Below are 57671 nucleotides of genomic sequence, written 5' to 3'. Positions count from 1 at the left end.
CTTTTTCAGCCTGGTGCTCCAGCGCAGGTCGAACATATCGATGGAAGTGGCGATGGGCTTCGCGGATTGCATCGGCCTCAAGGCCAAGGAACGCGAATACTTCCTACTCCTCGTTTCCTGCAACCAGGAAGACCTGCCTTCCCAGCGCAGCATCATGTTCCAGCGGCTCCAGGATCTCAACGGGACCCCGGCGACGCGGCTGCGCGAGGACCAGAACGCCTTTCTGGCTTCGTGGCGGCATGCGGCCTTGCGCGAGATGCTGGGGATCGATCCGTTCCAAGGGGGCGAGGCGCAATGGGGCGAGCGCATGGTCCCGGCCGCCACGGCCCAAGAGGTCCGCGATTCCCTCGATCTTCTGCTGGCGCTGGGATTGGCGCATCGGACCGCGCGGGGGATCGTACGCACCGATCCGCGTCTGGTCACCGGTACGGCCTACACGGAGTCGGCCACGCGGGGTTTCATGCGGCAGGTCCACGAGCTGGGCGGCGAGGCGATGGAGCGTTTCCCGCGTTCCGAGCGGCACCATGGCTGGGCGACGCTCTCGGTCTCCGCGGAGACCCTGGAGACCATGCAGGCCGAGCTACGCGCCCTGGTGCAGCGCTTCCTGACGCTGGCCGAGAAGGACGACTCGCCCGATCGCGTCATGCAACTCAACCTGGAGCTTTTCCCCTTGGGCTACGGAAGGAAGGACTCTTGAGAGGGCGCCTGGTTGCGCTCGGGTTGTCGGGCTTGCTCGCATCATCGCTCGCCTCTTGCAGTTCGGAGCCGCTGGCCGACGGCGGCGGCGGGTTCGGCGGGGAGACGATTTCAGGCTTGGTCGCGGGCGCCTCGGGCCGGGGAATCGTGGGCGCCTCGGTTCGTCTTCGCGCGAGCAACTCGCTGGAAGAAAAGGCGCTACGGGAAGCGGCGACGGACAGCGCCGGACTCTTCCGCCTTGAACTACCGGCCGGGACCGCGTTCCGGCTGGAGGTGGCGGGATGGGAGGGGACGGATACGGTCCGGGCCTTGGTCGATCTCGATCGCGGGCAGTCGCCGGGCCGGATCCTGGCGGAAGCCCAACCTCCCCGGCAAGTGCGTTTACGCGATCCATCGGGGAAGCCGGTGTCGGCGGTCCTGCAGGCCTATGGCCTGGGTCGCGCGATCGCGACCGATGATTCGGGCCGCGCCGTCCTCACGGGTTGGCCCTCGGCCGATCTATGGGTGCGGGCCACCTTGGCGAACGGGGACGTGTACGACCTGTTCGTGCCGGCCTCCGGCGGGGATCTGGAGGTCGGGGCGGGATGGCTGCTGGACGACTTCGAAGGCGGCGAGAGCCGCACCCGCTTGGGAAGCCTCGTCGGCGGAGGCTGGTGGTACGTGGCATCGCAAGGCGCCGACAGCCAGACGGTCCGGGACATCGCCTTGATGAAAGACACGCTGGATGCCCATGGCGGCCGGGCGAGCCTGCATGCGGGCTTCTCCTTCCCTCCCCCGGCCTCGAACAGCTACGGTCTGGTGGGCTTCCATTTCGGGCCCACCCAGGCCGATGAAGTGGATCTTTCCGGGCTCGATAGCCTCGTGTTCTGGATCAAGGGAAGCGGATCGGTTCGCGTCGAGCTCGTCGCCGACACGGGCGGCGGGGTGACCAGCCACGCCCTGGTCCTTTCCCTGGACTCGGCCTGGACCCGTCATACCGTGACGGCCTCCGCCCTGGCGCCGATTGATGCGGGGCGAAGCTGGGCCGTGGATTCCAAACGGGTCCGCTTCTTGCAGTTCATCGTCTTCCAAACGACCGATTTCCGTTTGGATGATTTGCGCTATTACGGGCGGGCCCGGCCCTAGTCGGAATCTTGGACTATACACAAAACGCTTGAGCGCGGATTCTTCTGGTGCGGATCCCGGGATTCGTCCAGATTGACCGGACACCTAGCATTCCGGGAGAGACCCTTGCAGCGAACCATCCCCCTCGCCCTCACTTTGGCCGCGATGGCCGCAACGACCGATGCGGCGCCCACCATCCGCGTGCGTGCGGAAGCCCCGGGCCATGCCATTAGTCCGGCCATCTACGGCATCAACTCCCTGGCCACGGGAAAGGATTCATATCTGGCGGCCGATTCCGCGATGCTCGGATCCGACCGCATGGGCGGCAACCGCATGACGGGCTACAATTGGGAAAACAATTACTCTAACGCCGGATCCGACTACCAGCACAACAGCGACAACTGGTTGACCCAGAACCCGCTTCCCACCCCGGCTAGCAGCGGCGGTTCCGTGGGGAATTTCGTGGAGCGCAACCTCGGGTTGGGGCGCAAGCCCATCGTGCAATTGCAGATGGCGGGCTACGTGGCCGCGGACGGCTCAGGTCCCGTAGCCGTGGCCGAAGTAGCGCCCTCGGCGCGCTGGAAAAAGGTGGTCTTCGCCAAGGGAAGCGCCTTCTCCCTGGCGCCTGCCACGACGGATTCCGCCGTATACATGGACGAAGAGGTGAACTTCCTGGTGCAGAAGTTCGGCCGGGCCGACCAGGGCGGCGTGCCCTATTACTCGCTGGACAATGAACCGGCGCTCTGGGGCGGGACCCATCCGCGCATCCATCCGCAAAGCCTCACCTACAAGGAACTGCTGGACAAGAGCGAGGCCCTGGCGAAGGCGGTCAAGGCCGTGGACCCTTCCGCCAAGGTGATGGGATCGGAGAGCTTCGGAGCGATGGAGATGTGGAAGTGCGTGGCCGGGACCCCGAGCTCCATTCCGGAATGCTCCGACTGGAGCGCCTACTCCTCCAAGTACGATTGGGCCGTCGCGGCCTTTCTGGGGGAAATGAAGACCCGTTCGACTGCGGCCGGCAAGCGCTTGATCGACGTGCTGGCCATCCATTGGTACCCGGAGGACATGGGCGATTCGCGCATCGATGGAGGCGGCCAGGCGACCGGCGGGACGGCGAAGGACATCGAGGCCCGCCTGCAGGCCCCGCGCTCGCTTTGGGATCCGGCCTACCTCGAAAACGACTGGATCCCTTCGGCGATGACCGGCAACAAGCCGGTGCATATCCTCACCCGTACCTTGAGTTCCATCGACACGGCCTGGCCAGGCACCCGCCTGGCCCTGACCGAATACGGCTACGGCGGCGAAAACCACTGGTCAGGGGCGCTTGCGGAGGCCGACGTGCTGGGCGTGTTCGGAAAACTCGACCTCGAGGCGGCCAACATGCACTCGACCTTCTCGGGATATCTGGCGACGGCCTTCCGCTTGTACCGTAACTTCGACGGCAAGGGGAACGCGTTCGGCGACACCTACGTCGCGGCCGACAACCCCGACAGCACGGTCTTCTCCACCTATGCGAGCTTGGACTCGAAGAACCCCAAGCTTTTGCACATCGTGGCGATCAACAAGTCGTCCTCGGCCAAGGCCGTCACCCTAGCCCTTTCAGGCAAGGCCTGGCAGTCCGCGGTGGCCTACGGCTTTTCGACGGATTCCATCATCACGAAACTGGCGGCCCCCACCGGCGTCACCGCATCGGGATTCGACTACACCTTGCCCGCCACCTCGGCGACCCACTTCGTGGTCTCCACCGACGCCCAGGTCTCCCTGCCCAGCCCCGACCTCGTGGCGCTGCAAATCGAGGTGGTAGGCCAGGGCTCGGTGACCCGCTCGATCCGCACCGCGCTCGTCCCCCGCGGAACCGTGGTGAACCTTACCGCCGTGCCGGCCGACGGCTGGACCTTCGGCGGCTGGAGCCGCGATGGTTCCGGAAAGAACCCCGCGCTCGCCCTGACCATGGATGCGCCGCATACCGTGCAGGCCATCTTCCTTTCGGCCTCGAACCTGATCACCAACGGCGACTTTTCCAACAGCACCACCGGATGGACGCCTTCCGCCTGGAGCGCGGATGGGTCGGCCGCGGGAACGCCCTCGGTACAGAACGGCGTGTTCTCCTTCGCGGTTGCCAACGGCGGACCCGACACCTGGGACGTGCAGATCTTCCAGACCTCCGTGCCCTTCGTGAAAGGCACCACCTACACGCTTTCCTTCGATGCCTCGGCCAACGTGGCGCGTAACATCAAGGTTTACGCCAACCTGGGCGCCTTCGACAAGAGCGTGACCCTCGGAACCGCGACCACGACGTACAACTACACTTTCGTCTCCGACTCCACGGAATCGGGAAAGCTCTCCTTCGACATCGGCGGGGCCGGCGTCGCCGGCACCACGGTCAACCTGGACAACGTGTCCATCAAGGCCGCCGCTACCGGGATAGGGATCGCGTCCAGGAGCGCGAAGCGCGCCGCGCTGGTCCAACAAGGCCGGCAATTGGTCCTGAGCGGTGACGGGACGTTGGTCCTATGCGATCTGCAAGGGAAAGTGGTGCTCCGCCGCGAGATCCGGTCGTCGGCCCGCGTAGGTATCGCTTCGCTGCCGCGCGGCCTCTACTTCGCGAGCTTCCGGGGCGCCCGCTCGCTGGTGCGCAGCCTGGATTGATCCTCCGACGGCATTCGCCGCAATTGCCCGCCATAGGAGAGTAAATTTGCCCCTATGGCTTCTACCGTTCTCCGCTACGCCGCCAAGGCCCTCATCATCGAAGACGGGCGCCTGCTTTGCCTACGCAAGCGCGGCGACATTGGCGTCTATTACGTGCTGCCGGGAGGCGGGCAGGAGCCGGGAGAGCTTTTGCCCGCGACCTTGGAACGCGAATGCCTGGAGGAACTGGGCGCGCGCGTGGAACCGGGGCGCCTCCGTTACGTGCAGGAGTACGTGGGCCGCAACCACCTATTCAAGGATGCCCACGGGGGTATGCACTTCGTGAACCTGTACTTCGAATGCCGCTTGCTGGAGCGGCCCTTGACCCGTCCCTTGACTCCCGATGCGGGCCAGGAGGCCTTGGAATGGCTGCCGTTGGAGCAGCTCTCCGAAGCGGCGTTCTTCCCCCGGGTCTTGGTGGGCCCTTTGCGAGCGGGCCATTCGCATGCGGGCCATCAGCACGCGGACCGCTTGCAAGCCGGGCCTTCTGCAACGGACCCGGGCGACGGCGTCGTCTACCTCGGCGATTCGGTGTGAAGCGTCGCGGAATTGAGTAGATTCGTCGCGACGCGAACCGAAGGGCCTGTCCCATGCTGAAAGCCTTTTCCCTCTCCTTGCTCCTGCTGGCCGCGGCCGCCCGCGCCGATGAGCCTTCCTCCTCCTCTTCTTCCTCCGCGGGCGAACGCTTGAACGGCATGGTGGGCCTCTGGTACGGCCCTTACAACGGCTATTCCTTCGAATACGATCTCATCGCCCAATTCTTCAAGAGCAAGGAGTGGATGGGCAATTTCACCGGCCCGTACCTGATGGATGAAGCCGGCTCAGAATCCAACCGCGTGGGGGCGGGCTTCGCCATGGGCGTGCGTATGCCCGAGAAAGGCACCTACGGGTTCACGGCGGACTTCTTCGCCCAGAATCGCTGGGGGCATTTCTCCCGCAGCGAATATGGCGCGGAAGCCAAGCTGTCCTTGCTCATCTTCGGCGTGAAAGTCGGGATGGTGGAGGATTGGAAGAAATTCTTCTGGCAGGTCGGCTTGTCGTACTAATCGGACGGCGCTCAGGGCAAAGCCTTGAATCCCACATGGGGAAGTTCGATGGCGAAGCGCGTGCCTTCTCCCGGTCTTGAGAACACGTAGAGGTTGCCGCCCCGATCGGCGACGCAGCGGGCGGCCAGCGCCAGCCCCAATCCCCGGCCCGAGACCATGCTCGCTTCCCTCCGCGTGGTGAAGCCTTCCCGGAAGATAAGCCCCAACTGTCCCACCTCGTCGAGGGCGTCGGCTTCGCCTTGGGTCAAGAGCCCCAGCGAGAGGGCGCGCGCCGCGATGGCGGCTGGTTCCATGCCGCGCCCGTTGTCGCGCACGCGCAGGAAGACCCGGTCCTCCTCCGCCACGTATTCCATTTCGATTTCCGCTTCGCCTTTGCCCGCGGCGGCGCGTTCTTCCGGCAGCTCGATGCCGTGGTCGATCATGTTGCGTAGGATGTGGACCAAGGCCTCGTCCACGCGGGCGAAGGACTCGGGGTGGACGTCCCCGGAATTGCTGGCCACCCGGAAGACCACGTGCTTGCCCAGGTTATGGGCCAGGCGTTCCACCAGGTTGCGGTACTTACGCGCCAGATAGGCCGGGCTGAGGAAGGCCAGGCGGCGGGTGGATTCCACCAACGCGCGTAAATTGGGATCGAGCTTTTCGGATTCGAGGGCGCCGGCGGCCGACACCAGGCGTTCCAACTTCCATTTCAGGATGCGCGCCATCGCGTCCTGGCCCTCGCCCGCGATCAGCTTCATGGCCCGTTGCAACTCGTCGAACTGGGATCGCAGGGCCCCCAAGGCCTCGGTCAAACGGTTGGCCGCGCGTTCGCCGGCCGCCGGATCCTTGAGCGTCTCCAGCAAATCCTCGGAGTCTTGGGCCCCCGCGGCCAGGTTCTCGAACCCGAAGGCGCCGGCGTTGCCCTTGATCATATGCAGCTCGCGGAAAAGCCGTTGGCCCGCGCTTTCGCCGCTCCCGGCCTGCCAAAGCCCGGGCGACGCCTCGCCGGCGCGCTTGCGATCGGCCAGCCATCCATCCCATTCCCGGCGGGACGATTCCAAGCGCGCGCGCGCTTCTTCCAGGAAGGCTCCCACGGTCTCGGGAGGATTGGCGGCCAAGGCCAGCACGTCGCGGATCTCCAATTGATGCCGCTGACGCTCTTCTTCCAATTGCCGCGTCACGGTCCGGTTGGGCGGGGTATCGGCGAAGAAAACCGCGAGCGCGGCCAGGCCTCCCTCCCCATCGGCGATCTTACGATAGACCAATCGGGTTGGTGCTTCCTCGTCGGCCTTGCCGGTCCAGGTTTCCTGGATGGGAGCCAGGGGCGCCAGCTTCTCCCACCGCATCTCGCCGTGCCGTTTACGGACCAGGTCCAGCCATTTGGCGAATTGCCCGGCTTGCTCGGGACCAAGGCGCAAGACGTCCTGGAAGGTGGGGCGGGAAGCGGGAGCGGGCGGGCGGCCGGAAGCGAGGGCGGCCAGTTCGGAAGCGGGCAGGATGGTCCCATCCAACCGCAGCAGGAAGAAACCCTCGTTGCCGGCGTCCATGGATGCGGCCAGTACGCCCGTCACGGGGAGCGGAGGATTTCCCCGATGGTGGCTTTGAAGTCGCGGACGAAATCGTCCTTGTCGAAGCGAAGGGGCTTTTCGATATAGCTCTTGGCCCCGAGGGTCAGGCAATCGAGCAAGAGGGGCCCTTTCACCGCCGAGATGACCAGCACCCTCGCGTCGGGGAATTCCTGGAGGATCTGCGTCAGCGCGCCGCGGCCGTCGAGCTTGGGCATGGTCAGGTCCATGGTGATGAGATCGGGGCGATGGGCGCGGTAGAGTTCCACCGCCTCCTGGCCGTTCTCGCCGGTGCCGGCGACGGTGAAGCCCATGACTTCGCCGAAGAACCTCCCGAGCTGGAGGATCTGGAACTTGGAATCGTCGATGATGACCACGGAATTGGGCATAGGCGTTCGCCTCGATTATAACATGGGGCCGCAGGGACGGCCACGTTTCATGCGATGGTCTGCACGCAGCAGGCGAACCGGAAGGCCAATCGCTGCGGAGCGCACTCGAAATCGTAGCAGACGCCTTCCTCGGCACGGATGCGGAAGGCGGGGAAGCCGGTGGCGCTCGCGACCCCCGAGAAATTGCCGACCCGCGGCGGCGAGATTTCCGTTTCCCGGGAATTCTCCAGCTTGGACAGAAGCCAGGCCAGCCGCGAGGTGACGAAATTGAGGATTTCCGCGTTGGCGGAAACCACCAGCTTCAGAGCCTCCTCCTTGGGCTTGTCGGGGAGGATTCGCTTGCCCACGCGCACCATGGAATCGGTTTCCATGGTCAGGAAGGAAAGGATCTGCGACAGCGGCGACATCGCCAATTGGGAAAGCACCACGGGGGCTTGCACCGGGTAGACGGCTTCCCCTTTCGCCAAACGGGCGGCGAACGGGTCGGAATACACCCCTTGCAAGCCGCCATTGACGAGGCGGGCAAGGTTATTGGCGATCAGATCGCGGACGACCGAGTCTTTCATGGCACGCCAGCATTATCCCATTCCGGAGGCGGCGAATGCCCGCGCCAGGGGCGGGAAACGCGCGCGTTTCCCCCCTCCCGAGGGCCGGGAAGCTTGAACCTTCCCTCCCAGTCATGATTTAATAGCCTAACGTGACATCCGCGACCGCGCCAAAGGATCCGCCCCGGGTCCTGCATATCGATTTCCCCGTGGCGATCCTCAAGCTGCTGGAAACCTCTTTCGCCAACCGCGGACTGGTTTGGGATTCCGCGGAGACGGGGGTGTCGGGCCTCCACATGGCCCTGGTCCAGGACTACCATCTCATCTTCCTGGCGCTGCGCGAGAACACCATCGACGGCCTGCGCATCGTGAAGGGGCTTAAGCGCGCCGGCGTTACCACGCCCATCGTGCTCTTGATGCCGTCCAGGGAATTGGATCTCCGCCGCGACGAGCTATCCCGTTACCCCAACGTGCTGGCCTGCCTGGCCAAGCCGTTGGACCTGCGCCAGGTGGACAAGGCGATGGAATTCCTGCGCCATCCTCCCACCTTGAAGCCCAAGGACAAGGCCAAGCTGCTGGAAGTGCTGGCGCGCGTGGAAAGGGCCGTGGATGCCTCGGCTTAGCATCGCGGTCTCCGGCGACGGAATGGGAGCCAAGCTCCGCATCGATTCTTTCGATCAGGAAGATTGGAAATCCGGGATCTCCGGGCCCACCGGGCTCGAAGGCGAACGCCGCCTGCGCGCCTTTCTGGAATCCCAGGGCATCGCCTCGCGCTGCATCCGGGACGACGTACTGCGGTGGATCTCCCAAACCTTGGCTTTCTCTCCCGCCTCCGCCTTATCCGCCGATCTGCAAGCGGCGCAAGAAGTGGACGTGGCCCAAGGCGTTCCGCCCGGGCACGACGAGCCCCAGGGCCTTATCTTCCATCATGCCTACCTGAGCAATGCCGAGGCCATCGGGGACCTGCGTCGCAAGGCCGATGCCTGGGGCTTCGAAGGGCTGCGCGAGCATATCGATCCCAGCTACTGGGTATCTTCCGGCGAGACCGTTCTCAGCTTCCAGGAGGTGGAGAAGGGCCAAGCGGGCTGCGACGTTTTCGGCGCGCCGGTCCCGGGCCTGAGCCTGCGCGAGCGGCTGCCCCCGTTCGGCAAATCGCTTTTCCTCAAGGAGAAGAAGGTCATCGCCGTTTGCGAAGGCGCGCTCATCATCGAGGACGGCCAGCTCAAGGTCCTGGGTTCGGATAGCCTTCCCACCTGCCAGGTGCTTGTGGCCGAGGACAAGATGTCGGCCAATCTGGTGCTGGGCGGGAATTACCTGAACGATTGGACCGTGACCTTGGACATGGTGCGGCAGGCCTTGCGGGAACAAGGCGTGGCGCTCATGGCCCCGGAGGCCGAGATCCAAGGCGCGCTCAACAAGTTCAACCAGGATCGCCAGCCGGTCAGCTTGCCGGTGGCGCGCGGCCGCCCGCCCGTTCCCGGCAACGATGGATTGATCGAGCTCTTGATCGACCCCGAACCCGACGTCCCTTTGCCCGCGCCTGATGGCAGCATCGACTTCAAGGAATTCTCCTTCTTCCGCACCGTGCCCAGGGGAGCGCGCTTGGCGCGGATCCTGCCCCCGACCGCGGGCGAACCCGGCCTGAACGTACATGGGGAAGAGGTGCCGCCGCCCCCGGGGCGTCCCTTCGATAAGCAGCTCGGGCGCAACACGGCGTTGGAAGCCCCGGACTCCGCTTATCTGGTCACCACGGCGGCGGGCCGCTTCGCCTTGCGAGTGGGGGTGCCGGAAGTGGTGGAGGTGCTGGACGTGACCGGCGACGTTTCCCTGAAGACGGGAAACATCGAATTCCCCGGCGCGGTGCGCGTGGCGGGCGACGTGCACAGCCGCATGCAGATCAAGTCCGAAGGCGACGTGGAAGTGGTGGGCACGGTCGAGGACAGCGTGATCCGCTCCGACGGGGCGATCGTGATCAAGGGAGGCGTGAACGGATCGGGCGGGGGCATCATCAAGTCCCGCTTGTCTTCGGTGACCATCGGCTATTTGCATAACCAGCGCATCGAATCGCATTCCCACATCGTGGTCTTCAACGAGATCATCAACAGTACGCTCTTGGCGCGTAAGACCATCAGCATGAAGTTCGGCAAGTTCTCGGTATTGGGCGGGCATCTGCTGGCGGGCGAAGGCATCGATCTGTTCAACGTGGGCTCGGAGACGGGCGCCAAGACCATCCTCGAAGTAGGCAAGGATTTCGAAGTGGAGGCGGAGATCACCGCCAAGAATCAGGTCCTGATCGAGCATGCCAACGACCTGGAGTTCTTGCGCGACATGTCCGATCAGCTCGCCAACGTCTTGCGCCTGCGCCGGGGAGCCGCGGACGAAGACATCCTCCTGGAGAAACGCGTGCAAGGCGCGATGCAGATCCTGGAAGGCTGGATCGGAAGGCTGCGCCGGGAATTGGGGGAATTGGCGCGCAGGATGTACATCCGCGAACCCTGCACCTTGATCATCCGCGGTACGGCCCATCCGGGAACCGTGCTCAAGTACCATGATGATTTGATCGTGCTGCCGTCGGCGGTCTCCAACCGACGCTGGACCTTCCGGGACAAGGGGCCGATGCCCTCGACGGAAGGGAATTCGATTTAAGGAATCTTAGGCTTCGGTTTCGCGTACGGCGAAGCTGAAGAGGATCCAGGCGCCGTTGAGGCGCAATGCGCCCTTGACGGCATGCGACCCTTCGCCGGCGCATCCGGGGCCCGAACAGGGAACGCAGGGAATCAGGTAGCCGAACCAATCGGCGAACCCGGCATCGGCGAGAAGTTCACCGCAAATGCAATTGGCCAACTCGCAATAGGCGTCCATCTTGATCGAGTCGTCCACGTCGGACGGGAAAAGGCGATCCCATCCCGACTTGTCGGCGGTGAGATTGCAGACCATCTGGTACTTGTCGCCCACGTTTTTCTGGGAGCATTGGATGCGCCCCAATTCGTGGATGCGCGGCGCTTCCCAGGCGGGCGCGAGCGAGGCCGGGGCGCTGAAGAAGGCGGAAACCGTTTCGGAGGTGGCCCGCGCCAGGTTGGGCGCCAGCTTCCGCAAGGCGACATCTACGTCGAAGTCGGTGGTGTCGGCGGAATCGATTTTCAAGGCGTGTAAGGCCGGCATGGTCGCTCCGGGTTCGGATCCGTCGTGCGCGCGGTCGCCCGGCGGATCGGCCCCATGCAAGGATGTCGGCGCGGCGCCGGAAATCCTTTAGCGTTTTCGCCCCGGCTTTAATCCCATCCCTTGCCTATCCGGCATGCGAACCGTACATTTCCCAAAAACCGAATCCGGCCCAAGGTTCCAAACCCAACGCCCGCAACCGCTGTGGAAGGCCTAATGGATGCAAAGCAGTCAGATGCGATAACTCCCGCGGAGCCGGCCGTCACGCATGTAAGCGACACGGCCCTTTGGGTTGCGGCGGTACGCGCGCGGGAATCGGCCCGCCCCGATGCGGCTTTCCGCGACCCTCTGGCCGCCAAGCTGGCCGGGACGCGCGGCCGGGAACTGGCCGCATCCATGCCCTTGGGCTCCGCCATCGACTACGCCCTCACCGTACGGACGACGGCCATCGATCGCCTCCTCGCCGAAGCCATCCGTTGCGGGGCCCAACGGGTGGTGAACCTGGGCGCCGGGTTGGACGCGCGACCCTATCGGCTGCAGCTCCCATCCTCCTTCGACTGGGTCGAAGTCGATTTCCCGGAACTCATCTCCGGAAAGGAAAGCCTGCTCGCGGAAGAAACGGCCGCCTGCCCGGTCCGCCGCATCGGGCTCGATCTTTCGGACAAAGGCGCGCGTCGTTCCCTATTCGCCGATCTGTCCCGGGACGGAGTACCTACCGTGCTCCTGACCGAGGGCGTCATCGCCTACCTCGATCCGGAAAGCGCCGCCGATCTGGCGCGGGACATGCGCGCCGCGGCCGGCTTCCGTTTCTGGATCCTCGATTACCGACAGGGAAAATTCCGAAATCATCGCGAACGTAAGGCCATCGCCCAACGCCTCCAAAATGCGCCTTTCAAATTCAACGTCGAGGATCCCAAAGCCTTTTTCGGCCCCTTAGGCTGGCGACCCGCCGAAGACTTCCACATCCTGGATATCGGCGAGAGCATCGGACGCACTTTGCCGATCGGATTTCCCTGGTCCTGGTTCAAGGCGGTCGCGCCCGCCCTCTTCCGCCGCCTCGCCAACCGGACCTACGGGTACGTCCTGTTCGAAGCCGCTTAAGCGCGAAGCCGCCCGAACGTCCGCCTCTGGCGATCTCAGACCGCCTTCGCCCTCCCGGACATGCGCTTCACGGCTTCCTCGGGACTCACTTCCTCGATATGGGTGGAGAGGCTCCAGATATGGCCGAAAGGATCCTCGACCGCCCCGCTCCGATCGCCGAAGAACATATCCTCTAACGGGCGGCGCACCTCCGCGCCCGCCGCCACCGCTCGCTCGAAAAGCGCATCCACGTCCGGGACGTAGATCTGCAGGCAGACGGAGGAGCCATTCAGGGACGTCGGACTCGCAATCAATGCATTGGGCATCTCGGGAAACTCATCCGAAATCAGCACGCGAGAATCGCCGATTTCGATTTCGGCATGCCGTATCTTCCCATCAGGCGTCTGGAACCGGACTTTCTCTTTGGCTCCGAAAGCCTTCTCATAAAAACGCATCGCCTCCACCGCCCCATGCACGCAAAGGTATGGGGTCACCGTATGTAAGCCTTCCGGAACAGGTTTTACTTTCGCGGCCATAGAACCTCCTTGGCAAAGGAGATCTGAAACTAAAACCTGGAATCAGCGTCCGCCAGAACTTGCCTACTGCGCCGTATTACGGAAATGCCCCCATCTTTCCCCCGAGGCGAAAGATGTCGCAACCCTTGCCAAGGAGGCTATGGACGGGCGGGGGAGGGGCCGGGGCTCGGCGCGGGCGAGCTGCGAGCGCGCACGTTTCGGGAATGCAATAGGCGAAGGCTTTAGAAAGCCCGCGACGGGATCAGGCCGGTCCGAAATCGCCCTTCGATGGCGGCCGTCGTAAAAGAACCAGGGAAGCTTTCGCGGGCGCCGCATTCCCGAAACGGGCATCGACCGAACCCACGACCAGCGAGCATCCGAGCCCGCGCCGAGCCACGGACCCTCACCCGCCCAGACCCACCTCAATGGCAAGGCTGCGACCTCTGCAACACCGCCGCGAACAAGCTGTCGTTCTCGAAATAGAAGTTCACGCCCTCGTACACATCATAGGCCGAAGAATCCGCGGTCGTGCTCGACGATTCTTCGCCGCTCCCCTCGGGCCGCTGGCCGGGGTGTTTCGACAAATAGCGGAGTACGCCGACCTGGCGATACGCCGGCTTCCCCAGCGTCGAGAGGATTTCCTCTTGCCGCAGGCCCCGCTTGAGCCATTTGGCGGGATGCAGGAACTGTCCCGCCAGCACGTAGTTGAGCGCGCAGGGATGATCTTGGGTGAAGAGCCCGTTCCCGTAGGCGCTCCGCCAAAGCGTATCATCCCGATAGGAATCGTCATATGCATACGGCATCACGGCGTCCGGGGTTTGCGGGAAAACGAAACCGGTATCGAACATCGCCTCCAAGCGCAGGGTATCCGTGGAACCTTTCTCGGCCGTCCATCCCTTGGGATCGCCCGCCAGGCTGTCGATGCGCGCGATGGAATCGAAGACTGCGAAGGTGCGGGCCGAATCCAGGTAGGCCGGGCCTTCCAACTGCTTGGGGGCGAACTTGGCCGGGTCCCAGGGAGGCACCAAGCCGGCCGCGCTCGCTTTGGCCGGCCTATCCTTGATCAGGCAGCCACCCAGGAGCAGGACCGCGGCAACCAGCGCGGGATGTATTCGAAAGGAAGGCATGGCGATAAAAGATATGCCATCCCCCGGCCTTTTTGCAGGGCGCGGCTTCCGCCGATTACGGAATCAAAATCCGTCCAGGATCTGCTGGGGGATGGATGCGCCCGGCAGGGCTTCCACGATCTTCTCCAGGGAGTCGGCCAGATCGATTTGCGCGATGGCGGCCCTGGGCAAGGACGCGCCCGACTCGTCGGTCAGAAGCGACACCATGGGCTTGGTGAATTCCATGGGATTGGGGGCCACCACCTTGGCCACGCGCCCGCTGGACAGGCGCACCAGCGAGCCCAAGGGGAACATGGACATGGTTTTCAGGAACTGCTTGATATGATCGCCGTCGAGCTGCCCGGCGCCTCCCAGGGTGAGCAAGGAAACCATGGCCTGGTAGGGCAGCATGGAGTCGCGGTAGGTGCGGGGGCTGATGAGGGCGGTGAAAACGTCCGCGATGCTGACGATGCGCGAGAAGCGGCTCACGGCGGCGCCCGCGCGCTTATCGGGATATCCGCCCCCGCCCATCCGCTCATGGTGCTGGTAGGGGATCAGCAAGGCCGCTTCGGACAAGCCGTGCACGTGCTCCAGAAGGGTCATGCCCAGCATGGGATGCTTACGCACCTCGAAGATCTCCCCCTCGCTCAGCTTGCCTCGCTTGAGGCGGATGCGCTCGGGCACCAGCATCATGCCCACGTCGGCCAAGAGGGCCCCTTGCGCGATCTCGATGGACTGGCTGCGGGAATAACCCGCCGCCGAGGCCAGCGATAACGAGAGCAGGCATTGCTTCAGGCTATGGTCGAAGAGGTAATCGTGGCCCGCGTGCGGCGCGCTCGCCAGGTTGAGGAGCAGATTGCGGTCCTTCATGAAGGTATCCATGAAAGATCCCACGATGGAACGCACGATGGCGTTGCTGGCGATCTCGCCCCGCAGGATCTTCCCGTACAGGATGCGCACCTGCCCCACGGCGTCCTGGAAACGCTTATGGGTCTCGTTCTTGTAGATCTCCGTCCTCTCGCGCGGCCGCAGCTGGGTCATGAACTGGGCCAGGGCCGGCCCCACGGGATTGTCCAAGGGCTTGAAAGACGAAACCCGCCTCAGGAAGGGGGCGCTCCGGAGCAAGAGGGTCTCCACCGCCTCCCGCGCCTTCGGGTCCTCCGCATCGGAGGCGGTCAGGCCCAGGCCGTCGAAATAGCCCTTCTCCTCGAGCGCTTTCAACTCGGACATGGTTTGCCGGACTTCCCGGTCGCGCCGGTTGTCCCAAAGGATCGGAGGTCTTTCCATGGGCCCTCAGCGGATCAGGATGGCGCCGTCTTTGGCGAAGAAGGTTTTCGGGCCGTTAAGGACCTCGTCCACGAGCAATATATCGCGGCCGATTTTCATCACCACGCCGGGATAGGTCTTCCGATGCACCGTGATGGTCGCCGATTCGGAGGTTCCGCTCAACCGATCCAGCACGCTGTATCGATCCCGCAGCGACTTGATCTTGGTGTCCACCTTGCCCCGCATCGTTTCCATCTGGAAAACCATATCGATGGCCCAGGGATCGAGCCCGCGGTTCATCCGCTCCATATCGTGGATGTGCCGTAGCGATTCTTCGAGCTTGCGGGCGTACTTGCCCATCTTTTCCATCTGCGCGCGGATGTCCGCCATCTCCTCGGCGGTGATGTAATCGAAGCCCGCTTCCAAATGCGTGGGCGTACCGGTCTCGGTCCCGGCCACCTGGCATTCGATGGCATGGCGCGCCTGCACCTTGCCTCCCGCCAAGAGGCCGTTCACCAATACGGACTGGCGCGATTGCATGCGGCTGTTCACCGCCTCCTTTGCCACCCGGATGGATTCCTCGCCGCGCACCGCCTGGTTGCGCACGTAGCCCAGGCTGATTTCCCCGCCCGCCTGCACCATGCCCTTCCCTTGCCCCGTGAATCCGCCCTTCACCAGCAGCTTGCCCTTGGCTTTCACCGAACAGTCTTCCACCAAGCCCTCGATCTCCACGTCGCCGCCCGCTTCCACCGCGAAGCCCGCCTTCACGTCCCCGCGCACTTGCACCGATTTGGGAAAGGCGATGTTGCCCGAGGCGTAATCCACGTCGCCGGGAACCTGGTAGAATTCCTCCACCTCCATGACGCCGCCCTGGAGACGGGCATGGCCTAAGGTCTTCGCTACGATCAAGTTGGCATCGTGCTCCGAGCGCATGGTATTCGCGCCCAGGCGCGGCTGGAGCGCCTTGCCGGGGATGGAGCCCACCAGGTTGCCGAATACGTCCAGGCCGGGAAGGCCGGCGGTGGGCGGATGCAATACCGCCAAGGGCTGGCCCGGGCTCACCGTATGGATGAGGGACGCGCGCAGATCGACGGCGCCCGCGTCCGCCGAGGGCGGGACGAAGGCGGTTTCGAGATCGATCAGGAATTCCAGGGTCCCGTCCTTGCCCGGGACCGGAGGTTTGCCTCGCGCGGCGATGGGCTCGGCGTTAAGGCCATGGGCCAGGCGCTCGAAACAAGCCTCGACCGCGGCCGCATCCATCGGGGCCTTGACCCCTTTCTCTTTGAGGAAAACTTCGATTTCGGCCAGGGAGGGGAGGACGTACCCTCCGGTTTCGGTTTTCACCGGTGCCAGACGGAGCCGCGCTTCCAGGCCGCCTTTTTCGACGCGCAACTCCATGTAGGGCCTCCGGATACCCGGACCCATTATAGGGCAGCGGTTAGAGCGCGGTCAACGAACGGTTTGGCCTGTCTTGGCGAGTTTCCAGATGTCGAGGGTCGTTTCTTCCTTTCCCAGCGGGGATTCCTGCGGACCCGACTTGGTATACAGGACGCTGGTGCGGGTTTTCAGGAAACGGATCAAGGGGCCGCCGGACGGGGCCTTCTTGCCCTTCACGATTTCGCAGGTCAAAGAAGAGTCGATTACCGCTTCCACCGGTTCGTCATTGTTGATTCGCTCCAGGATCTTCTGCACGGGGATTTCGCTTTTATTCGTCCGGCGCGCCACTTCGGTGACCTTATCCGGCGCTTGCAGGCGCAGGAAACGGAAATCCTGCAGGGTCACGCCCGCGTCCGAACCTTCCCCTTTGAGGATGACGAGCAGGGAATTGTCGGGCAGCGGGGCCTTGGCGTAGACGTAGGTTTCACCCAGATCGAGGGGATAAGCCCGCGGATTCGCTTTTACGAATTCCAGGCTGTCGCCGACGGACTTCCACATGGTGAGGAAGACGTCGTTCTGATCGCCCGAAGAAAGTTCGTTGAGTACCACCCAACGGTATTTGGCGGAAGGGAAATCCACGGAGTAGCGCGGCCAAGAGAATGGCTTGCCTTCCAGGAATCCCACCACTACCTTACCCCCGGCGGCCAGTTCGGCCGCGGTCGGATCGGGAATGCCGCTTCCCGCCAGTCCCTTGACGATAAAGCCGTTGGCCGCTCCTGGGCAGGATTCCCCGTCCCATTGGCAGTCGAGGGATCCCGCGAAGCGGGCGAAATCGGGCTTGGCGACGCGGAAAGCCGATGCCGGAAGGGCCGCGCAGGCGGCCCAGGCGGCGAAAGCGGGAGCGAATGCGGGAAAGCGGAATGGGGCGGGCATGGGTCCTCCGGGTAGTGCCCCGGGCCGCCCGTGCGGGCTTTCCGGGTTTGTACAAAACGCTTCGGCCAGATAAGGTAACTAAGAACCGGGAGATTCCTTTTTCAGGATTGAGAGGTATTGCGATGGGCAGGAATGGCAAATGGGCTCTGGCGGCGTTGGTGTCGGCAGGGGTAGGATTCGGGACCGCGCGGGGCCAGGATAAGTTCAGCGCGCCCAACTGCACGGATGTGACGGAGGCCAATTTCAATAAGGTCTCGGTGCTGGACAAGACTAAAGACCCGAATCTGGACGAAGTCACCCGCTTCGCGGTGGCCAAGGACGGATCGATTTACTTCTCGGAACGGGGCGGCTCCATCAAGATGCTGAGCGCGGACGGCGCGACGGTGACCAAGCTCGGGAAGATCAATTCCTTTCCGACCACTTCCCCGCTGCATATGAGCATGAACAACGTCAATAACGAATTCGGATTGGTCGGCTTCACCATCGATCCCAACTTCGAGACCAACCACTGGCTCTACGTCGATTACCAGATGGCGGCGGTGGACTCCTCCCATCTCTCGCGCTTCACGGTTACGGGGAACCAATTGGACATGGGTTCCGAGAAGGTGATCCTGTCCTGGCCCACCCAGAAGAACTACTGCTGCCATACCGGCGGGGACATCCGCATCGACGGCAAGGGGGATCTGTGGATCTCCGTCGGCAATAACACCCTGAATCCCGCTTCCGGGGATGCGGATTCGAATGCTTACATCGACACCCGCTATCCCGATGCCGATGACGAAGGGCATTCGGCCAACTCGAACGATTTGCGCGGCAAGATCCTGCGCATCCATCCCACCGCCGACGGGGGTTACACCGTTCCCCCCGGGAACCTCAAGGATTACTACGCATCCATGTATTCTCCCGCCGAACTCGCCAAGATCCGGCCGGAGATCTACACCATGGGCCATCGCAATCCCTACACCATTTCCGTCGACGACGCCAAGGGCCTCTTGACCTGGGGCGATGTGGGCCCGGACATGGGCTGGCAAACGGAAGAGCTCAATCTCGTGACCCATCCGGGCTTCATGGGGTGGCCTTACTTCGCCGGCGCCGAAGGCAATCCGCATTACCAGTACAAGGCCGCGCCCGTCAAGGACCCCGCCGCCCCCATGAATACGGGCATCCACAATACCGGCGTCCAGAAGCTGCCGCCCGCGCAAGGGGCGATCTACGGCTACACCCAGGCCGCCGCCATCACCGGGCCCATCTACCGCTACAACCCGGCCCAGACTTCGACGAAGAAGCTGCCGGGCCAATTCGACGGCGTGTGGTTCGTGACCGATTGGAAGAACGCCGGCACCATTTACGCGCATACCCTGAACGCGGATAACACCAAGGTGCTGAACCGGACCCGGTTCTATACCGGCGCCAACGGCGGCTTCATCCACCCGTTGGAAATCTATATCGGGCCCGACGGGGTGATGTACGTCTTGGACTATTACAACCTCTACAATTTCACCTCCAACGGATCGATGCCGGTGCCTTTCTCTTCCACCCCGCCGAAGATCTTCCGGCTCGACTACACGGGCGCCCCCTGCGCCCCGGCGGTCTCGATCCATAAGGATATGGCTTCGCCTTTCCAGTCGGGCAAGAGCGGGCTGATCCACCTGGGCTGGGATTCCGAGCGGCAGATCGAAGTTCCCCTCGGATACCGCGGCTTCACCTTGTACGACCTCCAGGGCAAGACGATCTGGTCAGCCCAGGCCTCGCAAAGGCAGGACGCCTACAGCCAATTCATCTCCGTGCCCGCCGGCATCGGTTCGGGGCTTTTCAAGATCAAATACTCGCTCTGACGGCTTGCCCGCTCCGCCTAGGAGCGGGCGCTCCGAAGCGGAGCTAGCATCTTAGCAGCGGGAGTTGAAGCCGGACTTCGCCTTCCGCTCTAGCTTCAAGTCCCGCGCCAGCTTCCGCGTTAACTTACAGGTTACCTCGGCCCCGGGCCCGGTCGCGGGGCTTGCCCTCCGCCCCTTCCCGTCCCTATGATCGGATCGCGATGGCGGCCTTCCGCCCGCGAAAGAATTCCGAAGGGAATCCATGGCCCTGCCGGCCCGCATCCTCATCCTTTCCGCCGCCCTCCTCTGCGCGAGCATGGCTTGGGCCGCGCCGCGCCGTTCCCTCGATCGCGCCCGCATCCACGCCTTGTACCACGACGGGGAATTCGAGCGGATCTTGCGCGAACTGGAGCCGTACGGAAAGGGCCAATGCGCCTGCGTCAAGGACGACAGCATTTTCGCGGAGAAACATCTCGCCGTTGTGCTGGCGGCGGCGCCGGCCACGCGCGAACTGGGCCGCTACCATATGTTCCGCCTGCTCGATCTTTCCCCGCGCGCCGATTTGCTGGATATGTACGTCGGCGATGAGGTGGATGCGGTGTTCGAGAAAGTCCGCAAGGAGCATGATCTGCGCGCTTCGGACAGCCAAGGCAAAACCCCGGCCCCCGCTTCCGCGGCCATTGCCCGGACCGTACCCGTGGCGCCGCGCAAGTCATCGGCTCCGCTGTCCGCCGCGCCGGCTACGGCCGCAGCGTCAATCGCCGCGATGTCGCCCGCCTCCCATTCTTCAACCGCAGGTGCGATTCCGGCCGCGCCCCCGAGTGAATCTTCCGAACCCGCTTATTCCGACGACTGGACCTTGCCGGCCAGGGTCGCCGTCCGGCCTAGGGGCCGGGCCGGCGCGCCCAAGGTTCGCTCGGCCGTCCGCCCCCAAGCGGTTCCCGCCAAGCCATACAGGCCTTGGGATGCGCCCCTTGCCGATCATTCCCCGCGCGCTTCCGGTTCCGAACCCGCCCGAGCGCCGGCGGTCGATTCCGCCTTCGACTCTTCGCCGTCCCGGCCCACGGTCGACCTGGCGGCGCCTTCGGTAGCCGGGGTCGAGAACGTCTCCGAGTCCGACACGTCCAATCCCGTCTGGAAAAAGCCGGGAGTTTGGATCGGCGGCGGAGCCGCGATCGCGGCCATCGCCTTCACCCTTTGGCACGCCGGCTCCGAAAGCGGCGGGCCGGGAAAGACCTATGCGGTTCCCGCGAGCTTGTCTAAGAGCCCCTAACGGCATGGGGTCTCTTAATGGATTCCTGCGCTTGCTGGCGGCGGCGGCATCGCTTTGCGTATCGGCTTGCCTGAACTCGACCGAGCCCGAGACTTATTTCCGCCTCGAGGCCGGACCGAATCTCCTCGATTATTCCCGCATCGCCATCAATCTGGACGATACCACCGGCCGACGCGTCGCGACCCTTTATGACGATACCCTGCCGGACCTCAAGCGCCTGGAGCGCCTGCCCGCGCGCAGCTACTCCGGCGAAACCGCGCGCATCCTGATCGAGGGCTACCATGGCTCCCGCCTGGCTTACCGCGAGACCCGCCTTTACGAAGGCAGCACCCAGCGGCTTCTCGACTTGCGCATCGAACGATTCGACGATTCGGCCAAGGCCGTTCCGGATCCGGGAACCGCGGCCGGGGCGTCCCATCCGCCCTTCCTATCCTCGTTCCCTTCCGACACCGCGGTCTCCATCCGCGACAGCGTGCCTCTCACGACGGAAGTCTATGATGCCGACGGGGACCTCGCCTCTTATGCTTGGCAATGCGGCGACGGCCCCAAGGACTCGGCCGTCATCCTCGGCTCCCAGGCCCGCATCCGTTTCGGCGTCCGCTATGCCGACTCCGGCCAACGCGTATGCACCCTGCGCGTCTGGGATCTGAAGAAAGGGCTCGCGGAAGCCAAAGTGAAGGTAAATGTGGAGCTCGATCCTCCCTGGGCCGACGCCGGTAAGGACACTACGGTCCCCGTAGGCGGGGTAATCCTATTGCATGCGCGCGGCGAGGATGGGTTCGGGCCCATCGTCTACCGCGCCTGGAGCTTTGACGGAGCGCCGTTCGCGAACGTGCCGCAAACCGAGACCACCCTCCCGGTCCCGAAGTCCTCCGGCGATCTCACCTGCATCCTGCGGGTGATCGATTCGGATAACCTGATGGCCTACGACACCTTGGTGGTGCACGTGACCCCTGCCGGAAATTCCGGTTCCGGAAATCTTCCCGATTCCTCGGTTACCCCTTAAAGCCGATCATCTTCCATACCCCAGGAGCGGCCGGCAAGCCGCGTGGGAATGGTTTCAGGCGATCTTCCGGGGAAACCCGTGCCCGGAAGACAAGGGTGGAGGATTTAGGGGCTCGTTACGGCCGGCGGGATCTAATGGGCCGGAGTTCCTGAATAACTAGATTTTGCGAGCCTTCGGCATCATCCTTCCTTCCTGGGAATATCGTATGCATAGCGTCCTCACCGTCCTGATCCGGTCTACCTTGATCTTTTTCCTCGTCGCCTCGGTTTTCGCGGGCCAATCTTCGCCCACGCCCCAGCCGGCCGCCGCGTCCGCCGCCCAACCTGCTCCCGCCCAGGCTTCTACGGGAACGGTGCTCGATCAGAAGGCCATCCACAACGCCTACAACGAAGGGGATTTCGAAAAGGTCACCAAGCTGATCGAGACCTTCACCAAATCCAATAAGACATATTCGCGCGGCGACAGCATCTTCATCGCCAAGCATTTGGCCGTGGTCTATTCGGCCAATCCGCAAACGCGCGAGAAGGGGAAGTACTACATGTACCGCCTGCTGGAAATGATGCCGTCCGCCGAGCTGGTCGATATGTTCGTCAGCGATGAAATCGATCGCATCTTCGAAAAGGTGCGCAAGGAGTTCGTGGCCCGCCAGAAGGGCTTCGGCGTCGACAGCACCCAGATCTCCTCGCCCGAAAAGCCCGCTACCGGCTCCGCCGCCCATACCGAACAGGCCGCCGCTTCCCAGCCTGCCGGCCCGTCCAAGGAATACCAGGATGCGACGCACCAGGAAAAGGAATCCTTCTGGAAGAGCAAAGGCATGTGGGTGGCGGGAGGCGTTGGCCTGATTACGGCCGGAACCGTGGTCTATCTCATTTCGACCTCGGACAATACCCCTGCGACGCATACCATCACCATTCCGAACCAAACCCAGGCCGCCAAGTAGGACGTCATGAACAGCCATAAATCCGCCCTCCGCTTCCGCGCCTTCGCCCTGGCCGCCCTCGCTTCCATCGCCGGCCTCCTCATTTTCTGGTCCTGCCAATTGAACCAAGCCGACGGCGAAACCAAATTCAATTTGACGCCCGATTCGGCATGGACCCATTGCGATACCCTGCAAGTGGAACTGTTGGATACCTCGGGCAAGGTCCTGGATACCCTTTTCGAAGGGCCCCTCAAGTCGCTGGATGAATTGAACGGCCTCGACGCCTCGAAGTACAAGGGCGGCCGCGCCCAGGTCCACGTGCGGGGTTGGTTCAAAGATGGTTCGCTTTGCGCGGATCAAAACCGCACCTTCGACGACCAAGGCGGCAAAGTCGTGGTGGACACCCTCTCCGAACCCGGAGCCGTTCCCAACTCGCTCTCACTCTCCCCCGAATCCTTGAGCCTCCAAGCAGGCGATCCCGCCGTCAAGGTCACCGCCGCCATCCTCCCCAAATTCGCCGAGCAATCCTTCATCTGGTCCGTCGATGATCCTTCCGTCGCCACCCTGGATTTGCCCAACGGCCCCAACTCCTCGGAAGCCCTGGTCATCCCCCTCAAGAACGGCACGGCCCATGTCAGGGCCCGGGCCAAGCACGACTCCACCAAAACGGCCGTAATCGTTGTCCAGATCGGATCGACAGGCGGCCGCAGCATCTCCTTGCAACCCGATTCCCTCAGTCTGTACCTGGGCGGGCCCGACAGCGTTCTCAAGGCTTCCACCGCGCCGGACGCCAAGGACGGGGAAATCGCCTGGTCTTCCTCCGACGAGGCGGTCGTGAAGGTGGACGACCAAGGCCGCGTTCACGGCCTCAAGGAAGGCGTCGCCACGGTCATGGCCAAGTTCGGCGATGCTTCCGCGCTCGCGCGTATCCGCGTCAAACGCGACGTACCCGTTCTCACCGTCTCCAACAAGTCCGGCGCCGCCGTCAATTCCCCCATCGACTTCTCGCCCAAGGCCACCCAGGAGTTCGGTTCCATCGTGATGTTCAAATGGGACCTCGACGGGGACAGCACCTGGGACGATAGCCTGCCCGGCCCGTTCCTGGGCAACGTAGCGGACCTCCCCACCCAAACCACCACCTTCACCAAGGAAGGTTCCCACCAAGTCCATTTCCTGGTGCGCGATAGCGAAGGCAACGAAGCCGTCGCGACCGTCACGGTCGACATCGGCAATCAGCCGCCCGAAACCGTAAGCAAGAGCAAGGATACCCTCGTTTCCATCAACGACTTCGTGGCCCTGGAAGCCAAGGTCCGCGATGCCGAAGGCAAGGTGGCCCTGGTCGGATGGGACTACGATGGCGACGGAAAGCTCGACGATAGCATCAAGGCCAACGATTCCACCGCTTCCATCAAGGGCGGGCATAAGTACTCCGCGCCCGGCAAATACGTGGCCACCCTCTACGCCACCGATGACGCCGGCAAGACCGGCACCGACTCGGTCCTCATCACCGTCGTACTCGATCCGCCGACCGCGGATATGGGCCCGGACATTTCGGTCATCGCCGGCTCCCCGGTGAATTTCTCGGTGAAGGGATCGGACAAGTTCGGCGCGATCGCCAAGCGCGAAATCAAGGTCGGCTCCGCGTCTTTCCTGAACCTCGGCAAGCAGGATACCAGCATGGTGGTGCCGGGCGATACGGGTAAGGTCGTCGTGATAGGCCGCGTCACCGATGACGACGGCAACAGCGCGGAAGACACCATGGTGGTGACCCTGCTCCCGCCGTCCAAATCCAACAACGATCTCTCGAGCCTCATCCCCTCGGCCGGTACCTTGACGCCGTCCTTCAAGCCGGTGACCGTGGCCTACTCCATGGCCGTAGCCTATACCGATAGCCTGGTGGGAGTCGTCGCGACCACGACCGACCCCGCGGCTTCCCTTCTCATCAACGGCAAACCGGTCGCCTCGGGCAAGTCCTCCGATTCGGTCGCCTTGGCCGTGGGTACCACTTTGAAAGCCTTCGAAATCGTGGTAACCGCGCAGGACGGCACCCAGAAGTCGTACAGCATCGCCGTCACCCGCGCCCCCAGCACGGATGCCAGCCTCGCTAAACTCGACCCTGCCGGCTTCGTCCTCAAGCCGTCCTTCAAGAGCGATATCTTCGACTACGCCGACACCGTGGCCTTCAAGGTCGCTTCGGTCACCGTGAAGCCCACCGCATCCCATCCCGCCGCCAAGCTGACGGTGAACGATACGGCCTTGACCTCGGGCACCGTCAGCAGCCCCTTGGCCCTGGACGTGGGCGATAACCTTTTCAAGATCGTCGTGACCGCCCAAGACGGCAAAGCCAAGTCGACCTATACGGTGAAAGTGGTCCGCCGCGCCAAGGTCATCGTCTCCCGCGCCATCGGAGCCGTGACCATCGTCGTCGATTCGCTGGAAGCCCCGCTGGGCGCCGTGGTCAATCTGAAGGCGCCCGATTCGACGGGCTTCCATTTCGCCAAGTGGGCGTTGACCGAGGGGTCCGGAACTTTCGGGACCGGGTCTTCGGATTCGACGGCCAATCCGGCCAAGCTGACGGTAAAGGCCGCGACGGTGCGGGCCACGGGTTCCTTCGCCATCAACGTCTATACCATTACCGGAACCATTTCGGGCTTCGTGGGCGGCGCATTCGACCATGCCAGCATCCAAATCCAGCATGGGAAGGATACTTCGATCACGTTGACACCGCTGGTAGGATACCGGATCTTGTCGGTTACGGATAGCGGAGCGGCTTTGGCGTCCCTCGGCACGGCGACGAAGTTCGGGCCGAAGACCTATAAGCTGACCAACGTGACGAAGAGCCATACCCTGGTGGCGACGTTTTTGAAGACCTATACGCTTACGACCAGCGTTACCGGAACCGGGACCATCTCGCCCGTCGGGACGACGGAAGTGGATTCGGGGAGCACCCAGGCCATCACCATGGTCTCCGGCTCACCTTCGACAGGCGTGTGGGTTTCGGCCTTCACGGACAACGGAACCGATGTGGTGGCGAGCCTCACCGGCGACCGGATGAACACCTCGACATACTCGCTGTCGGGGATCGCCGCGAACCACACGGTTGCGGCGGCCTTTGACGTGCGATCTTTTACCTTGAAGATTTACGGGCACGATCTCTGCGTGAACCAAGTTACCACCTGCACCGATCCGCGGCTTTGTATCCTCCATTTCTGCCTCGTCGGGTCTGGACCGGATTCGGTCGTCACCCCTGCCAGCTTCGGCACCAAGTGGAATATCACAACCGATAGCACGAATGCTTCCGGTACTAAATTCACGCAATGGAATAAGGATGGGGTCTTATTCAACGTCAACCGCGGGACCACCACGGATCCCGTCACAGCCGACGTTAATTACACCGCCGCTTATCCCTGCTGCAAGCTGTGCTGCATCATAATCGGCCCTCCGATAACTACCGACCCTATCACGACGTCCCCCGTTTCCGCCACGACTATACCGGTGGAAAAAGCGCAGTCTCAACCTCAACCTACGACTCCGTAGTAGCAGGCGGAGCCTCGTATTTCTGATGGCCTAGCCTGAAAAGGCTAGGCTATTTTTTTGCCAGAGCGGACCGATCGGAAAAAACACTTTTTCTAAGTTGGCGGTTGTACTCGTCCGTTTTACCGGGAGGCGTTTTGAAAAAGCTGTTGACCCTTGTTCTCTTGCTGGTCGTTGGGGGACTCGCCTTCATCTATTCCGGAACCTATGACATATCCGCAGCGACACCCCATTGGCCGATAGTCAAAAGGCTGATTTCCATGACCATGGATAACTCGGTAAAGCGCCACGCCAAGGGCATCGCGGCTCCCAACCTCGAGGATACCGCCATGGTTAATCTCGGGTTCAGCCATTATCAGGAGATGTGCGTCGATTGCCACGGCGCCCCGGGAGTGCCGGCCTCCGAATACGCCAAAGGCCTATATCCGAAGGCGCCCAAGCTGAAGCATCCCGCGGAGGAATGGAGCCCGGGCGAACTTTATTGGATTACGAAATTCGGGATCAAGATGAGCGGCATGCCCGCCTTCGGATCGACCCACGATGAACATGAATTGTGGTCTATTGTAGCCTTCTTGAAGAAGCTGCCCTCGATGGATTCCGCCGGTTACGCCGCCTATGCCGCGGCGGCGGGCAAATCTACGCCTCGGTGACGCCGGAGGAAATCGCCTCCAAAAACGGCTCGTACGCCCAATCCCCGTCGTATCTGGAACCGTTCACGAAAAAAGTCGGTGTTCCGTTCGCGCCGCTCCGCACGCCGCTCTTGAAGTCCTCTTCGACCTTGGCTTCGATCTCGTCGCTGTCCATGTCGAGGAGCCAGCGTTCCATATCCAGATCCAGCGATTCCGCGTAGCCGACCAGGCTATCGGAGTCCAATGCGTTTTGGTTTTCGAATAACAAGGAATGCATTTCCCAGAACCGGCCCTGCCTCCCGGCGGCTTCCGCGGCGCGCGCGGCATTCGGCGCGTCCGGGTGGGCTTCGGCCATGGGGAAGTGGCGGTAGACGAAGAGCAGGTTATCGCCCAAGGTTTTTTTCAAACGCTTCATGACGGGATAGGCGCGGCCGCAATGGGGGCATTGGAAATCCCCGTATTCGACGATCACGATGGGCGCGTTCGACGGCCCCTCCTTATGATCCTTCTCGTTGACGGGAAGGCGCAGCCGGGTTGTGGGGCTCATCGGGAAACCTCCGCATGGGATAGGGACTCAAGGGCATCGAGGACGCCGTCGGCGCCGGGGTTCACGCCCAGGGGCGAGAGATAGCTCCAACGGATGATGCCTTCGCCATCGATTACGTAGAGGGACCTTTCGCTGGTGCCTTCGCCCTCGCGATAGGATCCGTACTTGCGCGCGACCTCGCCCTTCGGCTCGAAGTCGGAGAGTAGCGGGAATTTGATGTTGCGGGCCTGGCGGAAAGCTTGGTGGCACCAGGGTCCATCCACGGATATGCCCAGGATCTGGGCGTTAAATTCCTTAAGCATCGGGAGGATTTCGTTGAAGACCGACAGCTCGTCGGAGCAGACGGGGCTCCAATCGGCGGGGTAGAAGATGAGGATGAGGTTCCCGCCGCGGAATTCCGAGAGCGAGACCTTATGATCGTAGGCGGCCGGCAATGCGAATTCGGGCGCCGTCTGGCCTGGTTGCAACACGCTCATGGTTCGTCTCCTTGCTTGGAAAACCGCCCGGAAAAGAAGAATGCGGACGGGCCGCCCTTGGAGAGCGGCTCCGATCTAATATCGATTTTTACGGGGCGCCGATGTCGGATTGATGGCCCTACTTGGAATGAATCCCGGTAAATGCTAAGCATTTGGATTCTAAGCAAAGGATTGCGGTTGCCGCTTTTTTGCAGAACTTCGCGAACCAGGAAATGCAGGGCGATTTCATGATGAATCTCGAGGTCGGCGAACGAAGGATAGTCGGCGCCTGCCCGAAATGGCTTTCTACGCGAAGCCTAGGCTCGCTTATCTTGCTGATCTTGGCTTCTCTTTCCGATTCCAGATCCGACCCGATGAGCGGAATGGGGACATTCTATTTCGTCAATCCGGGCATGACCCTGACCAAGGCCGGGCCGGGTCTGGAATTATCGGCCGGAAAGAACGGCCTCGAACCCGATGGCATTCTGCTGCTCGGCGGCCTGGCCAGGTATGAATTCCAGCATCATCGGATCGAGGCTGGGATGGAATTCGGGGCGGCGCTTTTCCTTTTCGAGGCGGGCTTGTCCTTCTCCGATAAGGGCTTCGGGGAGTTCTTGGCCCCCGATTTGTGCATCCCCATTCCCTTGCGCCAAATGGATAGGGGCATGGCCGTCAATTTCTTTTACCGGATTTATCCCGGATCATCAGGAGACAATACCATCGGGGTATCGATGAAGATCGATCTGATCGGACTTCAGTAGCAGCCAGGTTCGGCGCATGGATGGGTAGCGCATCCCGGGAATCAAGCGAGGCGAATCAAGCGAGCGCGGCGACCGCTTTCCTGACGGCTTCCGCCGTTTTCGCCAGCACGGCGCCGTCATGGGCCGCCGACAAGAAGGCCGCTTCGAATTGGGAAGGCGCCAGGTAAAAGCCCTGGTCCAGCATGGCGTGGAAGAAGCGGCCATAAAGCTTGGCATCCGCCTTGATCGCCGAATCATAGTCCCGCACCGGGCCGCCGGTGAAGAACACCGTGAGCATGGAACACACCCGGTTCAGGCACCAGGGGGCCTCCAGCCCGGAAAGGGCCGAGCGCAAATCCTTCTCCCAGCCTTCGGCTTTGCGGTTCAAGGCCTCGTAAAACCCGGGCTTCCGCAGTTCGGCCAGGTTGGCCAGGCCGGCGGCGGTCGCGACGGGATTGCCGGCCAGGGTCCCCGCCTGATAGACCGGCCCCACGGGGCTCATCATATCCATGATGTCCGCCCTTCCGCCATAAGCCGCGAGAGGAAGTCCTCCGCCCAGGATCTTGCCCAGGGTCGTCAGGTCCGGGGTAACGCCGTAGTAACCTTGGGCCCCCGCAAGCCCCAAACGGAAACCGGTGATGACCTCGTCGAAGATGAGCAAGGTCTTTTTGCCGTCGCATAAGGCCCGCAGTCCTTGCAGAAAGCCAGGTTCGGGAAGCAAGACACCCATGTTACCCGCCACCGGCTCCACTATGATGGCGGCGATGGAATCGGGATTGGCCCGGAACACGGCCTGCACCGAAGCCAGGTCGTTGTACTCGGCCGGTAGGGTATCTTGAGCGCTACCCTTGGTCACGCCCGGGCTGGAGGGATTCCCCAGGGTGAGCGCGCCCGAGCCCGCGGAAATCAGGAAGCTATCGCCGTGGCCATGGTAGCAGCCGCGGAACTTCACGATCTTCTCGCGGCCGGTATAGCCCCTGGCCAGACGCACCGCGCTCATGGTGGCCTCGGTGCCCGAGCAGGTGAGGCGCACCTTCTGGCACGAGGGAACGCAAGCGCGCACCGCTTCCGCCATTTCGGTTTCCGCTTCGGTGCAGGCCCCGAAGCTGGTGCCGTCCTTGGCGGCGCGGATAACCGCTTCGATGACGGCGGGATGGGCATGGCCCAGGATCATCGGCCCCCACGAGCAGACGTAATCGATGTATTCGCGGCCGTCCGCGTCGGTGATGTAGGGCCCCTTGGCCGAGCGCATGAAGACCGGGGCGCCGCCTACGGATTGGAAGGCGCGCACGGGCGAATTGACCCCGCCGGGGATGACGTTCTTAGCGCGTTCATGGCGGGCGGCATGGGACGAGGTCATGGTTTCTTCTCCGGGGGCTTTGGCGGCGGGGCCGCGCGCGAAAGGATACGGGTGGCCCGGGATCCGAAGGCTTGCTTCAAGGCGTCCACCAGGCCGGGGTCGTCCGCATGGGCGGCCTCGCAACCCTGCTCGACGCCCTTTTCCCCCAGCGCTTGGGATGTCGAAGGGCCGATGGATACGGCCAGTACGCCGTCCTTCTTGCCCAGGCGCGCGGCCAAGGCGGGCGGGGCGGCGGCGAAGAAGTTGGCCACGGCGGAACCGGAGCAAAACACGATGGCGTCGAGGGAGGCCGCATGCCGGTCCAGCAGGCCGGGAGCTTCGGGATTCGCGCCCGGGCGATAGACGGGGAGGTTCTCGACTTCGATCCCCTTTTTCCGGAAGGCCGCCGGGTCGAGGCGCGTGGAGACGGAGCAGGGGTGCAGCCAACGCTGGGCCAGGACCAGGCCCGTTACTCCCGCGTTACCCTTGGACGAGGGCGCGTATTCCTTGAGAAAGCCTTCCAGGGAGGCTTCTTGGGGATGGAAGGCGACCCGGCCCCCGTTCTCGCGGACCAGGGCCCCGGCCTTGGGGCCTACGAGGTAGAAAGGCTTGGCCATCCAGGGTTCCAACTCGACGGGCATGAGCCCGCCCGCCATCTGGCGCAGGCCGTTGGGGCTGGAGAGGAAGATGCCGGTGAAGCCGGTGGGCTGCATGTGGCGAAGGCGATCCAGGCCCTCGGGTTCGGGTTCGATGCCGACCAGAGGGATCTCCAGGGGATCGAATCCGGCGGCCTTCAAAAGCGCCGACAATCCGGCGTTCTGATCGGCGGGCCGCGTATTGAGGACCACGGCCATCAGGGCCCGTCCTCGAAGGCGGAGGCGCCGAAAGGGCCATCCGCCAATAAAGCATGATCGGCGACATCATGGGGCAGGGGGATGCCTTTTTCCCGGCATTCCGACTCCATGCGCAGCGCCACTTCCTCCAGCATTTCATCCTCTTCGTCATCCTCGAGGTTCTGCTCGATGCGGGCCAGGGCGCCGGTGGCGGGATTGCCCAGCACCGCCAGCATCCGCAAGGCTTCCCCGTAGGGATAGACGTGGGCGGCCATAGGAACCTTACAGCCCCCGCCGATGCGCTTCATGAACTCGCGTTCCAAGGTCACGGCGTCGTGGGTTTCGGGATCGTCCACGGCTTCCAATAATTTGAGCACGCGCGCGTCGTTGGCGCGGCATTCGATCCCCAAGCTGGCCTGGCCGATGGCGGGGATGAGTTCCTGGAAGGAGAAGGGATGGGTGATTTCCGCGGCGCGGCCCAGGCGGCGCATGCCCGCGGCGGCCAATACCACGCCCGCCAATTCCCCGCTCCGCACCTTGCCGATGCGCGTGTCCACGTTACCCCGCACGCCCACGTACTCCAGATCGGGACGCAGGGCCCTGAGCTGGAGCACGCGCCGGGGCGAACCGGTGCCGACCTTGGATCCGGGTGGCAAGGCGCGGAAGGCGCGCCCATCCGAGATGAAAACGTCGCGGGGATCTTCGCGCTCGGGAAATGCGGCCAGCACCAGGCCCTCGGGCTCGTCCTCGGGGACGTCCTTCAGGGAATGCACCGCGCAATCGATGCGCTTTTCCAGGAGCGCCGCCTGCAACTCCTTCACGAACACGCCCATGCCCGCGAAGGCGTGCAGTTTGGTCTTCTGATCGGCGTCGCCTAAGGTCTTGATGATCTCCAGGCGCACGTCCAGGCCCTTATGGGCCTTGCGCAAGGCCTCGGCCATCATGTTCGACTGGGTCAGCGCCAGAGCGCTGCCGCGCGTGCCGATGATCAAGGTCCCTTTGCCCGCGGAGTCGCCTTTGCCCGCCGGACCCTTCGGGGCACCGGCCGTTCCCGCGCTTTTCTTGTTTCCGCCGGCTTTTTCGCCGGTCTTCCCGTCAGCCTTTGCCATGTCCGCTTTCCTTGCCTTCGCCGCCTTCCTCTTCCAACGCGAAGAGCAACTCGGCGAAATAGCTCGCCCGTTTACCGTCTCCCTGCTCGCCCAACAGCTTCAGGCGAGTGCTGGGATGGTGCAGGAACTTGTTCAGCAAGCTCTTGCCCATGGCCTCCATCTTCTTACGCACCTCGTCCGGCTGGCCCGCCGCCCATTTCTCGATTTCCTTGTCCACCATGCCCTGGTACTTGTCCCGCAGCACGCGCAGGGTAGGCACCACGTCCAATCCCTGGAACCAGCCGTCCACCTTGGCGGCCTCTTCCTCCACGATGGACAGGGCCCGTTGCGAAGCCTCCTTGCGCTGGGCCACGTTCTCGTTCACCACGTTCTTGAGATCGTCGATGGTGAAGAGGTAGGCGTTGGAGACCTGGCCCGCTTCGGGATCGATGTCGCGCGGGGCGGCGATGTCGATCAGGAAGAGCGGCCGGCCGCCGCGTTGGCGCGCTGCGTCATGCACATGCGCCTTGGTGATAACCATGTCGGGGGCGCCGGTGGCCGAGACCAGGATATCGCATTGCGGTAGGCGCTTGCCCAGATCGGCGAGCAGGCAAAGTTCCCCGCCGAAGCCGGCCGCCAGCTTTTCCGCGGTGGCGAGGGTGCGGTTGAAGAAGATGAATTTGGCCGCGCCGGCCTTATGCAGATGCTGGGCCGCGAGCTCGCCCATTTCGCCTGCGCCCACCACGCCCACGGTTTTCCCCTTCAGTTCGCCGAGCACTTTCTTGGCCAACTCGACCGCCGCGTAGCTGATGCTCACGGCCCCTTCGTGGATGGCGGTTTCGCTGCGCACGCGCTTACCCACGTGGATGCCGGCCTGGAACAGGTGGTTCAGGTAGAAGTCCACGCAACGGGCCTCCACGGCGATGCGATAGGCTTCCTTGATCTGCCCGAAAATCTGCATCTCGCCCAACACCAGGCTGTCCAACGATCCGATCACCCGGAACAGGTGGCGTATGGCATCGCCCTGGGAATGGAAATAACCATGGTTGCGGATCTCGTCCTCGCTCACGCCCTTGCCCGCGCCCCACAATTTCTCGATGAGGGGACGGCTCTGCACCGGCTGGGAGGAGATGCCGTAGATTTCGGAGCGATTGCAGGTGGAAAGCACCACCACTTCGCGCATGCCGGGCACCTCCATCAGGGCCTTGCAGAATTCGGGCAACTCGGCTTCGGAGAAGAGAAGCCGATCGCGAAGAGACACCGACGCGGTCAGGTGGTTGGCCCCCAGCACGAAGGCGTGGGCCGGAACGCTATCGGGGCGCTTCTCCATCAGCCGGAAAATCCGTGGGTGCCGACCAGGTTGGTCAGCAAGAGGATGCCGAAACCGGCCAGGATCACCATGGCGTGCCGCTTGCCGCGCAAGCCGAAGAGGCGGCGCGAGAAGGCCGCGCCCAGGAAAACCGCCAGGACCAGGTAGATGCCGGCTTCGCGCAGGCTCATCCCGGCGACGCCGCCCTTGCGCACCCACCAGATGCCGATGATCGAGCTCATGACCATGGTCGCGCTCCCGAGGAAGGACCAATTGGCGGAGAGCTTGTCCAGCTTATCGAGCGGGGGCAGCTTGCGGAAGGTGATGTCGAAATTCTTGTGCTTCAGCTTCCCGTGCAGGACCAGGTAAAGCGCCGCCAGGATGGAGGCCAGGGAGAAGCAAGCATAGCTCGCCAAGCTGGCCACGATGTGGAACACCAAGAGGGAGCTGCGCAGGGATTCGGGCAGGACGTATTCGGGGCGCTGCAAGAAGACGCCGATGAGAACGCACAGCGAGGTGGGCAACAAGGTGAAGAAGCCGAGACGGCGGGTATCGGCCAGCCACTCGGAAAGGTATTGGATGACGCCGACCATCCAGGCCAGGAACAAGAGGCCTTCGCCGACCGTGCCCAACGGGCAGCGGCCGAGATAGAAGCCAAGGGCGATGAGAAGCCCGGTATGGGCCAAGAGCGAAATGGCCATGCCGATATGCGCCTTGCTCGAGAACTTGCTCTCCTCGGGAGAGAAGAAAAGGCGCGCATAAACCATGGTGGTCACGACGTAGGCCAAGGGCACGAGGAACTTCAGGAGAATGATAAGGGCTTGCATCCGCTTAAAACCTAAAAAATCGGGGTTCGTGCCATATCGCGTAAGGCGTGTCTTTTTGGCACGCCGTTGCCATCCGCACTGGCTACATGCCCGGAATTCCCAATCCCTTGGTCAGGCCGCCCATCTTTTCGGAAGAGGCGTCCTCTACCTTGGCGCGGGCCGAGTTGAAGGCCGCCAAAAGCAAATCCTCCAGGGCTTCCACATCGTCGGGATCGACCGCGTCCTTCGACAGCTTGACCGATTGTACTTCGTATTTGCCGTTGATGGCGATCTTCACCATTCCGCCGCCGGCCTCGGCTTCGAAGACGGTACTCTCCATCTCCTTCTGTACGTTGGCCATCTTGCCCTGCATCTTCTGCAGTTCTTTCATCATTTTCTGCATGTTCATGAAACGGATCCTTTCGGGCTCTTAAAGTAGTCTGCCTTCGAACAATTCCTGGATGAAACCGATGATCGGTTCCCTTTTCATCGGATCGTTCTCCACGTAAGCCGCCATGGCCGGGGCCGGGCTGGCGGCCGCATCGGGGTCCAAGGAGAAGCGCACCGGCGTCTCGCGGCCGCCTTCCGACTTGGACGCCAGGAAAGCCTGGATGGTCTTGCGGGAATCGGGATCCTCGCCGACCAGGGACCAGGCGCTCCGCTCCAGGAAGATCACCCGTAACCCCGGCGTTTCCCCGTCCTCCCAGGCCAAGCGCGAGCGCAGCAGGTTCGATCCCACCAAGGGCCGGGCGGCGCTGAATTCGGCGACCAGGCGGGGCCACAGGCCGGGCAAAGCCGCGGGGGAGGCTTGCAGCGGGACGGTAACCGGATCTTCCGGAGGGCGGGGCGCTTGGGCCGTAGGCTGCGTTGGCGCCATATGCGAAGGCGGGGCGTCCGGATCCTCGGCATCGGCGGGATAGTCGGGATCGGGGTCCCCGTATTCCGATTCGATAGGCGGCGCAAGGCGCTCGTCGATTTCCGCAGGGTTAAGGTCCCGAACGGGGGCCAAGGTGGCGACGACCACATGGCCCGGCTCGAATGCGGTCGGGTCGGAGGCAGGCGGGCGCAGCGGCGCGGTTTCGCGTGCGGAGGCGACGGCGGTCTGGGGTTGGGCTGCAGGCGCGAATGCCTGGGCGGAGGCCGGCTGCGCGGAGGCCGGTGGCGTTGCCATCGCGGTAGGCGGCATCGCGATCTTCACGGCTGCTTTCTCGCCCTTCTCGGCGTCTATTTCAGGGCTTTTTTTTTTGACCTCGGCGAGGTCGGGGGCGGCCCTCAACGGAGCGGGCTGGGATTCGGCGGCGGACGATGGCGCCTGCCCTCCGGTAGTTCCCCCGGCGCCGAGCACCTGCGACAAGCTCACCACGCGATCCAAGGAAGCCATGCGCGCCAGCCCCAGCTCCGCGGCCAGCCGCGGATGCGCCGCCGACTTGAGGGAAACGAGGATGTCGGATATCAGTTTGGCGAAGCGGATGATATCGCCGTCGCGCAATTCCGGGGCGACCGCGGCGAGCTCGGCGTAGCGGGCCTCGGAAAGGCCCAAGGCCACCGGGCTCACGCCTTGGCGGGCGAAAAGCATGTTGCGCAGGTATTCGCCGAAAGCGATCAGGAAGTCCTGGATCTCGATGCCTTCGTTCAGGGCGTCCTGCAAGGATGCGAAACAGGTCTTCTGATCGTGCTGGACCAACGCGCGGATGAGGCCGTCGCAAAGGCTTTCCCTCGGCAGGCCCAATACCTTGCGGGCCGCCTCCAGGGTAAAGTCCGCGCCCGCGTAAGCATAGACCTGATCGAAAAGGCTCAGGGCGTCGCGCATCGATCCGTCGCCCTTGCGGGCCACCGCCTCCAAGGCCTCGCGCTCCGCTTTGATCTCTTCCCGGGCGCAAATGTATTCCAGGCGCTCGCGGATGTGCTGTTCCGAGATGCGCTTGAAATCGAAGCGTTGCACGCGCGACAGGATTGTATGCGGGACCTTGTTGACCTCGGTGGTGGCGAAGATGAAGACCACGTGGGGCGGCGGCTCTTCCAGCGTCTTCAAGAGCGCGTTGAACGCGTTCTTGGTGAGCATGTGGACCTCGTCGATGACGTAGATCTTGTAGCTGCCGTTCATGGGCGCGTAATTCACGTTCTCGCGCAGCTCGCGAATATCGTCCACGCTGTTGTTGGAGGCGCCGTCGATCTCCAGCACGTCCAGCGAGCTGCCCGCGTTCACGGCCTTGCAGTTCTTGCAAGCGTCGCAGGGGATGGGGGTGGGCCCGTTCTTGCAATTGAGGGCCTTGGCCAGGATGCGCGCCGAGGTGGTCTTGCCCACGCCGCGGGTGCCGGTGAACAGGTAGGCGTGGGAGATGCGCTTGCCCTCGATGGCGTTGCGGATGGTTTGGGCGATGTGATCCTGGCCCACCATGTCTTCGAAGTTCTTGGGGCGCCATTTGCGCGCCATCGCCAGATAAGCCATGTTCAGGTCCTGCGGCCGCGGTAAGGCACGTCCAGGTTGACCACCAGGGTCACCTCGTTGCCGGTGTCGTTGTAGACCATCTCATCGAACGCGTAGCGCGCCATCATGATGCCCCGCCCGTTGCGGTTGAGGAGGTTGCTTTTGTCCTTGGGATCGGGCAGCGCGCGCCAATCGAAGCCGACGCCTTGATCGGCTATGAAGTACTCGATGCGGCGCAGGTTGGGGAAGACCCGGGAGCGGATGGTGACCACGCGGTCCTTGTACGGTTCCTTGTGGGAGCGTTCGATCGCCAGCGGGTAGAAGCGCGAGGCCTTCAGCGCATCGCTTTTCTCCTCGAAGGAAATCCCCAGGTTGCCGTGCTCGATGGCGTTGTTGATGACCTCGGACAATCCGAGGATGATGTGGTAGCGGTTCTTCTCGTGCAAGGGGAGTGTCGATTCCACCAGGTTCTTGGCCACCTGCATCACAAGCGCGAAATCGTTGGGCATTATGAGGATGCGTTCCTCGTACCGCATGGCGAACGGGTTGTAGGCGTCCGCGAGGCTGGCCATGATTTTGGTCAGATTGTACGCGAGCTCGCCCACTTGCAGAGGCATGGAAAGGCAGGCATAGGTGCCGGACTGGAGCAGGGACACGGTAAGGCCTTGGTGGGCCGCGCCCACCAGGGCGATGAGAGGCAGATTGGGATGTTCCTGGCGCAGGCGGCGCACGAAGGCGAGAGGTTCATCGCCGATCAGGGAAAGGTTGAAGGCGAACGCCAGCGTGCGGCCGGTTCCGATCAGGCGCTTCGCGTCCTCCAGGTTGAAAGCGGAAAGCATGGACAAGTCGTGATCGAGTACGATGGATTGGATCATCTCCTGGATCCCGTCATCGGATTCCAGGACCAGCAGCGACTTCGATTCCGAGGTCACCGGTCCTTCCTTCCGCGGCGTTCAACCATGACCACTCGATCGCTCCCTTGATCCCCGCGGGGACCTGTACGCCGGATTCCGGGGGTCTCCCCGGACCGGCGCCAAAGATAATACGGCAGGAGACGAAATTTAGCCTAAAAGCCCGGCGCGGACTACCGGAGCAAGTCGTTCCGAGCCCTTCTCCCGGGCCCTTCCCGCCGCGCCTGCCTAACCCGGGAAATCGTCCGGCCCCTTGCCTTCGTCCAGGCTTTCGTCCCCGCCTTCGTCTTCGTCCGCTTCCGGCTCTTCGTCCATTCCGTCGAGCAATTCCCGGATCATGGCGGGAGTGGCCAGATAACGCTTCCGGCAATACTCGCAATGCAGTTCCAAGGTCTCATGCTTGATGACCACTTCTTCCAATTCTTCGCGGGGCATGCCCGAGATGGCCTTCAGCACGCCGGTCTCCGAGCATGGGCAAAAAGGCAGCACCTTCATCTCGCGATGGACCGTGTAACGGAACGGGCCCGCAAGATCCGCGAGCATCCTTTCCAAATCGAGGCCGCCGCCCTCGGCGCGATAGGTTTCGATGGACGGCATGTCCTTCACGACCTGCTCCAGGATGGCAAGGGTTTTCGCATCGGCCTTGGGCAAGGCCTCGACCAGGAACCCGCCGCAGAAGCCCAGGCTATCGCCGGGGGCATTCGGCCCCTTGGCGGTTTGCCCCGTCGGATCCTGCCCGGCCGGGGTCTGCCGCGCCATGATGCCCACCGCCGATCTCGTCTGCTCGCTTTGCAGCAGGTAGTAAGCCGTACAGGGGCCGATCTTTTCCGAGGGCATTTCCACTATGCCCTCGGAAAGCGCGGTGCCTTGCTCATTGCGTTTGCGAACGGTCATGGTCTGCGGCGAGAGCAAGGGCTCGAAATCGCCGATGCGTTTCACGTCCTCGAAGGGGATCATCGCCCGCACCAGCCCCAAGGGCGTAGCATCGGCGGTGGCCATGGGGAAGTCCCCAGAGTATTGGAATTTCACCTGCACCGTACCGTTGCCTTTGAGGCCAGAGGCGAGCAACAAGGAAGAGACGATGGTCTCGCCCATCAGGATGCGGGTGAACGCGCGCGCGTCATGGTACCCGCCGATGGCATTGGCGGCCTGGGTGGCGTCCACCAGAACGAAGCGTAATTCGGCGACCTCCCCGGTCGCCCTGATGATGCGATCTTCCATGTCTTCCAAACAGCCGACGGCGGCCAGGGTGGGTTAACTAATTTTATGGCCCGAAGGCTCTGAGCGTCTCTCAGGCGTAAGAGGACAAAATATGAAAAGGGTGCTTTTGATCCTATCCGAGGGCTTCGAGGAAATGGAAGCGGTTACCCCTTTGGACCTGCTCCGCCGGGCCGGGGTGGAAGCGGTGGCCGCCTCCACCGGGCCAGGCCTGGTGGTGGCCGGGGGGCGCGGGATTAAGGTGCAGGCCGATCGCCTATTGGACGATTGCCTTCGGGAAACCTTCGATATGCTCATCCTCCCCGGGGGGCCGGGGGTGGATCGGTTGCGCAAGGATATCCGCGTAACCGAATTGGTGCGTCGCAGCTACGCCGCGGGAGTGCCGATCGCGGCCATTTGCGCGGCTCCGGTGATCCTGGCCGACGCCGGGGTGGCGCAGTCGCATGCCATTACTTCGTTTCCGTCGCGGGAGGCCGAACTGGTCCCCATCGCGAAAGCCTACCTTCGGGATCGGGTGGTGGTGGACGGCAAGGTCATCACCTCCCGCGGCGCGGGCACGGCCGAAGAATTCGCGCTGGCCCTGGTAGCCTACCTGGAAGGCCCGGCCGCGGCCGAAACCGTGCGCGCGCAGATCGTGGCCCGGTAAACGTGTACGCGCCTCCCGCCTGGTTCTATCCCTATCTCGGGGCATTCCTGATCGGTCTTTCCAAGGCCGGCTTCGCCACCGGCTTGGGCATGCTTACCACTCCCTTGCTGGCCACGGCGGTCCCGGCGCGGCAGGCGATCGGCATCATACTTCCGCTGCTTTGCTTTGCGGATCTGTTCACGCTTTCGGCCTTCTGGAAAAAATGGGACTTAAGCCTCATCCGCATGCCCTTCTGGGGCGCTTTGGGCGGCGTCGCCATCGGCATGGCCTTCGTCAGCCATATTTCCGAGCACCTGCTGCGGGTTTCCATCGGGGCCACGGCGCTGGTCCTGACGGCTCTGCTCTTGTTTCGCAATTGGTGGTATCCCGAACGCGCGTGGAAACCCTCCGTGGCCGCGTCCGTATTGGTCGGGGTGGCGGCCGGATTCTCTTCCACTATCGCGCATGGGGCCGGGCCCATCATGGCCATCTATCTTTTGGCCCAGAAGGCGGACAAGACGGTTTTCGTCGCCAGCAACGCCATCTTTTTCACGGCCCTGAATCTCTTTAAGGTGCCGCCCTATCTGTTTTCCGGGTTGATCACGACGGAATCCCTGAAACTGGATTTACGCTATCTGGCATGTATCCCGGTCGGGGTGGCGGTGGGTTGGCTGGCCAACCGGCTTTTACCCCAAAAGGCTTTCGATTGGCTCGTTTACGGCCTTCTGGCCCTGACCGGCGCCCAGCTTCTCTTCCATTAAAACGATTGGCCTGAAACCGTCATTTATAATACAATCCCGCTTGTCCCTCCTCCGGCCCGTACGCGCGCCGCGGGAGGATCGGCACGTGCCCGACGGAAACCGGGAGAAAGGCATTTACCAGATGGATTTCTGGCTCGCCGCCATGGCCGCCAGCTTGGCCGTGAATGGGTTGTTCATCTGGCGAATGCGTACCCGCACCCGCCAGGTTTCGCAGCTCAACCGGGATGCCACCGTGCGCGGGGATCGGCACCGCGCCGATAGCGAGGCCCTGCGGCAAGTGCGGGCGGAACTGGAAGGCCATAAAGTGGAGGCGCAACTCGACCTGCAAAGGAGCGAGATGCGCTACCGCGCCTTAGCCGAGAGCAGCCCGGTGGGCATCTGGCATCTCGACCGGGAAGGGCGGACCATCTACATCAACCCCGTCATGAGCGAGTTCCTGGAGCTGGATTCCCCGGCGGAATTGATCGGATCGGCCCAGCTCTACGAAGAATTCTTCACCCCCGAAAGCGTCCAGATCATAAAGCGGGAACACGCCCGCAGGTGGGTGGGCCAAAGCTCGCATTACGAAGTGGAAGTGATCGGCCGCTACGGACGCCGGACGCGGTTGATCGTTTACGGATCGCCCATCCAGGACGAACAGGGGAACCTCGAAAGCGTCATGGGCACTTTCGTGGACATCACCGAGCGGAAGCGCGAAGAAGAGGCCCTGCGGCGATCCGAAGAGCGAATGCGCGTGGCCGCCGAATGCGGCAACGACCTCATCTACGAATGGGACATGGCTTCGGGGGTGCTGGAATGGTTCGGCCCCATCGACGAGCGCTTGGGCTATAAGCATGGCGAGATCGCGCGCACCTTGGAAGGTTGGGAAGCCTTGCTGCATCCCGAGGACCGGAGTTGCGTGATGTCGGCCATCGAAAAGCACCAGCGCGGGCGCGCGCCTTTCCTGGCGGAATACCGCGTGCGGTGCCGGGACGGGTCCTGGCGCGTATGGCGCGATCAAGGCACGGCCGTCTGGGATGCCAACGGGGTGGCCGTAAAATGGATCGGGGCCGTTTCCGACGTGACCGAGACCCGGCACTCCGAGGAGGCCCTGCGGATCAAGGAAGATCAGTTGCGGCAATCCCAGAAGCTCGAAGCCGTGGGCCGGTTGGCCGGCGGCATCGCCCATGATTTCAACAACCTGTTGGCCGCCATCATGGGCTACTGCGAATTGATGCAGCTGCGCCTGGAACCGGGCCATCCGGTGCGACGGGAAGTGGGGGAGATCCTCAACGGCAGCGAAAGGGCCGCGGGCCTGATCCGCCAATTGCTGGCTTTCAGCCGCCAGGAGATCCCGCAGCCGAAAGTGATCCAACCCAACTACGTGATCGGTTCGATGGAACGGATGCTGCGCCATCTTCTGGAAGAAAACATCGAGCTGAGCCTGAGCCTGGATCCGCGGGCGGGCCAAGTGCGCATGGATCCGGTGCAATTGGAACAAGTGATCATGAACCTGGTGGTCAACGCCCGCGATGCCATGTCCGACGGCGGCACCTTGGCGTTGTCGACTGGCCAGGTGGTTTTGTCGGGGGACATACCCGGGGCTTACGGGCGCGTCCACGCGGGCCCGCATTTACGCATCTCAGTGGCCGACTCCGGAAAAGGGATCGGGACGGACGACTTGCCGCATATCTTCGATCCTTTCTTCACGACCAAGGGGAAAGGCGATGGGCCCAAGGGGCGTTCGGGCTCGGGGCTGGGCCTTTCGACCGTCTACGGCATCATCACCCAGAACAGCGGTTGCGTGCTGGTCGAAACCGAAGTGGACAAGGGAAGCGTGTTCTCGTGCTACCTGCCCATCAGCGAAGAGGAGCCCGAGGAAGAGGCCGAAGTCCAGAAGGCGCTCCGTTCCTCCTCCTTCGTCCCCAAGACCGTCCTCGTGGTCGAGGACGACGACGAGGTGCGCGGCATCGTTCGGGAACTCTTGAGCCGCCAAGGCTTCATGGTGCTGGAAGCCCGCCAAGGCCGCGAGGCGCTGGCCCTCGCCGAGACGTATCCGCAGCCCGTGCATTTGCTGTTGACCGACGTGGTGATGCCCGGGATGGGCGGCAAGGAATTGGCCGACGCGATGGGCAAGATCATGCCCAGCCTGCGCGTGCTATTCATGTCGGGCTATACGCAGGACGTGGTCTTCCGCCAGGAAGTCTCCGAAGGCGGAAGAGCCTTCATCCAGAAGCCCTTCACCTTGTCGGCGCTGGAAGGGAAAATCCGGGAGGCGTTGGTTTAGAGCCCACAAGTTTGGGGCTCTTAAGATCTGCCCCGCCCGGTCCGGCCGGAGCGGCGTTTCTTGGGGGACGCCGCGGTCCTCTTCTTCGTTCCATCCGGCGAAAGCGATGCCGCATGATCTTCCAGCCAACCCGCGATTACCGCGACATCGGCTTTGCCGAGAATCACTTTCTCCAATAGGAATTTCTCGGCGGCCTCTCCGCCCACGTTGATCTCGTAGCCGTTCCAATCCAGGAATATGAACGCGCAGCCCATGGCCATACGTTTGTTGCCGTCGACGAAGCAGTGATTCATAGCCAGGCTTTGCATCAACGCCGCGGCTTGTTCGAACAGGGTCTGGTAATATCCCGATCGCGGCCGGGCCAGGGCGCTTTCCAATAGGCCCGGATCCCGGAGCCCGGCCAATCCTCCGAAGCGCCGGATCTGCTCCTCATGCAAACGCAGGCATTCCTCCAAAGTGAGGAAAACGGACTCCTTCACTTCGCGAGCCGCTGCATGAGATCGGAGTGCTTATCGAGGACCCTATTCATCGATTCCAGGAAGGCAGGACGAAGGCGGGAGCGCTGCAGGTATTCCGCCACGGCTTCATTCACCAGCCAGGAAATACTTTTCCCGCTTTCCTGGGAATATTGCTTCAGCTCGGCAAGGACCGCATCGTCGACCAGGGTGGAGAATTTTTCCTGCTTCATATCCTGAAGATACCTGACGTTTCAGGATAAGTCAAGATTGTTCAGGAAAACCCTGGATTAAAAGGATTTTTCAGATATCCGAAGCGCAAGCCGGCCGCGTGTAATCCACCGGCGCCTTGAGGGTCGGATGATCCCCGCATACCGCGCAATCCGGATCGCGCCCCCCGCGGATTTCGCGGAAGCGCATCGCCAGGGCATCGAAAACCAGCAGGCGGTCGGTGAGCAGATCGCCCTTGCCCAACAGGAACTTGAGGGCTTCGGTGGCCTGCAAGGTCCCCATCACCCCCGCGATGGCGCCCAATACTCCGGCCTCCGCGCAACTGGGTACGGCATCCGCCGGAGGCGGTTCCTTGAACAGGCAGCGGTAGCAGCGGCTTTTGCCCGGCACCACCGTCATGGTCTGCCCTTCGAACCGCAGGATGCCGGCGTGGGAGAAAGCCTTTCCCGCGATCACGCAGGCGTCGTTGATCAGGAACTTGGCGGGGAAATTGTCCGTCCCGTCGATCACGAAATCGTAAGCAGAGATGATTTCAACCGCGTCGGCGGCGGAGAGGTAACCGGGATGTTCCACCACCTTCAGGTCGGGATTGATGCGGACCAGCTTCTCGCGCGCCGAATCGAGCTTGGGCCGGCCCACGTCCTCGGTGAAATGGAGGATCTGCCTTTGCAGGTTGGATTCGTCCACCACGTCGCCTTCGGCGATGCCGAGGGTGCCGACCCCGGCCGCCGCCAGGTAATATAGGGCCGGCGAACCCAGGCCCCCCGCCCCTACGCAAAGGACCTTGGAGGCGGCCAGTTTCATCTGGCCCTTGAAGCCGACTTCCTTCAGGCTCAAGTGGCGCTGATAGCGCCGCATCTGGCTTTCGTTGAAGATGGCCATGTCAGCCCCCGTATAGCATGGTGCTCAGGTAACGTTCGCCGGTATCGCAGGCCAGGGTCAACAGGGTCTTGCCCTTCATCTGCGGGCGCTTGCCTACCTCGATCATGGCCTTCACGTTGGCCCCGGTCGAGATGCCCGCCAGGATGCCCTCTTCGCGGGCCAGGCGGCGGCACATCTCCAGCGCTTCCGCGTCCGTCACCTTCACGACTTCGTCATAGACTTTCGTATTCAACACCTTGGGTATGAAACCCGCCCCGATGCCCTGGATCTCGTGCTTGCCCGGTTTCCCGCCGCTCAGCACGGCGGAAGCGGTTGGTTCCACGGCTACGACTTGGATGGCCGGGTTGCGGATCTTCAGCACTTCGCCTACGCCCGTGATGGTGCCGCCCGTGCCCACTCCGGACACGAATACATCCAGCCTGCCCTCGGTGTCTTTCCAGATTTCCTCGACGGTATGGCGCCGATGCGCGTCCGCGTTGGCGGGATTGTCGAATTGCTGGGGCATGAAGCAATCCTTGCGCGTCCGCAGCATCTCCTTGGCCTTGTCGATGGCCCCGGCCATGCCTAAGTGGGCGGGGGTCAAGATCAATTCGGCGCCATAAGCTTGCAGCAGATTGCGGCGCTCCGCGCTCATCGATTCCGGCATCACCAGGATGGTCTGATAGCCTTTCACCGAGGCGATCCAGGCCAAGGCGATGCCGGTATTGCCGCTGGTCGGCTCCAGGATGGTCATTCCCGCTTTCAGCTTGCCGCTCTTCTCGGCCTCCAGGATCATGTTCAATGCGATGCGGTCCTTGACCGAGCCGCCCGGGTTGCGCTGATCGAGTTTAAGCAAGAACAACGCGTCCTCGCGCGGGATCACCTTGTTGAGGCGGACCAGCGGGGTGCCGCCGATTAGGCTGGTGAGGTCCTGGCAGTATCTCATATCAGGGCTCGTAATCGAGGTGCAGTCCGCATTCCGTCTTCGCGTCCCCGACCCATCGCCCCGAGCGCGGATCGCCCGGGTCGATCGGTTTGCTGGTGCAGGTAATCGGGCTGCAGCCGATGCTGGAATACCCCTGGGCCGCGAGCGGATGCTCGGGCACCTCCCATAGGTGCAGATACATGTCCACTTCCGCGGCCGGCCAATCGGCGAAGGGGCAGATTTTCATCTTCCCCTTTTGCACGTGCACGAAAGGCGTATGCGCCCGCGAATCGCTCTGGTCGCGGCGCAGGCCCGTCAGGAAAGCCTTCACGTCGCTTCGCCCCAGGAAGGCCGCCTGTACGCCGACCTTGTTGATGGCGCAGCATGCGGAGGTATCGGAAATGGAAATCTTCCCGTCCTCGGTTTTGCCGTAACGGCGGTTGTCGGGCTCGAAGGAACGCGATTCGCGCAGATCCAACTTGTAGGCGGAGGTGAGGGTATCGCGATAGGCGAGGGTCTCGGGAAAATGGAAGGAGGTGTCGATGAAGAACACGCGGAGAGGCGTTTGCAGGCGATGCAGGTGGTGCAGGAGCAGGCCCGCATCCCTCCCGAAAGAGGTGGTCGCGATCAACTCCTTGCCGAACAGCGCCCATGCCTTGCGGATGCGCTCGTCGGCGGTCAGGGAGGCGAACTCGCGGTCCAGATCCTGGGCGAAGGCTTGCAAGCTTCCGGGAGCGGCGGGACCGGAGGCGGGCGGGGCGTCCAGGGCGCCGCGAGGAACGGCGGAGCGGGATTCGGGGCGATCGGTATCAGCGGGAGTCATAGGGCCTCATAAGCGATGTTCAGAGGTAGTACATGGGAACGGGTTCGAGTTGTTGCCTGGCCTTCTCGGCCAACTGGGCCAGGGTCACCGAAGCGAGCTTCTTGTCCACCAGTTCCCGGCCATCCTGGATCGCGCGATGCACGAGCCCGGTGATGACTTCGTTTCCCCCTTCGATCTCGGCGCAGGGCAGGATCTCGCCCTCGGTGGCCTTGATGATTCGCGACAGATGGATGTTCTCGGGAAGGTCCGCGAGCTGGTAGCCGCCCAACTTTCCCCTCGACCCCCGCACCAAGCCGACGCTCTTCATGAGGATGGCGATCTGCTCCAGGAACTTGAAGGGGATATTGTATTCCTGGGCGATTTCCCGCAGGTGAATGGGCCGTCCGGGGAAGTCCTTGGACTTTATAGCCAGGGCCGTGAGGAAGTGCAAGGTGTACAGGGTTTTCGATGTCACCTTCATTTTACGGAATATAACATATAAAACTGATAGGAACAATATGGTGAGCCTTCCAGGAGGCGCCGGAGCCTTCCCTTTTGCATCTTTCCATCCGCACTTAGCGATTTCCCATGGGCATCATTAACCTCCTTTCCCCAGAGACCATCCATAAGATCGCGGCCGGCGAGGTTATCGAGCGTCCCGCCAATGCGGTCAAGGAATTGCTCGAGAACGCGTTGGACGCGGGCGCGACCAAGATCACGATCGCATTGGAAGAAGGCGGCCTGGACCTGATCCGGGTGAGCGATAACGGGAAGGGGATGCTGCGGGAAGATGCCCAGCTGGCCTGGTTGCCGCATACCACCAGCAAGATCCGCGCGGCCGACGATTTGCAATACGTGGCCACCTACGGTTTCCGCGGGGAGGCCCTCTGCAGCATGGCGGCGGTGGCCGAGCTGACCCTGGAGACGCGCCATGCCGCCGAGCCCACCGGCATCGCCATCACCGTGTCGGACTCGCGGGAGACGGGAAGCCGCGAGGTACCGCGCAACCCGGGCACCACCGTATCCGTCCGCAACCTGTTCCTGCATAATCCGGCGAGGCGGAAATTCATGGGCTCCGCGAAGAACGAGACCGCGCGCATCCTGAGCGTGGTGAGCCGCGCGTCCTTGGCCCATCCGGCCGTGGCTTTCAAGATCCTGGACAAGGGCCGCGAGATCCTGGCTTATACCGAAGGTTCGCTCAAGCACCGCGTGGGCGAAGTGCTGGGCTTCAACATCGCGGCGGAGCTCGTGCCCGTGGAATGGTCCGACGGGATGCAGGGCGGCCGCGGGGCCATCCACGTGGAAGGCTACGTGTGCGCGCCGCAGCAAGCGCGCCTGCGCTCGACCCATCAGTTCTTCTTCATCAACCGGCGCCCCATCACGAGCGGTTTGGCGTCCCGCGCCCTGGCCGAAGCCTACGATGTGCTGCCGCCCGGGCGTTTCCCCTTGGCCGTGCTCTTCCTGACCATGACCCCGGAGGAAGTGGACGTCAACGTGCATCCCACCAAGAAGGAAGTGCGCTTCCTCAACGAAGGCCGCATTTACTGGGCGATTTCACAGGCGGTGAAAGTCGCGCTCCGCAAGATCGCGGGGATCCCGATGCTGGATCTCGGGGATCCGATGGCCGCTCCGGCGGGGTCGGATACGGAGATCACGTCGACGGAAGCTTCGGCCGCCCCCCTGGAGTTGGCTCCGGAGTTCGGTACCGGCCGGGGTCCCGGCCTCGCTCCGCCTTTCGCTTTCGCTTCCCGTCCGCCCGCTCGCGGAGAAGGCGAGGATGGCGGCGTTCCCGGCCCGGCTTCAGGGTCCGCCGGTTCCGCCGGATCCTCTGACGCCGCATCCGCCGGCAAGGTAACCGACACGTTACTAGGCCGCGGCACGGCTCCGGATGCCCGGAACCAGATCCGGCTGTTCCCGAACGCGCCGGAGGCCCCGGCCGGTCCCGTCTCGCGCTTTTTCCCGGGCGATGAAAGCGTTCCGGCGGCCCGTTCGCGCCCATCCGAGATCCCGTTCCTGCAATTGCATAACGGCTTCATCCTGTTCGGGGTGGAAAGCGGCCTGATGATCGTGAACCAGCAGGCCGCCCATGAGCGGGTGCTCTACGAAAAAGCCCTGGAAGAGATGCGGCAGACCGGGCGCTTTTCATCCCAGCAATTGCTCTTCCCGGAAGTGTTGGAACTCCCTTCCCCGGACAGCGCCTTTCTCGAAGGCCATCTCGATCGCTTACAAGCCCTGGGGTTCGACCTGGAGTCCTTCGGCGGCAATGCCTTCCAATTGCGGGGGCTTCCCATGGAGGTGAAGCCGGACCAGGGCCGTCGCGTGATCCACGAGTTGCTTGACGGCCTGTTGCGGCCGGAGCGGGGGGCATCGGCTCCCAAGGGCGAAGAGTTCCAACAGCGGCTGGCGCGCGTTTACGCGCGCGTGGCTTCCGTGAAACTGGGGGACCCGCTCGAATATCCCCAAGTGGCGGCTTTGATCGACAGCCTGTTCGCGACCCAGAATCCTTACGTATCCCCCTCGGGGGCCCCGGTCGTGGTCCGCTTTTCCCTCGATGAGATCCAACGGAAATTCGGGCTGAAGACGTAATCGGCCCGACTGAAGTCGTAATCGGCCCTTCACTTCCCCTTCCGCCTATCCGATAATCCAGGCATGGCTTCCCTCCTCAAATCCATGCTCGCCATCCTGCTGGGATTGGGATTCCTGGTCCTCCAGGCCCGCGCCCAGGCCCCTGCGGGGACGAGGAAAGCCGCGGTGGCTTTCCTCGGCCTAACCGACGCGTCCGATCCGCAAATCAGCGAGGCCATCGCCAAGCGCATTCGCGCCGAACTAGGCGCCGATCCGACCGTGAATTCGATCCCGGGCGAAGAGATCGATAAGCTTTTCTCCCAAGGTATCCTGCGCGGCCCGGACCTGCGGCCCGTCGATCCCCAGGCTCTCCGCCGCGAAGTGGGAGATGCCTATCTCGCCTACGGGAGCCTGGAACGCATCGCGGTGGACTCGAAGCGGACCTGGTGGAAGCCGTGGTCCGTGAAGAACACTTGGACGCAGGGAATGCGCCTGCGCGTTGTGGACGGGGTCAAGGGAAGCGTCGTCTTCGATAGCCTGGTGGCCGCCGCGGTTCACGAACCCGGCTTCCTGTTCACCCCCGAAGAGGATTGGGGCAAGGTTCCTCCACTTGAACGCGAAAAGCGGATGCGCATCATGGCCGAGGCGGTTTCAGTCGTGGCAGCCAAGGCCTTGGCCAAGGCTGTGAAGAGCCGCCCTGTCGCCGCCTCCGCTCCCGGCAGCGTTCCTGCTACTCCGGGATAAAAACCGAAGCAAAGAAAAACCCGGGCCGTAGGACCCGGGTTGCTTGCCGGCTGGGGGAGCCGGGGATGCCAGGCTTCGGAAGGGCTCTTAGTCTTCCTTCCAAACCAGGATGCTGCCGCAGCTTTCGCAGGTGAGCAGCGCGTTCCGCTTGCTTATTTCGATAACCCGCTGAGGCGTCTGGGTGCGATTGCATACCAGGCAGGCCTTCTGGGTACGGTTGATGGCCGCGATGACGTTGGGATTGCCGCGGCGCTTCACCACCCGATCGTATACCGCCAGGACCTTCTTGTTGATCTTGTTGCGGGGCGCGTCGGACTTGGCCAATTCGGTAGCCATGCGATCCTCGATGCCGTTCAGTTCCTCGGTGAGCTTGGACAACTCGGGGCCGTTCTTGTCCAGCACGGTCTTATAGGCCGTATCCGCGGTCTCCTTTTCCTTGAGCAGGTTCTCGAGTATCTGCTGGAAATGGATGACGTTGGCCTGGGAGTTGTCGATGTTGCGCTTGTGGGTGGCGATTTCCAGGTGCACCGCATCGTATTCGCGATTGGTGCTGATGGCCTCCAGGCGCTTATTGCTTTCGGTGAGATTGGCCTGCTCCTGGACCGACATCTCCTGGTTTTCTTTGATCTTCCCCTGGGTCTCGGAGATGGATTGATCGAGCTTTTCGGCGTTCGCCTTCTCCCGCTCGATTTCTTCCTTCAAGGTCTGGATCCGAACAGGAAGATCCTTCTTCGTGAGCTTGAGTTCGTAGACCTTTTTGTCCACCGCCGAGAGCTCTAAAAGGTACTGTAAATCCTCTTGCATCCTGATCACCCGACTTTAATTAAAGGTAGTGAGGCTCTCTGCGCGGTGATCCGCGATACGGATCCCGCGCAGGTCGCGCTTTGAACTTATTAGCAAACTAGTAAAAAACCCGCATGCGCGCTCCTTGCGGGTCCTTTGCCGAAGCGGAACGCGTGGCCTAGTCCATGAGAAGAAAACCACGCATGCCGATGTGGCGAAAAAGATAAAATAAGCAGCAAAACACGACTAGGCCGCATCTTCCGATGCGTCTCGTATTCCTATCGGCCCGACACCGCGAAGCTACCCTGCCGAGCGCCGATTGAAGTCCGAACCGGCGCGCTCCCATCCGAGCGTGAGTCCGGTTTCGATAATGCTTTTCGAATTGGCGAGAACGGATTCCAGGATCTTCGCCTCATCCTGGCCGTATTTCCGGAGCACGAAATCGGCCCTATCGTGTCCAGTTGGGACCGGGCCGACTCCGATGCGGATGCGCGTGAATTCGTCGCCGCAATGTTGGATGAGATCGCGCAGCCCGTTATGCCCGCCCGCGCTCCCTTGGGTGCGAATGCGGACCGCGCCTAGATCGAGATAGATCTCGTCCACGACGACGATGAGATTGCGGGGGGAGACCTTGTAGAAGGCCAGCAAGGCCTGGGCGGCCTCGCCGGACAGATTCATGAAGGTTTGGGGCTTGGCGATGAGCAGGGGCTTGCCGGCCAAGGTGGTCCGGCATGCGAGGCTCTTGGATTCCATCTTCCAAGAGGCTTGCCCCAAGTCCTGCGCCAGGCGATCGGCGAAATCGAAGCCGACGTTGTGGCGGGTGCGATCGTACTTGGGGCCCGGGTTCCCGAGCCCCAGCAAGATATGCACGGCTTACTTCTTGTCCTTCTTCTCGTCCTTCTTGTCGCCGGCGGCGGGCTTGGCGCCTGCCTTGGCATCCGCGGCGGGGGCTGCGGCCGCGGCGGCGGGGGCTGCGGCCGGGGTTTCCTCGACCTCGGCCTTACCGGTGGTAACGCCGAAGAGCGCGGTCTTACCCGGAGTCACGAAGGTCCCCTTATCGAACTTCAAGTCCTTGACGTAGAAGATGGTGCCCGAGTGAAGATCCGATACGTCGAGATCGAACTTGTCCGGGATGTCCTGGACCTTGGCGCGTAGCTTCACGAATTTCTTCATCACGGAGAACACGCCGCCTTCGGTCTTGACGCCGAACGGCATGCCGAAGGTGGTCACCGGCACGTTCACGATCACCGGATGCTCGTTGTCCACGCGCAGGAAGTCGATGTGCACGAGATCCTTGCGGATGGGGTCGCGCTCGACGACCTTCAGCATCACCTTCTGGGAACCGGCGCCGGCGACGCTCAGTTCGATCACGTGATTGCGCTGGGTAAGATGCGACCGCATGTCGACGGCGGTAACTTCGACAAGTTCGGGCTCTTTATCGAGGCCGTATACGATGGCGGGAACGCGGCCGTCCTTGCGCATCTGGTTCAGAAATGATTTGGTGGACTTGGGCCGCTTCTTGGCGGCGAGGGACAACAGGGCGGTCGACATGGCGGAATCCTTTTCGTACCGGTATTCATGCGAGGCCGCGCATGCCTTCCCGGCGTATTGATGACGTTAACGGACGGGCGGGATGCCCGGTCCACGGCCTTTACGGGCGTTATGCGTAACGCCCGATAGCCCCCGGTGGTTGGGGCGGCAGGATTCGAACCTGCGAATAACGGTTCCAAAGACCGTTGTCTTACCACTTGACGACGCCCCACCGGAAGCGGCGCGGAAAGGTAGGAAGAAATGCTGGAGGAAGCAAAGCAAAACCCCCAATTACGGGGAATTAGAGGGTTTATTAGCTGGCGAAGCCAGCCACGCAGGAAAAACGGCACTCCGGCTGGATGGCCTTCAGGCACTCATCCGCCTTGCCCTTTTCCCGGAACAGGCTGAAGACGCTGGCGCCGCTCCCGCTGAGCAAGGTTTTCACGGGCCCGAATTCCGCCATGTTCCCGGCCAGGGAATCGATCTCGGGGAAGTGCCGGCGCATGGGTCCGTCGAAGTCGTTCCGCAGCACCTGGTAGAATTCCCAGTCCTCGCAATAGGTAAGGTAGAGGGCCTTGAAGCGGGCCCATTCCTGCCTGCGTTCCGGATCGAGATTCCGATAGGCCCAGGCGGTTTCCACCCGACAGTTAGGCGTGCCGATGACTACGTGAAAGGGGTACGGATCGGGTGCGGGGGTCAGGAGTTCACCGATGCCCTCGCCGAAGCAGGTCCCGCCGAACAGGAAGAACGGAACGTCGGCGCCCAGTTTGGCCGCGACGGGAAGCAAGTCCTGATCGGAGAGACCCATCTTCCAGATGCGATTGCACAGGCCCAAAGCCGCGGCCGCGTTGGAGCTGCCGCCCCCGAGCCCCGCACCGGTCGGCAGGATTTTGGCCAGGGAAAACCGCATTCCGGCATCCGGCCGGACGCGCTCCGGGAAGCTCTCGCGGAGCAAGCGCGCCGCTTTCAATACCAAGTTATCTTCAGGCTGCGCGGTGATGCCTTCGGCGCCCGCCAGGGAAAGCTCCCCGGCCGAATCGGCGCTGAGCCTATCCCCGCAGTCCACCGTTTGGAACAGGGTTCCCAGGTTGTGGTAACCGTCCGGGCGTTTCGCGCCGATCTCCAGAAACAAATTTATTTTCCCGAAGCAAGGGACGGTCTCGGCCGAGGCGCTCATGGCGGGGTTAAATTAGCTTTTAATATTTATAACGTTAGCCGGCGGGGAACTCTGGAAACCGGTTGTTCCCGACCCCGCGGATAACCTATAATCGACGGATTCGATCCCGGGGCGACATGAGTCTTTCGCAACCACAGCATCTCACTACCTTGTTGGACTGGGACCGGGCCCGGCTGGAAGCCGTCCTCTCCTTGGCCGCATCCATCAAAACCGAGTACAAGGCCAGCGGTTCGAACGAAGCCCTAAAGGGCCGCACCCTGGCCATGATCTTCGAAAAGCCCTCGCTACGAACGCGGGTCACTTTCGAGGCCGGCATGATCCAATTGGGCGGCGCCGCCATCAATCTCGACCCCGGGCAGATTTCCCTCGGCAACCGCGAGTCCGTGAAGGACGCGGCCCTCTGCCTCTCGCGCTGGATCGACGCCATCGTCGCGCGCACCTTCAGCCATAAGCTGGTGGATGACCTGGCCAAGTACGCCACCGTGCCTGTCATCAACGCCTTGACCGATCTGCATCATCCCTGCCAGGCCCTGGCCTTGGGGCAAACCCTGGCGGAAAAGCGCGGGAAGCTGGCCGGCTTGCGGCTCGCCTTCGTGGGCGACGGCAACAACGTGGCCAATTCCCTGGCCGAGTTGGCGGCCCATCTCGGCATGCATTTCATCCTGGCCTGCCCGGTCGGCTTCGAGCAGAACCCGGATGTCCTGAAGAGCCTCGAGCCCCTGTTCAAGCGGAACGGCGGCAGCTACTCCATGACCCATGACGCGGCGGCCGCGGTGGCCAAGGCCGATTGCATCTACACCGACGTGTGGGTGAGCATGGGCGAAGAGGCCCAGGCGGAAACCAAGAAAAAGCAATTCGCGGGCTTCCAGGTGAACGCGCAACTTTTGGCCAAGGCGCCGTCGGAATGCATCGTCACCCATTGCCTGCCCGCCCACGTGGGCGAAGAAATCAGCCAGGACGTGATGGATTCCCCCCGTTGCGTCTGTTTCGATGAAGCCGAGAACCGTCTGCATGCGCAGAAGGCCGTGCTGCTGACCTTGATCGGGAAACGCTAGAACCTTGTAGGAGACTCATGCTGGAAAGAGCGCCATTCGGGATCGAGGCTTTGGACAGGATGATCGGCGGGGGAGTGGTGCGCGGAAGCGCCACCGTGGTGGAAGGCGCGCCCGGCACCGGCAAAACCACCCTCGGCATGCAGTTCATCATCAACGGCATCGAAAAGTTCCAGGAACCCGGCCTCATCCTCACCTTCGAAGAGTTCCCGAGCCAGTACTATCATGACGCCCTCAACTTCGGCTGGGATCTGAAGAAGTACGAGGATCAGGGCTTGCTGAAGATCATCTTTTCCGATCCCTCCACGGTGGCCAGCGAGGTCGAAGAGCTGGGCGGTGGCCTGGAGACCCTCATCGATGAACTGGGCATCAAGCGTTGCCTGGTGGATTCGCTCACCCATTTCGAATACGCGGCGGAAGAATCGGAATCCCTCCGGGAGATGGAATACGACTTCATCACCAGCCTCAAGCGCGAAGGCATCACCTCGCTCTTGCTGCGTGAGAACAGCAATCTGCTGGGCGATACCAACAGTTTGTCCCAGGCGCCCTTCATCGCGGATAACTATTTCATCCTGCGTTACGTCGAGATAGACAGCGCCATATCCAAGGCCATCCTGGTTCTGAAGATGCGCGGCAGCCAGCATGCCAAGGACATCCGGCAATTCCATATCGGCCCCAGCGGCATCGAAATCATGGAGAAGTTCGTCGGCCGCCAAGGCGTGATGAGCGGATCGCCGGTCAAGACCGACGCAGACACCTTCGTGGAAGCCTTCTCCGCGTTCGCGAAGAAGAAAGGCAAGTAGGCTTGGCAACCTTCCAGGCGGCGGGCATGGCCCTCACTTCCCTCCTGTTCGGAGTGGTGGGATGGTATCTCACCCTGATCGCCAAATTCTACCGCCAGAAATTCTCCAAGGGCCCGCCCCACCGTTACCTTCAGATCGCCTTGGTCGTGCTCGTAGCCGGGCTTCTGCTTAAAACCGTCCTGGCCTTCCAGGCGCATCCGGTCCATGCCGCCGCCTACATGGGCACCGCCCTGGTCTGCGGTGGCGGCCTCGCCTTCTCCGGACTGGGCTATGCGTTGTACCGGACCATGATGAGCGTGGATTGATATGGTTTCCACCACCGCCCTCACCAGCGTAATCCTGCATTTGACCTTCATCGTCACCTTCTTGGTGGTCGCGTCCTTGAGCCGCATTTTCGGGGCCGCCAAGAAGAAGCGGCCCCTGTATAATCTGTATTATGTCGCCAGCTTCCTGATGATGTTATCCATGGTGCTGAGCATGGTGGAACTGGATTTGCCTTATATGGCGGCGGCGGCGACCGCATTGGACGTGATCGGCCTGCTGATCGGCTGCACGGTAACTTACTTTTACTGGGATTGGCTGCCGCGCGAGTTGGCGAAAGGCTGAACCCAGCCCACGGAACGGAGGACGCATGGCGAAGATACTCTGCGTGGACGATGAACGGGATATCGCGGATTTGGTCAAACTCGTCCTGGAGTTGGGCCAGCATCAAGTCACCGTAGTCACCGAACCCGAAGCGGCCGTCCAGACCGCCCTGGACGTGAATCCCGATTTGATCTTGCTCGACGTGGTCATGCCGCACGTGGACGGTTTCGATATCTTCCGCGAGCTACGCGAGCAGGCCCCTTTGGCGAAGGTGCCCATCGCCTTCCTGACCAGCAACAACAAGTCGGTGGATCTGATGGTGGGCCTGCACGTGATGAAGGCGGAGGACTACATCACCAAGCCTTTTGGGAAGCAAGAGTTGCTGGACCGGGTGAATGCGTTGTTGAAGAAGCACGCCAAGAGTCCATAGCTCGGATCCTTTCAAATTTCGAACTAGTCCGCCTTTTAAACTAACCCTTCGCTCCAAACGCTCATTTCGCCAGATGATTTTGGCGTACTACAGTACGCTGAACTGATGGCCCGTTGCCCGTAAGTCCTTTCCAATCTTGTACTAAGGATGGCTTCTCGGGGCGCGGGGCAAACTGCTCCCCAATAGTAACTTTGAGAAAGGGTATTAATTCCGTAGGCACCATTTTGTTTGGTGACAATATTTTTGAGCTCCGCCCTTACAAAAATGCAACAAAAATAGTTGTGAAATCATCTAACGATAATTCCCCTTTGTGATTACTTTACTTTCCATCAGGATACCTCCCGCTTTTCATCCCTTCGCTCCGGCCTAAGCTGAAACGCTTGCTCCGCGGCTCCTCGCAAGAGACGGATTGATCGCAGGTAAATGTGTCCCGGTTCGGCCCCGGAATGGGCCGAGTGCGCGTGTGCCGTTCAAACATGACCTTCAGGGTTCCAATGGGAGCCCTTGCGTTGCATCCCCTATGTGGGAAGGAGTTTTCCTATGCGCCTTGGTTCCCTTTTTGTCCTCTCCCCAAAGGCCACCCTAGCAGCTCTGCTTCTAGGCCTTCCCGTCCTCCTCTTCGCCAAGCCCACGCCCATCGTGGAGCTCCTCATGACAGAGGGAACCGGCAATACCCTAGCTAACACCGGCGCCGCTGGCGGCAGCGCGAGCCGGCCCTCCACTTATCCTTCCTGGTCCACCAGTGCACCCGTCAATGGGGGTACCTTCAGTCTGGATTACGGCACCACAGTCAATTCCACCTATTACGTGGAGATGGGAACGCCGGCGACTCTTAAGAACCTGAAATCCTTTACCATTTCCGGATGGATTAACAGCAAAAACCTCACCGTGGGTGCGGGCGGAAATCGCATCCTCACCTTTTTGGCGCCTGCCGGCGGGCAGGGGATCGACCTGGCGCTCCAGGCGGATGGATCGCTGGGGCTCGGCATCAATCAGTGGAACGACCAAGGCGGCGTGCGCAGCAATGGCGGAAAAATCACCGCTGATGCGAGCGCCTCCTACAATAACTGGCGCTTTTTTGCGGTTACGTACAATTCGCTCCTAAGCTCCAATCAGGTCAGCTTCTACTTCGGCTCGAACGGCACGGTGGCCGATTGGGATTGTCTGCGCACTTACGCCCGCGGCAACGTCGGCTCCTCTCCCGGTAATACTCTAGCCCTCGGTAATATAAACAGCGACAACCGCTATAGCGGCTCCGACCAGATGGTCAGGGGGCTCTTGGACCAAATCCGCGTCTTCGGCAGCGCCACCGATGGCAGCGCCGCCTTGACCGCCGCCGATATCGCCACCATCCAGAGCGCCTCCCCGATTACCGGCCAAGGGGTCCTTTACGAGGAGTGGACCGGGGTTACGGGTACCTCCATCGAAGACCTGGTCACCGGCCCCGCCTATCCCAGCAACCCTTCCGCCACCTTGGTCCGGCCCTCCTTCGATGGGTTCCAGAACCGCGCGGATAATTTCGGCGTGCGGATGAGCGGATGGATAAAAGCGCCCGAGTCGGGGAACTATACCTTCTGGATCAGCGCCGACTACAATGCCGAATTGCGCGTATCCTCGGATGCGAACCCGGTTAACAAAACCCTGATCGCTTCGTTGGGGGCGTATTCCAATTACCTGGAATGGGAGCGGTACCCGTCGCAGAAGAGCGCCGCGGTGAGCCTGACTGCCGGAAAGTTCTATTACATCGAGGCCCTGATGAAGGAGGGTACCGGTAACGACCACGTCGAGGTGGGGTGGAAGCTGCCTTCGGGCCCTTTGGAGCAGCCCATTCCCGCGGGACGGATGTATCTACGGCCATCGGATGGGGATGAATTGTTCCCCTCCACCTTGGACCTCTATGACCCGGGTACGTCCAATTCGAAGATCACCTTGGGATGGCATAAGGAGACCGGAAACAACTACTCCTTCCTGACCACCGAGGGTTCTTCCAAGTTGAAGGTGTTCAACGATATCCTGAACCTGCCTTCCAAGAAGATGTACTTCGGGGACAACAACGAGGCCAATGCCTGGGGCTTTCGGTCGGCCACCACGGCCGGCGTGCCCACCTTGTACGTGGAGCAGAGCCCGGGGACCACTTGGGCGATGCGTTTCGATGGCGCCACCCAAACGGCCTCCGCGAAGGCGGAGTTCAACAATGGCTTCCTAGTGAACGGGCCGCAAGCCTTGGGCGATACGGGCTTTGCCAGCATGGACTATCGCGGCGGGACCAACTATGCGCGCACTGTGGGTACCGACCCCTTGACCGCCACGCATTGGAATGCATCTGTAAGCGCGCAGGCTATGAACATGAGCGAGACGGTGCCGGGGGAAACCAATGTGACCACGATGTATGCGGGATCGGCCTATTTCTCGAGCACGACTCCCAATACCATACCGAGCGTGACTTCCATCGAGGGCGGAATCATAACCGCCCAGGAAGTCCGGACGAATACATGGCGCATTCCTCCCGACTACGTATTCGAAAAGGGGTATTCCATGAAAAGCCTGGAAGAAGTGGAGCGCTACGTGCAGAAGAACAAGCACTTGCCCGAAATCCCTAGCGCCCAGGAATTGAAAAGGGATGGGTTAGCGGTTGGGGATATGCATATGCGTCTTCTCAAGTCGATGGAGGAAATGACACTTCGCATGATCGAATTGAATAAAGAAGTGAAATCGCAGAAGGCAATGAATGCGGTCCTGGAGCATAAGATCGAAGCGCTGGAGAAGGCGCGGGAAGGAG

56 protein-coding genes and 1 tRNA gene (1 of these 57 running past the window's edge) are annotated in these 57671 nt (G+C 62.4%); 26 read left to right on the top strand and 31 right to left on the bottom strand.

Translation table 11 applies throughout. The features are described from left to right. From JF616_00970 to JF616_00950, 5 genes are all read left to right on the top strand, one after another. A protein-coding gene (locus tag JF616_00970; GenBank protein MBW8886299.1) for a TIGR02147 family protein crosses the window boundary here: on the top strand, positions 1-697 show its 3' portion. The gene continues 128 nt to the left of window position 1, outside the view; 697 of the gene's 825 nt are visible here — the last part of the coding sequence; the start codon falls outside the window, past its left edge; it ends in the stop codon at positions 695-697. Further along, positions 694-1821, top strand: coding sequence for a carboxypeptidase regulatory-like domain-containing protein (locus JF616_00965; GenBank protein ID MBW8886298.1), 1128 nt, complete (start codon positions 694-696; stop codon positions 1819-1821). The genes JF616_00970 and JF616_00965 overlap by 4 nt, the downstream gene beginning before the upstream one ends. Positions 1822-1926: 105 nt before the next feature. After that, positions 1927-4449 carry a carbohydrate binding domain-containing protein gene (locus JF616_00960; GenBank protein MBW8886297.1) on the top strand — a complete coding sequence of 841 codons (2523 nt, stop codon included), beginning with the start codon at positions 1927-1929 and terminating at the stop codon, positions 4447-4449. A 54-nt stretch (positions 4450-4503) separates the two neighbouring features. Then, entirely contained in the window at positions 4504-5025 is a 522-nt protein-coding gene (locus JF616_00955; GenBank protein MBW8886296.1) for an NUDIX domain-containing protein, read from the top strand. A gap of 53 nt (positions 5026-5078) precedes the next feature. Further along, positions 5079-5534 carry a hypothetical protein gene (locus JF616_00950; protein MBW8886295.1) on the top strand — a complete coding sequence of 152 codons (456 nt, stop codon included), beginning with the start codon at positions 5079-5081 and terminating at the stop codon, positions 5532-5534. Between the two features lie 11 nt (positions 5535-5545). Here the strand turns inward: JF616_00950 and JF616_00945 are convergent, their stop codons facing one another. The 3 genes from JF616_00945 to JF616_00935 are packed head-to-tail and all read right to left on the bottom strand — an operon-like array spanning position 5546 to position 8033. Further along, a complete protein-coding gene (locus JF616_00945) occupies positions 5546-7084 on the bottom strand; it encodes an Hpt domain-containing protein (GenBank protein MBW8886294.1) in 1539 nt (512 codons plus the stop codon). After that, positions 7081-7467: a response regulator gene (locus JF616_00940; GenBank protein MBW8886293.1), complete on the bottom strand. Its 387-nt coding sequence runs from the start codon at positions 7465-7467 to the stop codon at positions 7081-7083. Before JF616_00940 ends, JF616_00945 begins: the two co-directional genes overlap by 4 nt. 47 nt (positions 7468-7514) lie before the next feature. Next, the gene (locus JF616_00935; protein MBW8886292.1) at positions 7515-8033 is read right to left on the bottom strand and encodes a hypothetical protein; all 519 of its coding nucleotides are present in this window, start codon (positions 8031-8033) and stop codon (positions 7515-7517) included. 131 nt (positions 8034-8164) lie between these two features. Between JF616_00935 and JF616_00930 the strand changes: the two genes are divergently transcribed. Both JF616_00930 and JF616_00925 read left to right on the top strand, forming a co-directional pair. Then, positions 8165-8635: a hypothetical protein gene (locus JF616_00930; GenBank protein ID MBW8886291.1), complete on the top strand. Its 471-nt coding sequence runs from the start codon at positions 8165-8167 to the stop codon at positions 8633-8635. Further along, positions 8622-10658, top strand: coding sequence for a DUF342 domain-containing protein (locus tag JF616_00925; protein ID MBW8886290.1), 2037 nt, complete (start codon positions 8622-8624; stop codon positions 10656-10658). Before JF616_00930 ends, JF616_00925 begins: the two co-directional genes overlap by 14 nt. 6 nt (positions 10659-10664) lie before the next feature. Here the strand turns inward: JF616_00925 and JF616_00920 are convergent, their stop codons facing one another. After that, positions 10665-11174, bottom strand: a complete 510-nt coding sequence (locus tag JF616_00920) for a hypothetical protein (GenBank protein MBW8886289.1) — start codon at positions 11172-11174, stop codon at positions 10665-10667. Between the two features lie 213 nt (positions 11175-11387). Here JF616_00920 and JF616_00915 point away from each other — a divergent pair, with 213 nt between their 5' ends. Then, positions 11388-12272 (top strand): SAM-dependent methyltransferase, encoded by an 885-nt coding sequence (locus JF616_00915; GenBank protein ID MBW8886288.1) that lies wholly within the window; start codon positions 11388-11390, stop codon positions 12270-12272. A 35-nt stretch (positions 12273-12307) separates the two neighbouring features. Here the strand turns inward: JF616_00915 and JF616_00910 are convergent, their stop codons facing one another. The 5 genes from JF616_00910 to JF616_00890 form a co-directional block, all read right to left on the bottom strand. Next, positions 12308-12787: a VOC family protein gene (locus JF616_00910; protein MBW8886287.1), complete on the bottom strand. Its 480-nt coding sequence runs from the start codon at positions 12785-12787 to the stop codon at positions 12308-12310. A 401-nt stretch (positions 12788-13188) separates the two neighbouring features. After that, positions 13189-13893, bottom strand: a complete 705-nt coding sequence (locus JF616_00905; GenBank protein ID MBW8886286.1) for a hypothetical protein — start codon at positions 13891-13893, stop codon at positions 13189-13191. Between the two features lie 63 nt (positions 13894-13956). Further along, positions 13957-15159: an HD domain-containing protein gene (locus tag JF616_00900; protein ID MBW8886285.1), complete on the bottom strand. Its 1203-nt coding sequence runs from the start codon at positions 15157-15159 to the stop codon at positions 13957-13959. Between the two features lie 6 nt (positions 15160-15165). After that, positions 15166-16536 (bottom strand): DUF342 domain-containing protein, encoded by a 1371-nt coding sequence (locus tag JF616_00895; protein MBW8886284.1) that lies wholly within the window; start codon positions 16534-16536, stop codon positions 15166-15168. Between the two features lie 51 nt (positions 16537-16587). Then, positions 16588-17448, bottom strand: coding sequence for a hypothetical protein (locus JF616_00890; protein ID MBW8886283.1), 861 nt, complete (start codon positions 17446-17448; stop codon positions 16588-16590). 122 nt (positions 17449-17570) lie between these two features. On the opposite strand from JF616_00890, the gene JF616_00885 reads away from it, so the two are divergent. The 6 genes from JF616_00885 (at position 17571) to JF616_00860 (ending at position 26644) form a co-directional block, all read left to right on the top strand. Next, complete coding sequence (locus JF616_00885) at positions 17571-19283, top strand: PQQ-dependent sugar dehydrogenase (protein MBW8886282.1); 1713 nt, start codon at positions 17571-17573, stop codon at positions 19281-19283. A gap of 241 nt (positions 19284-19524) precedes the next feature. Further along, on the top strand, positions 19525-20535 hold the full coding sequence (locus JF616_00880) for a hypothetical protein (protein MBW8886281.1): 1011 nt from the start codon (positions 19525-19527) through the stop codon (positions 20533-20535). A 4-nt stretch (positions 20536-20539) separates the two neighbouring features. Then, entirely contained in the window at positions 20540-21541 is a 1002-nt protein-coding gene (locus JF616_00875) for a hypothetical protein (protein ID MBW8886280.1), read from the top strand. 205 nt (positions 21542-21746) lie between these two features. Further along, positions 21747-22481: a hypothetical protein gene (locus JF616_00870; GenBank protein MBW8886279.1), complete on the top strand. Its 735-nt coding sequence runs from the start codon at positions 21747-21749 to the stop codon at positions 22479-22481. Between the two features lie 6 nt (positions 22482-22487). Beyond that, a complete protein-coding gene (locus tag JF616_00865; protein MBW8886278.1) occupies positions 22488-25997 on the top strand; it encodes a cadherin-like beta sandwich domain-containing protein in 3510 nt (1169 codons plus the stop codon). A 257-nt stretch (positions 25998-26254) separates the two neighbouring features. Next, positions 26255-26644 (top strand): cytochrome c, encoded by a 390-nt coding sequence (locus tag JF616_00860; protein ID MBW8886277.1) that lies wholly within the window; start codon positions 26255-26257, stop codon positions 26642-26644. Here the strand turns inward: JF616_00860 and JF616_00855 are convergent. Continuing rightward, on the bottom strand, positions 26631-27170 hold the full coding sequence (locus tag JF616_00855) for a DsbA family protein (protein ID MBW8886276.1): 540 nt from the start codon (positions 27168-27170) through the stop codon (positions 26631-26633). The genes JF616_00860 and JF616_00855 overlap by 14 nt on opposite strands. Further along, positions 27167-27646 (bottom strand): redoxin domain-containing protein, encoded by a 480-nt coding sequence (locus JF616_00850; protein MBW8886275.1) that lies wholly within the window; start codon positions 27644-27646, stop codon positions 27167-27169. Before JF616_00850 ends, JF616_00855 begins: the two co-directional genes overlap by 4 nt. A gap of 188 nt (positions 27647-27834) precedes the next feature. Here JF616_00850 and JF616_00845 point away from each other — a divergent pair, with 188 nt between their 5' ends. Next, positions 27835-28386: a hypothetical protein gene (locus JF616_00845; protein MBW8886274.1), complete on the top strand. Its 552-nt coding sequence runs from the start codon at positions 27835-27837 to the stop codon at positions 28384-28386. 55 nt (positions 28387-28441) lie between these two features. Here JF616_00845 and hemL read toward each other — a convergent pair whose 3' ends face one another. The 9 genes from hemL to JF616_00800 all read right to left on the bottom strand — a co-directional run bounded on the left by hemL (position 28442) and on the right by JF616_00800 (position 38300). Beyond that, a complete protein-coding gene (gene hemL / locus JF616_00840; GenBank protein ID MBW8886273.1) occupies positions 28442-29725 on the bottom strand; it encodes a glutamate-1-semialdehyde 2,1-aminomutase in 1284 nt (427 codons plus the stop codon). After that, complete coding sequence (locus tag JF616_00835) at positions 29722-30558, bottom strand: uroporphyrinogen-III synthase (protein MBW8886272.1); 837 nt, start codon at positions 30556-30558, stop codon at positions 29722-29724. Before JF616_00835 ends, hemL begins: the two co-directional genes overlap by 4 nt. Further along, complete coding sequence (gene hemC / locus JF616_00830) at positions 30558-31646, bottom strand: hydroxymethylbilane synthase (protein ID MBW8886271.1); 1089 nt, start codon at positions 31644-31646, stop codon at positions 30558-30560. Before hemC ends, JF616_00835 begins: the two co-directional genes overlap by 1 nt. Continuing rightward, complete coding sequence (locus JF616_00825; protein MBW8886270.1) at positions 31633-32955, bottom strand: glutamyl-tRNA reductase; 1323 nt, start codon at positions 32953-32955, stop codon at positions 31633-31635. The genes hemC and JF616_00825 overlap by 14 nt, the downstream gene beginning before the upstream one ends. Next, positions 32955-33761, bottom strand: a complete 807-nt coding sequence (ccsA, locus tag JF616_00820; GenBank protein MBW8886269.1) for a cytochrome c biogenesis protein CcsA — start codon at positions 33759-33761, stop codon at positions 32955-32957. Before ccsA ends, JF616_00825 begins: the two co-directional genes overlap by 1 nt. A gap of 82 nt (positions 33762-33843) precedes the next feature. Further along, entirely contained in the window at positions 33844-34149 is a 306-nt protein-coding gene (locus JF616_00815; GenBank protein ID MBW8886268.1) for a YbaB/EbfC family nucleoid-associated protein, read from the bottom strand. A gap of 21 nt (positions 34150-34170) precedes the next feature. Beyond that, positions 34171-36189, bottom strand: a complete 2019-nt coding sequence (dnaX, locus tag JF616_00810) for a DNA polymerase III subunit gamma/tau (GenBank protein ID MBW8886267.1) — start codon at positions 36187-36189, stop codon at positions 34171-34173. A 2-nt stretch (positions 36190-36191) separates the two neighbouring features. Then, positions 36192-37100 carry an ATP-binding protein gene (locus tag JF616_00805; protein MBW8886266.1) on the bottom strand — a complete coding sequence of 303 codons (909 nt, stop codon included), beginning with the start codon at positions 37098-37100 and terminating at the stop codon, positions 36192-36194. A gap of 207 nt (positions 37101-37307) precedes the next feature. Then, entirely contained in the window at positions 37308-38300 is a 993-nt protein-coding gene (locus JF616_00800; GenBank protein ID MBW8886265.1) for an Hsp33 family molecular chaperone HslO, read from the bottom strand. Positions 38301-38391: 91 nt separating this feature from the next. On the opposite strand from JF616_00800, the gene JF616_00795 reads away from it, so the two are divergent. The 3 genes from JF616_00795 to JF616_00785 all read left to right on the top strand — a co-directional run bounded on the left by JF616_00795 (position 38392) and on the right by JF616_00785 (position 41949). Further along, positions 38392-38943 carry a DJ-1/PfpI family protein gene (locus tag JF616_00795; GenBank protein MBW8886264.1) on the top strand — a complete coding sequence of 184 codons (552 nt, stop codon included), beginning with the start codon at positions 38392-38394 and terminating at the stop codon, positions 38941-38943. Between the two features lie 2 nt (positions 38944-38945). Then, the gene (locus JF616_00790; protein ID MBW8886263.1) at positions 38946-39683 is read left to right on the top strand and encodes a sulfite exporter TauE/SafE family protein; all 738 of its coding nucleotides are present in this window, start codon (positions 38946-38948) and stop codon (positions 39681-39683) included. A gap of 85 nt (positions 39684-39768) precedes the next feature. Then, the gene (locus tag JF616_00785) at positions 39769-41949 is read left to right on the top strand and encodes a PAS domain S-box protein (protein MBW8886262.1); all 2181 of its coding nucleotides are present in this window, start codon (positions 39769-39771) and stop codon (positions 41947-41949) included. A 20-nt stretch (positions 41950-41969) separates the two neighbouring features. On the opposite strand, the gene JF616_00780 is transcribed toward JF616_00785, so the two are convergent. The 6 genes from JF616_00780 to JF616_00755 all read right to left on the bottom strand — a co-directional run bounded on the left by JF616_00780 (position 41970) and on the right by JF616_00755 (position 45698). Next, positions 41970-42428 (bottom strand): type II toxin-antitoxin system death-on-curing family toxin, encoded by a 459-nt coding sequence (locus tag JF616_00780; protein MBW8886261.1) that lies wholly within the window; start codon positions 42426-42428, stop codon positions 41970-41972. Beyond that, the gene (locus JF616_00775; GenBank protein ID MBW8886260.1) at positions 42425-42637 is read right to left on the bottom strand and encodes a ribbon-helix-helix protein, CopG family; all 213 of its coding nucleotides are present in this window, start codon (positions 42635-42637) and stop codon (positions 42425-42427) included. Before JF616_00775 ends, JF616_00780 begins: the two co-directional genes overlap by 4 nt. A gap of 70 nt (positions 42638-42707) precedes the next feature. Then, complete coding sequence (locus tag JF616_00770; GenBank protein ID MBW8886259.1) at positions 42708-43517, bottom strand: ThiF family adenylyltransferase; 810 nt, start codon at positions 43515-43517, stop codon at positions 42708-42710. A gap of 1 nt (position 43518) precedes the next feature. After that, positions 43519-44442: a cysteine synthase A gene (gene cysK / locus JF616_00765; protein ID MBW8886258.1), complete on the bottom strand. Its 924-nt coding sequence runs from the start codon at positions 44440-44442 to the stop codon at positions 43519-43521. A 1-nt stretch (position 44443) separates the two neighbouring features. Then, positions 44444-45244, bottom strand: a complete 801-nt coding sequence (locus tag JF616_00760; GenBank protein ID MBW8886257.1) for a phosphoadenylyl-sulfate reductase — start codon at positions 45242-45244, stop codon at positions 44444-44446. A 19-nt stretch (positions 45245-45263) separates the two neighbouring features. After that, entirely contained in the window at positions 45264-45698 is a 435-nt protein-coding gene (locus tag JF616_00755) for an Rrf2 family transcriptional regulator (protein MBW8886256.1), read from the bottom strand. A gap of 113 nt (positions 45699-45811) precedes the next feature. Here JF616_00755 and mutL point away from each other — a divergent pair, with 113 nt between their 5' ends. After that, complete coding sequence (gene mutL / locus JF616_00750; protein ID MBW8886255.1) at positions 45812-47809, top strand: DNA mismatch repair endonuclease MutL; 1998 nt, start codon at positions 45812-45814, stop codon at positions 47807-47809. 63 nt (positions 47810-47872) lie between these two features. Further along, positions 47873-48532: a hypothetical protein gene (locus JF616_00745; GenBank protein MBW8886254.1), complete on the top strand. Its 660-nt coding sequence runs from the start codon at positions 47873-47875 to the stop codon at positions 48530-48532. A gap of 87 nt (positions 48533-48619) precedes the next feature. Here the strand turns inward: JF616_00745 and JF616_00740 are convergent, their stop codons facing one another. The 5 genes from JF616_00740 to ispE all read right to left on the bottom strand — a co-directional run bounded on the left by JF616_00740 (position 48620) and on the right by ispE (position 51977). Continuing rightward, complete coding sequence (locus JF616_00740; protein ID MBW8886253.1) at positions 48620-49336, bottom strand: hypothetical protein; 717 nt, start codon at positions 49334-49336, stop codon at positions 48620-48622. Positions 49337-49615: 279 nt separating this feature from the next. Then, entirely contained in the window at positions 49616-50185 is a 570-nt protein-coding gene (locus JF616_00735) for an aminoacyl-tRNA hydrolase (protein MBW8886252.1), read from the bottom strand. A gap of 3 nt (positions 50186-50188) precedes the next feature. Beyond that, the gene (locus JF616_00730) at positions 50189-50866 is read right to left on the bottom strand and encodes a 50S ribosomal protein L25 (protein ID MBW8886251.1); all 678 of its coding nucleotides are present in this window, start codon (positions 50864-50866) and stop codon (positions 50189-50191) included. A 136-nt stretch (positions 50867-51002) separates the two neighbouring features. Beyond that, positions 51003-51077 (bottom strand) — tRNA-Gln (locus JF616_00725). Between the two features lie 81 nt (positions 51078-51158). Further along, a complete protein-coding gene (gene ispE, locus JF616_00720; protein ID MBW8886250.1) occupies positions 51159-51977 on the bottom strand; it encodes a 4-(cytidine 5'-diphospho)-2-C-methyl-D-erythritol kinase in 819 nt (272 codons plus the stop codon). 161 nt (positions 51978-52138) lie between these two features. Between ispE and argF the strand changes: the two genes are divergently transcribed. The 6 genes from argF to JF616_00690 all read left to right on the top strand — a co-directional run. Further along, on the top strand, positions 52139-53077 hold the full coding sequence (argF, locus tag JF616_00715) for an ornithine carbamoyltransferase (GenBank protein MBW8886249.1): 939 nt from the start codon (positions 52139-52141) through the stop codon (positions 53075-53077). 17 nt (positions 53078-53094) lie between these two features. Then, positions 53095-53877 carry an ATPase gene (locus JF616_00710; protein ID MBW8886248.1) on the top strand — a complete coding sequence of 261 codons (783 nt, stop codon included), beginning with the start codon at positions 53095-53097 and terminating at the stop codon, positions 53875-53877. Between the two features lie 2 nt (positions 53878-53879). Continuing rightward, positions 53880-54182 (top strand): hypothetical protein, encoded by a 303-nt coding sequence (locus JF616_00705; protein ID MBW8886247.1) that lies wholly within the window; start codon positions 53880-53882, stop codon positions 54180-54182. Position 54183: 1 nt separating this feature from the next. Further along, positions 54184-54483: a hypothetical protein gene (locus tag JF616_00700; GenBank protein ID MBW8886246.1), complete on the top strand. Its 300-nt coding sequence runs from the start codon at positions 54184-54186 to the stop codon at positions 54481-54483. Positions 54484-54508: 25 nt separating this feature from the next. Further along, positions 54509-54892: a response regulator gene (locus JF616_00695; GenBank protein MBW8886245.1), complete on the top strand. Its 384-nt coding sequence runs from the start codon at positions 54509-54511 to the stop codon at positions 54890-54892. Between the two features lie 540 nt (positions 54893-55432). Beyond that, the coding region (locus tag JF616_00690; GenBank protein MBW8886244.1) for a hypothetical protein at positions 55433-57671 on the top strand (2239 nt) is incomplete at its 3' end.

The sequence above is a fragment of the Fibrobacterota bacterium genome, assembly GCA_019509785.1.
Taxonomy (GTDB): Bacteria; Fibrobacterota; Fibrobacteria; order UBA11236; family UBA11236; genus Chersky-265.
This window is presented reverse-complemented; position numbering and strand designations above follow the sequence as displayed.

Bases quoted from the DNA above. Each gene is read 5' to 3' on its own strand.
- JF616_00955 (MBW8886296.1), top strand. From the start codon at position 4,504: ATGGCTTCTACCGTTCTCCGCTACGCCGCCAAGGCCCTCATCATCGAA.
- JF616_00950 (MBW8886295.1), top strand. From the start codon at position 5,079: ATGCTGAAAGCCTTTTCCCTCTCCTTGCTCCTGCTGGCCGCGGCCGCC.
- JF616_00940 (MBW8886293.1), bottom strand. From the start codon at position 7,467: ATGCCCAATTCCGTGGTCATCATCGACGATTCCAAGTTCCAGATCCTC.
- JF616_00935 (MBW8886292.1), bottom strand. From the start codon at position 8,033: ATGAAAGACTCGGTCGTCCGCGATCTGATCGCCAATAACCTTGCCCGC.
- JF616_00925 (MBW8886290.1), top strand. From the start codon at position 8,622: ATGCCTCGGCTTAGCATCGCGGTCTCCGGCGACGGAATGGGAGCCAAG.
- JF616_00920 (MBW8886289.1), bottom strand. From the start codon at position 11,174: ATGCCGGCCTTACACGCCTTGAAAATCGATTCCGCCGACACCACCGAC.
- JF616_00915 (MBW8886288.1), top strand. From the start codon at position 11,388: ATGGATGCAAAGCAGTCAGATGCGATAACTCCCGCGGAGCCGGCCGTC.
- JF616_00910 (MBW8886287.1), bottom strand. From the start codon at position 12,787: ATGGCCGCGAAAGTAAAACCTGTTCCGGAAGGCTTACATACGGTGACC.
- JF616_00905 (MBW8886286.1), bottom strand. From the start codon at position 13,893: ATGCCTTCCTTTCGAATACATCCCGCGCTGGTTGCCGCGGTCCTGCTC.
- JF616_00900 (MBW8886285.1), bottom strand. From the start codon at position 15,159: ATGGAAAGACCTCCGATCCTTTGGGACAACCGGCGCGACCGGGAAGTC.
- JF616_00895 (MBW8886284.1), bottom strand. From the start codon at position 16,536: ATGGAGTTGCGCGTCGAAAAAGGCGGCCTGGAAGCGCGGCTCCGTCTG.
- JF616_00890 (MBW8886283.1), bottom strand. From the start codon at position 17,448: ATGCCCGCCCCATTCCGCTTTCCCGCATTCGCTCCCGCTTTCGCCGCC.
- JF616_00885 (MBW8886282.1), top strand. From the start codon at position 17,571: ATGGGCAGGAATGGCAAATGGGCTCTGGCGGCGTTGGTGTCGGCAGGG.
- JF616_00880 (MBW8886281.1), top strand. From the start codon at position 19,525: ATGGCCCTGCCGGCCCGCATCCTCATCCTTTCCGCCGCCCTCCTCTGC.
- JF616_00875 (MBW8886280.1), top strand. From the start codon at position 20,540: ATGGGGTCTCTTAATGGATTCCTGCGCTTGCTGGCGGCGGCGGCATCG.
- JF616_00870 (MBW8886279.1), top strand. From the start codon at position 21,747: ATGCATAGCGTCCTCACCGTCCTGATCCGGTCTACCTTGATCTTTTTC.
- JF616_00865 (MBW8886278.1), top strand. From the start codon at position 22,488: ATGAACAGCCATAAATCCGCCCTCCGCTTCCGCGCCTTCGCCCTGGCC.
- JF616_00860 (MBW8886277.1), top strand. From the start codon at position 26,255: ATGACCATGGATAACTCGGTAAAGCGCCACGCCAAGGGCATCGCGGCT.
- JF616_00855 (MBW8886276.1), bottom strand. From the start codon at position 27,170: ATGAGCCCCACAACCCGGCTGCGCCTTCCCGTCAACGAGAAGGATCAT.
- JF616_00850 (MBW8886275.1), bottom strand. From the start codon at position 27,646: ATGAGCGTGTTGCAACCAGGCCAGACGGCGCCCGAATTCGCATTGCCG.
- hemL (MBW8886273.1), bottom strand. From the start codon at position 29,725: ATGACCTCGTCCCATGCCGCCCGCCATGAACGCGCTAAGAACGTCATC.
- JF616_00835 (MBW8886272.1), bottom strand. From the start codon at position 30,558: ATGGCCGTGGTCCTCAATACGCGGCCCGCCGATCAGAACGCCGGATTG.
- hemC (MBW8886271.1), bottom strand. From the start codon at position 31,646: ATGGCAAAGGCTGACGGGAAGACCGGCGAAAAAGCCGGCGGAAACAAG.
- JF616_00825 (MBW8886270.1), bottom strand. From the start codon at position 32,955: ATGGAGAAGCGCCCCGATAGCGTTCCGGCCCACGCCTTCGTGCTGGGG.
- ccsA (MBW8886269.1), bottom strand. From the start codon at position 33,761: ATGCAAGCCCTTATCATTCTCCTGAAGTTCCTCGTGCCCTTGGCCTAC.
- JF616_00815 (MBW8886268.1), bottom strand. From the start codon at position 34,149: ATGAACATGCAGAAAATGATGAAAGAACTGCAGAAGATGCAGGGCAAG.
- dnaX (MBW8886267.1), bottom strand. From the start codon at position 36,189: ATGGCTTATCTGGCGATGGCGCGCAAATGGCGCCCCAAGAACTTCGAA.
- JF616_00800 (MBW8886265.1), bottom strand. From the start codon at position 38,300: ATGGAAGATCGCATCATCAGGGCGACCGGGGAGGTCGCCGAATTACGC.
- JF616_00795 (MBW8886264.1), top strand. From the start codon at position 38,392: ATGAAAAGGGTGCTTTTGATCCTATCCGAGGGCTTCGAGGAAATGGAA.
- JF616_00775 (MBW8886260.1), bottom strand. From the start codon at position 42,637: ATGAAGCAGGAAAAATTCTCCACCCTGGTCGACGATGCGGTCCTTGCC.
- JF616_00770 (MBW8886259.1), bottom strand. From the start codon at position 43,517: ATGGCCATCTTCAACGAAAGCCAGATGCGGCGCTATCAGCGCCACTTG.
- cysK (MBW8886258.1), bottom strand. From the start codon at position 44,442: ATGAGATACTGCCAGGACCTCACCAGCCTAATCGGCGGCACCCCGCTG.
- JF616_00760 (MBW8886257.1), bottom strand. From the start codon at position 45,244: ATGACTCCCGCTGATACCGATCGCCCCGAATCCCGCTCCGCCGTTCCT.
- mutL (MBW8886255.1), top strand. From the start codon at position 45,812: ATGGGCATCATTAACCTCCTTTCCCCAGAGACCATCCATAAGATCGCG.
- JF616_00745 (MBW8886254.1), top strand. From the start codon at position 47,873: ATGGCTTCCCTCCTCAAATCCATGCTCGCCATCCTGCTGGGATTGGGA.
- JF616_00740 (MBW8886253.1), bottom strand. From the start codon at position 49,336: ATGCAAGAGGATTTACAGTACCTTTTAGAGCTCTCGGCGGTGGACAAA.
- JF616_00730 (MBW8886251.1), bottom strand. From the start codon at position 50,866: ATGTCGACCGCCCTGTTGTCCCTCGCCGCCAAGAAGCGGCCCAAGTCC.
- argF (MBW8886249.1), top strand. From the start codon at position 52,139: ATGAGTCTTTCGCAACCACAGCATCTCACTACCTTGTTGGACTGGGAC.
- JF616_00710 (MBW8886248.1), top strand. From the start codon at position 53,095: ATGCTGGAAAGAGCGCCATTCGGGATCGAGGCTTTGGACAGGATGATC.
- JF616_00700 (MBW8886246.1), top strand. From the start codon at position 54,184: ATGGTTTCCACCACCGCCCTCACCAGCGTAATCCTGCATTTGACCTTC.
- JF616_00695 (MBW8886245.1), top strand. From the start codon at position 54,509: ATGGCGAAGATACTCTGCGTGGACGATGAACGGGATATCGCGGATTTG.